46 protein-coding genes and 4 pseudogenes (1 of these 50 cut by a window edge) are annotated in these 57,240 nt (G+C 70.9%); 28 read left to right on the forward strand and 22 right to left on the reverse strand.

What is annotated here, in order from left to right; translation table 11 throughout:
* Positions 1-137 precede the first annotated feature (137 nt).
* Complete coding sequence (locus ACFVX9_RS00080; protein ID WP_387979453.1) at positions 138-2,429, reverse strand: hypothetical protein; 2,292 nt, start codon at positions 2,427-2,429, stop codon at positions 138-140.
* Positions 2,430-2,738: 309 nt separating this feature from the next.
* Between ACFVX9_RS00080 and ACFVX9_RS00085 the strand changes: the two are divergent.
* Positions 2,739-3,184 (forward strand): annotated as a pseudogene (locus tag ACFVX9_RS00085) (RNA-guided endonuclease InsQ/TnpB family protein); the annotation flags it as partial.
* Positions 3,185-4,494: 1,310 nt separating this feature from the next.
* Here the strand turns inward: ACFVX9_RS00085 and ACFVX9_RS00090 are convergent.
* On the reverse strand, positions 4,495-4,920 hold the full coding sequence (locus ACFVX9_RS00090) for a hypothetical protein (RefSeq protein ID WP_380478598.1): 426 nt from the start codon (positions 4,918-4,920) through the stop codon (positions 4,495-4,497).
* Positions 4,921-5,279: 359 nt separating this feature from the next.
* On the opposite strand from ACFVX9_RS00090, the gene ACFVX9_RS00095 reads away from it, so the two are divergent.
* Positions 5,280-5,573: a hypothetical protein gene (locus ACFVX9_RS00095; RefSeq protein WP_387979456.1), complete on the forward strand. Its 294-nt coding sequence runs from the start codon at positions 5,280-5,282 to the stop codon at positions 5,571-5,573.
* 81 nt (positions 5,574-5,654) lie between these two features.
* Here ACFVX9_RS00095 and ACFVX9_RS00100 read toward each other — a convergent pair whose 3' ends face one another.
* From ACFVX9_RS00100 to ACFVX9_RS00110, 3 genes are read right to left on the reverse strand one after another with little or no spacing between them, the layout of a single operon-like run.
* Positions 5,655-7,895, reverse strand: coding sequence for a hypothetical protein (locus ACFVX9_RS00100; protein WP_387979459.1), 2,241 nt, complete (start codon positions 7,893-7,895; stop codon positions 5,655-5,657).
* A 30-nt stretch (positions 7,896-7,925) separates the two neighbouring features.
* Entirely contained in the window at positions 7,926-8,546 is a 621-nt protein-coding gene (locus ACFVX9_RS00105) for a hypothetical protein (RefSeq protein WP_387979462.1), read from the reverse strand.
* A gap of 2 nt (positions 8,547-8,548) precedes the next feature.
* Complete coding sequence (locus ACFVX9_RS00110; RefSeq protein WP_380377794.1) at positions 8,549-8,776, reverse strand: hypothetical protein; 228 nt, start codon at positions 8,774-8,776, stop codon at positions 8,549-8,551.
* A gap of 283 nt (positions 8,777-9,059) precedes the next feature.
* Here ACFVX9_RS00110 and ACFVX9_RS00115 point away from each other — a divergent pair, with 283 nt between their 5' ends.
* From ACFVX9_RS00115 to ACFVX9_RS00125, 3 genes are read left to right on the forward strand one after another with little or no spacing between them, the layout of a single operon-like run.
* On the forward strand, positions 9,060-12,101 hold the full coding sequence (locus ACFVX9_RS00115; protein WP_387979465.1) for a LodA/GoxA family CTQ-dependent oxidase: 3,042 nt from the start codon (positions 9,060-9,062) through the stop codon (positions 12,099-12,101).
* Between the two features lie 20 nt (positions 12,102-12,121).
* The gene (locus tag ACFVX9_RS00120) at positions 12,122-13,363 is read left to right on the forward strand and encodes a tryptophan 7-halogenase (RefSeq protein WP_387979468.1); all 1,242 of its coding nucleotides are present in this window, start codon (positions 12,122-12,124) and stop codon (positions 13,361-13,363) included.
* 32 nt (positions 13,364-13,395) lie between these two features.
* Positions 13,396-15,318: a hypothetical protein gene (locus tag ACFVX9_RS00125; protein ID WP_387979471.1), complete on the forward strand. Its 1,923-nt coding sequence runs from the start codon at positions 13,396-13,398 to the stop codon at positions 15,316-15,318.
* 412 nt (positions 15,319-15,730) lie between these two features.
* Here the strand turns inward: ACFVX9_RS00125 and ACFVX9_RS00130 are convergent, their stop codons facing one another.
* From ACFVX9_RS00130 to ACFVX9_RS00145, 4 genes and pseudogenes are all read right to left on the reverse strand, one after another.
* Positions 15,731-16,588, reverse strand: a complete 858-nt coding sequence (locus ACFVX9_RS00130) for a siderophore-interacting protein (RefSeq protein ID WP_387979474.1) — start codon at positions 16,586-16,588, stop codon at positions 15,731-15,733.
* Positions 16,589-16,995: 407 nt separating this feature from the next.
* Entirely contained in the window at positions 16,996-17,490 is a 495-nt protein-coding gene (locus tag ACFVX9_RS00135) for a hypothetical protein (RefSeq protein ID WP_380377778.1), read from the reverse strand.
* Between the two features lie 470 nt (positions 17,491-17,960).
* Positions 17,961-18,160, reverse strand: a pseudogene (locus tag ACFVX9_RS00140) (DUF1768 domain-containing protein); the annotation flags it as partial.
* A gap of 33 nt (positions 18,161-18,193) precedes the next feature.
* Complete coding sequence (locus ACFVX9_RS00145; RefSeq protein ID WP_387979477.1) at positions 18,194-18,838, reverse strand: hypothetical protein; 645 nt, start codon at positions 18,836-18,838, stop codon at positions 18,194-18,196.
* Positions 18,839-19,361: 523 nt separating this feature from the next.
* On the opposite strand from ACFVX9_RS00145, the gene ACFVX9_RS00150 reads away from it, so the two are divergent.
* Together ACFVX9_RS00150 and ACFVX9_RS00155 are read left to right on the forward strand one after the other, a co-directional pair.
* A complete protein-coding gene (locus ACFVX9_RS00150; protein WP_387979480.1) occupies positions 19,362-20,537 on the forward strand; it encodes a protein-L-isoaspartate O-methyltransferase in 1,176 nt (391 codons plus the stop codon).
* Between the two features lie 144 nt (positions 20,538-20,681).
* Positions 20,682-21,230: a hypothetical protein gene (locus ACFVX9_RS00155; protein ID WP_387979483.1), complete on the forward strand. Its 549-nt coding sequence runs from the start codon at positions 20,682-20,684 to the stop codon at positions 21,228-21,230.
* A gap of 82 nt (positions 21,231-21,312) precedes the next feature.
* Here ACFVX9_RS00155 and ACFVX9_RS00160 read toward each other — a convergent pair whose 3' ends face one another.
* Positions 21,313-21,897 carry a hypothetical protein gene (locus ACFVX9_RS00160; protein ID WP_387979485.1) on the reverse strand — a complete coding sequence of 195 codons (585 nt, stop codon included), beginning with the start codon at positions 21,895-21,897 and terminating at the stop codon, positions 21,313-21,315.
* A complete protein-coding gene (locus ACFVX9_RS00165; RefSeq protein ID WP_387979920.1) occupies positions 21,795-22,526 on the reverse strand; it encodes a hypothetical protein in 732 nt (243 codons plus the stop codon). The genes ACFVX9_RS00160 and ACFVX9_RS00165 overlap by 103 nt, the downstream gene beginning before the upstream one ends.
* On the opposite strand from ACFVX9_RS00165, the pseudogene ACFVX9_RS00170 reads away from it, so the two are divergent.
* From ACFVX9_RS00170 to ACFVX9_RS00190, 5 genes and pseudogenes are all read left to right on the forward strand, one after another.
* Positions 22,443-22,835: pseudogene (locus ACFVX9_RS00170) on the forward strand (WD40 repeat domain-containing protein); the annotation flags it as partial. The gene ACFVX9_RS00165 and the pseudogene ACFVX9_RS00170 sit on opposite strands and share 84 nt — an antisense overlap.
* Entirely contained in the window at positions 22,836-23,096 is a 261-nt protein-coding gene (locus ACFVX9_RS00175) for a hypothetical protein (RefSeq protein WP_387979910.1), read from the forward strand.
* Positions 23,097-23,635: 539 nt separating this feature from the next.
* The gene (locus ACFVX9_RS00180) at positions 23,636-23,869 is read left to right on the forward strand and encodes a hypothetical protein (protein WP_380377771.1); all 234 of its coding nucleotides are present in this window, start codon (positions 23,636-23,638) and stop codon (positions 23,867-23,869) included.
* A gap of 198 nt (positions 23,870-24,067) precedes the next feature.
* Positions 24,068-24,376: an immunity 53 family protein gene (locus tag ACFVX9_RS00185; protein ID WP_380377770.1), complete on the forward strand. Its 309-nt coding sequence runs from the start codon at positions 24,068-24,070 to the stop codon at positions 24,374-24,376.
* A 429-nt stretch (positions 24,377-24,805) separates the two neighbouring features.
* Positions 24,806-25,474 carry a Type 1 glutamine amidotransferase-like domain-containing protein gene (locus ACFVX9_RS00190; protein ID WP_387979490.1) on the forward strand — a complete coding sequence of 223 codons (669 nt, stop codon included), beginning with the start codon at positions 24,806-24,808 and terminating at the stop codon, positions 25,472-25,474.
* A 186-nt stretch (positions 25,475-25,660) separates the two neighbouring features.
* Here the strand turns inward: ACFVX9_RS00190 and ACFVX9_RS00195 are convergent, their stop codons facing one another.
* Positions 25,661-26,374: a transposase family protein gene (locus ACFVX9_RS00195; RefSeq protein WP_387979493.1), complete on the reverse strand. Its 714-nt coding sequence runs from the start codon at positions 26,372-26,374 to the stop codon at positions 25,661-25,663.
* 98 nt (positions 26,375-26,472) lie between these two features.
* Between ACFVX9_RS00195 and ACFVX9_RS00200 the strand changes: the two genes are divergently transcribed.
* Entirely contained in the window at positions 26,473-27,285 is an 813-nt protein-coding gene (locus tag ACFVX9_RS00200; RefSeq protein WP_363367961.1) for a barstar family protein, read from the forward strand.
* 216 nt (positions 27,286-27,501) lie between these two features.
* Entirely contained in the window at positions 27,502-27,912 is a 411-nt protein-coding gene (locus ACFVX9_RS00205; RefSeq protein WP_387979496.1) for a hypothetical protein, read from the forward strand.
* A 234-nt stretch (positions 27,913-28,146) separates the two neighbouring features.
* On the opposite strand, the gene ACFVX9_RS00210 is transcribed toward ACFVX9_RS00205, so the two are convergent.
* The 3 genes and pseudogenes from ACFVX9_RS00210 to ACFVX9_RS00220 form a co-directional block, all read right to left on the reverse strand.
* A complete protein-coding gene (locus ACFVX9_RS00210; protein WP_387979499.1) occupies positions 28,147-28,425 on the reverse strand; it encodes a hypothetical protein in 279 nt (92 codons plus the stop codon).
* Between the two features lie 62 nt (positions 28,426-28,487).
* Positions 28,488-28,712, reverse strand: a complete 225-nt coding sequence (locus ACFVX9_RS00215) for a helix-turn-helix domain-containing protein (RefSeq protein WP_387979501.1) — start codon at positions 28,710-28,712, stop codon at positions 28,488-28,490.
* Positions 28,713-28,799: 87 nt separating this feature from the next.
* A pseudogene (locus ACFVX9_RS00220) lies at positions 28,800-28,997 on the reverse strand (IS5/IS1182 family transposase); the annotation flags it as partial.
* A gap of 74 nt (positions 28,998-29,071) precedes the next feature.
* Here ACFVX9_RS00220 and ACFVX9_RS00225 point away from each other — a divergent pair.
* On the forward strand, positions 29,072-29,275 hold the full coding sequence (locus tag ACFVX9_RS00225; protein ID WP_387979922.1) for a hypothetical protein: 204 nt from the start codon (positions 29,072-29,074) through the stop codon (positions 29,273-29,275).
* 149 nt (positions 29,276-29,424) lie between these two features.
* Here ACFVX9_RS00225 and ACFVX9_RS00230 read toward each other — a convergent pair whose 3' ends face one another.
* Positions 29,425-30,471 (reverse strand): trypsin-like serine peptidase, encoded by a 1,047-nt coding sequence (locus ACFVX9_RS00230; protein ID WP_387979504.1) that lies wholly within the window; start codon positions 30,469-30,471, stop codon positions 29,425-29,427.
* A 493-nt stretch (positions 30,472-30,964) separates the two neighbouring features.
* On the opposite strand from ACFVX9_RS00230, the gene ACFVX9_RS00235 reads away from it, so the two are divergent.
* Positions 30,965-31,579, forward strand: coding sequence for a hypothetical protein (locus ACFVX9_RS00235; protein ID WP_387979507.1), 615 nt, complete (start codon positions 30,965-30,967; stop codon positions 31,577-31,579).
* Positions 31,580-31,663: 84 nt separating this feature from the next.
* Here the strand turns inward: ACFVX9_RS00235 and ACFVX9_RS00240 are convergent, their stop codons facing one another.
* Positions 31,664-32,248 carry a TetR/AcrR family transcriptional regulator gene (locus ACFVX9_RS00240; protein ID WP_380377757.1) on the reverse strand — a complete coding sequence of 195 codons (585 nt, stop codon included), beginning with the start codon at positions 32,246-32,248 and terminating at the stop codon, positions 31,664-31,666.
* A gap of 150 nt (positions 32,249-32,398) precedes the next feature.
* Here ACFVX9_RS00240 and ACFVX9_RS00245 point away from each other — a divergent pair, with 150 nt between their 5' ends.
* The 4 genes from ACFVX9_RS00245 to ACFVX9_RS00260 all read left to right on the forward strand — a co-directional run bounded on the left by ACFVX9_RS00245 (position 32,399) and on the right by ACFVX9_RS00260 (position 37,188).
* On the forward strand, positions 32,399-33,616 hold the full coding sequence (locus ACFVX9_RS00245; RefSeq protein ID WP_387979510.1) for an FAD-dependent monooxygenase: 1,218 nt from the start codon (positions 32,399-32,401) through the stop codon (positions 33,614-33,616).
* A 286-nt stretch (positions 33,617-33,902) separates the two neighbouring features.
* Complete coding sequence (locus tag ACFVX9_RS00250; protein WP_380377753.1) at positions 33,903-34,535, forward strand: RNA polymerase sigma factor; 633 nt, start codon at positions 33,903-33,905, stop codon at positions 34,533-34,535.
* The gene (locus ACFVX9_RS00255) at positions 34,532-35,353 is read left to right on the forward strand and encodes a hypothetical protein (RefSeq protein ID WP_380478630.1); all 822 of its coding nucleotides are present in this window, start codon (positions 34,532-34,534) and stop codon (positions 35,351-35,353) included. The genes ACFVX9_RS00250 and ACFVX9_RS00255 overlap by 4 nt, the downstream gene beginning before the upstream one ends.
* Before the next feature lie 356 nt (positions 35,354-35,709).
* The gene (locus ACFVX9_RS00260) at positions 35,710-37,188 is read left to right on the forward strand and encodes a purine-cytosine permease family protein (protein WP_380478632.1); all 1,479 of its coding nucleotides are present in this window, start codon (positions 35,710-35,712) and stop codon (positions 37,186-37,188) included.
* Positions 37,189-37,562: 374 nt separating this feature from the next.
* Here the strand turns inward: ACFVX9_RS00260 and ACFVX9_RS00265 are convergent, their stop codons facing one another.
* A complete protein-coding gene (locus tag ACFVX9_RS00265) occupies positions 37,563-37,931 on the reverse strand; it encodes a hypothetical protein (RefSeq protein ID WP_387979515.1) in 369 nt (122 codons plus the stop codon).
* 610 nt (positions 37,932-38,541) lie between these two features.
* On the opposite strand from ACFVX9_RS00265, the gene ACFVX9_RS00270 reads away from it, so the two are divergent.
* Positions 38,542-38,913, forward strand: a complete 372-nt coding sequence (locus tag ACFVX9_RS00270; protein ID WP_363367939.1) for a hypothetical protein — start codon at positions 38,542-38,544, stop codon at positions 38,911-38,913.
* A gap of 295 nt (positions 38,914-39,208) precedes the next feature.
* Here ACFVX9_RS00270 and ACFVX9_RS00275 read toward each other — a convergent pair whose 3' ends face one another.
* Both ACFVX9_RS00275 and ACFVX9_RS00280 read right to left on the reverse strand, forming a co-directional pair.
* Positions 39,209-45,247, reverse strand: coding sequence for a glycosyl hydrolase family 18 protein (locus ACFVX9_RS00275; protein ID WP_387979519.1), 6,039 nt, complete (start codon positions 45,245-45,247; stop codon positions 39,209-39,211).
* Positions 45,248-46,535: 1,288 nt separating this feature from the next.
* Positions 46,536-47,126, reverse strand: coding sequence for a TetR/AcrR family transcriptional regulator (locus ACFVX9_RS00280; protein WP_387979522.1), 591 nt, complete (start codon positions 47,124-47,126; stop codon positions 46,536-46,538).
* A 181-nt stretch (positions 47,127-47,307) separates the two neighbouring features.
* On the opposite strand from ACFVX9_RS00280, the gene ACFVX9_RS00285 reads away from it, so the two are divergent.
* The 4 genes from ACFVX9_RS00285 to ACFVX9_RS00300 all read left to right on the forward strand — a co-directional run bounded on the left by ACFVX9_RS00285 (position 47,308) and on the right by ACFVX9_RS00300 (position 49,372).
* A complete protein-coding gene (locus ACFVX9_RS00285; RefSeq protein WP_380478638.1) occupies positions 47,308-48,039 on the forward strand; it encodes an SDR family oxidoreductase in 732 nt (243 codons plus the stop codon).
* Between the two features lie 182 nt (positions 48,040-48,221).
* Positions 48,222-48,536 carry a LysR family transcriptional regulator gene (locus ACFVX9_RS00290; RefSeq protein WP_380478640.1) on the forward strand — a complete coding sequence of 105 codons (315 nt, stop codon included), beginning with the start codon at positions 48,222-48,224 and terminating at the stop codon, positions 48,534-48,536.
* Positions 48,521-49,159 carry a LysR substrate-binding domain-containing protein gene (locus tag ACFVX9_RS00295; protein WP_387979526.1) on the forward strand — a complete coding sequence of 213 codons (639 nt, stop codon included), beginning with the start codon at positions 48,521-48,523 and terminating at the stop codon, positions 49,157-49,159. Before ACFVX9_RS00290 ends, ACFVX9_RS00295 begins: the two co-directional genes overlap by 16 nt.
* Before the next feature lie 12 nt (positions 49,160-49,171).
* On the forward strand, positions 49,172-49,372 hold the full coding sequence (locus tag ACFVX9_RS00300; RefSeq protein ID WP_387979529.1) for a hypothetical protein: 201 nt from the start codon (positions 49,172-49,174) through the stop codon (positions 49,370-49,372).
* Here the strand turns inward: ACFVX9_RS00300 and ACFVX9_RS00305 are convergent.
* Positions 49,350-50,381 (reverse strand): alpha/beta hydrolase, encoded by a 1,032-nt coding sequence (locus ACFVX9_RS00305; RefSeq protein ID WP_387979532.1) that lies wholly within the window; start codon positions 50,379-50,381, stop codon positions 49,350-49,352. The genes ACFVX9_RS00300 and ACFVX9_RS00305 overlap by 23 nt on opposite strands.
* A gap of 201 nt (positions 50,382-50,582) precedes the next feature.
* On the opposite strand from ACFVX9_RS00305, the gene ACFVX9_RS00310 reads away from it, so the two are divergent.
* Positions 50,583-51,590, forward strand: coding sequence for a hypothetical protein (locus ACFVX9_RS00310; protein WP_387979535.1), 1,008 nt, complete (start codon positions 50,583-50,585; stop codon positions 51,588-51,590).
* Positions 51,591-51,756: 166 nt separating this feature from the next.
* Here ACFVX9_RS00310 and ACFVX9_RS00315 read toward each other — a convergent pair whose 3' ends face one another.
* Positions 51,757-54,645 (reverse strand): trypsin-like serine protease, encoded by a 2,889-nt coding sequence (locus ACFVX9_RS00315; RefSeq protein ID WP_387979538.1) that lies wholly within the window; start codon positions 54,643-54,645, stop codon positions 51,757-51,759.
* A 588-nt stretch (positions 54,646-55,233) separates the two neighbouring features.
* Here ACFVX9_RS00315 and ACFVX9_RS00320 point away from each other — a divergent pair.
* Together ACFVX9_RS00320 and ACFVX9_RS00325 are read left to right on the forward strand one after the other, a co-directional pair.
* Positions 55,234-56,661, forward strand: coding sequence for a Vps62-related protein (locus ACFVX9_RS00320; protein WP_387979541.1), 1,428 nt, complete (start codon positions 55,234-55,236; stop codon positions 56,659-56,661).
* Between the two features lie 294 nt (positions 56,662-56,955).
* On the forward strand, positions 56,956-57,240 hold the 5' end (the start) of the coding sequence (locus ACFVX9_RS00325; RefSeq protein WP_387979544.1) for an IS5 family transposase. The gene runs 543 nt beyond the window's last position; the window shows 285 of its 828 coding nt (coding positions 1-285); its start codon is at positions 56,956-56,958; the stop codon falls past the right edge of the window.

A 57,240-nucleotide genomic window follows, 5' to 3' on the forward strand; every position in this document is an offset into this window, starting at 1 on the left:
CGGGGGAACATAGAAAGCCCTGAGCCTGCGCGACATCGACATGCCTGGAGGGGGCTAGTGCAGGGTCAAACACATGGGGGGGGGGTCTCTTGTCCCCCCCCCCGCCGCGGTACGGGGTGCGAGGTGCGCGGTGCGGGCTACTTCTTGGCCGGTGCCTTCGGGACGGCGTTGTACGGGTTGTGGTGGTGGTCGCCGATGTGCAGCTGCTCCTCCGGCGCGCCGGCGAGCTTCGGCAGGACGTGGGTGCCGGTCGGGTCGGTGATGACGATGGCGTCGCCGTCGCGGCGCACGTCGTGCGGGGAGCCCTTGGCGTAGGAGGCGAGCTCCGCGCCCGGGCCGGTGGGGGTCGAGTCAGCCACCGTGCCGAACACGTTCGTGGGCAGCGTGAGTGCGGTAGCCGTCGCGCCGAGCGTGGTGTTCGCGGACTGCTCGCCGCCGTACGCGGCACCGAAGGTGGCGCCGCCGGTGACGGTGGCGCCGGCGGGCACGGTGACCGGCACGGCGGTGCCGGAGGTCCCCTGGAGGGTGACCACGCCGCCCTGGATGTAGCCGGTGGCCGAGCCCGTGTTCTGGGCCTGCTGCCAGCCGGCCTGCTGCTGGAGGACCGTGCCGGAGTCGGTGAGGGTCTGGTTGACCACCGGGGTGTCCGCGGTGAACCAGGTGCGGTAGGTGGACAGGATGCCGGCGAGGGTCTGCAGGGCCAGCTTGTCGTCGGTCAGGTTGGACTGGTGCATGAAGAAGGGCCGCGGGTCGTTGGACAGCACGTATCCGAGGGTGATCCTGACCTGCAGCGGCAGGACGTAGCTCGACCAGGCGCTGTTCGGGTCCAGCGGTGCGATGCAGGTCGTGGTGGCCGGGTTGGCCTCGCAGTTGCCGCTGCCGCCGTTCGCCTTGGAGGTGTAGAGCCAGTTGTACTCGCTCACCTCGTCGGCCTGGGTGGAGACGTTGTAGAACACGTTGACCGGGTGGCGCGGGGTGCCGAGCGCGGAGGCGATCTGACGCTGCCCGCTCTCGCGGGAGGCGTCGACGCCGAGCCACTGGATGTTGTCGGCGCTCAGCGCGGCCAGGAAGTTCGGGTTGTCGTCGGGCTGCTGCGGCAGCATCACGGTGCCGGAGTGTTCGCCCGCGACCAGCTCGTTCGGCCGGAACGGGAGGCCGTTGGCCTGGGCGAACTGGATGTTCTGGGTGATCTGGGAGCTGATGGTGGGCTGGTCGACGTATTCGATGGCGCCCGAGGCGTCGGTCTGGCACCGCCAGGGGATCACCGAGAAGTCCTGCACGCAGCCCAGGAACGGGTGGTCGTAGGTGTGGTTGACCCACCGGAAGCTGTTCTTGTTCGCCAGCAGCGCGTCGCTCAGCGGGTCGTCGCCGCCCTGCTCCTGCTGGTACTCGACACCCGGGCCGGCGTTGAACAGGAAGTCCAGGGTGTAGCCGTTCTGCTGCTGCCAGTTCACCGTGTCAGTGACGTCGGAGGCGGCCATCCGGATGGGCGTGGTGTCCGGTACGCCGGCGGCGCAGTCGCCTTCGCCCGGGGTGCACTTGCCGCTCTGGCTCCAACGGGAGTTGGCGTTGAACAGGTCGTCGATGTGTGCCGAGAAGTAGTTGCGCCAGTAGCCCAGGTGGACGCCCCGCGTCACCCAGTCGACGATCCCGTGCGCGAGCAGCCGGAACTGCTGCTGGTCGTAGTTGTACGCGAAGGTGAGGACCAACTGCTGGCGGCCGCTGCTGGTGTAGACGCCCGCGAGCACGCCCTGCGTCGAGGTGCCGGGCACCGTCTCGGTGAGGAACGGTTCGAAGTGCGAGCCGGTGGCCGGGTTGTCGGGCACCGGCGTGGCCAGCGCGCCGTACGAGCCGCTGCCGCCCGCGGTGCCCTCGAACGGCACCGGGCCGTTGAGGTAGCGGAAGGCGTCGGCCCGGGCGGAGGAGGACGCGGTGGCGGTGGTCGCGTCGAGCGAACCGGTCCACGCGGGCGTGTTCAGACCGGTGTTGGTGCCCGGCCACACGTAGGAGTCGACCTGTCGGACGTGGTAGGCCTGCTCATAGCCGGTGAGGGCGGAGAGTTCGGCGGTGGAGAGCCGGCTCGGCGCGTCGTTGGGCAGGACGACAGCCTCGAAGTGGCCGTGCGGCGTGCCGTCGGCCAGCGCGTCGGCGAGGAAGGACGCCGTGAGAGTGGCGCGGTTGCTGCTGGTGAGGTCGACCACGGTGGTCGGCACACCCTCGGAGACCAGTTGCTTGTGGATGCCCTCGACCCACGGGTTGCCGTCGGTGACGACGAGGACGTTCAGGTCGACCCGGGAGGTCGCGGCCGCGGCCGGGACGACCGTACCGAGGGATATCACCGCGCCGGCCACGACCAGCGCGATCAGCGGCAGCGCGCGGAACGGCGTTCGGCCCGCGCGCGGGGCAGAACGAAGTTTCAGGAGTCTCATGGCGCCCACCCTGGCGCAGCGGGCGGTCGCTACGGCCGCGTTCCGACAGACCTTGACCGATCGATGGCGGGGTTTTTGGAAACGGTTCTCGTTTCGGAAGCCTCCCCGTAACCGGCCTGCACACCTACGGCCCTGAGGCCCGGTCAGAACCGGACGCGCCGGGCGGGCCGGGCGCACCGGGCGGACCGCGGCACCGGGGGTTGTCTGCGGCGGTGCGTATCGTCCGGGGCAACAGGCGCCACAGGAGCGAGAAGGAAGGGGCGGGAATGGACGAGGTCAGGCCGGGGACGCGCGAGTACCTCGACGGACGTGCGCCGCCAACGGCTCGACCACGCCCACAAGGCCGCCCTCGGGCTGGTCCGTGAGCACGACTTCATCGCGCACGAGGACCTGAAGATCCGCAACATGCTCGCGGCCCCCGTGCCGAAGCCCGACCCCGACCAACCCGGCGTCTTCCTGCCCAACGGCGCCGCGGCCAAGGCCGGACTCAACCGCTCGATCTCGGATGCCGGCTGGGGGGTGTTCCTGACGATCCTGCACGCCAAGGCTGAAAGCGCCGGACGGGAAGTCATCGCCGTGGACCCCCGCAACCCTCCCGCGAGTGCCCTGAATGCGGGCACACCGCGAAGGAGAACCGGCCCACTCAGGAGAAGTTCCACTGCGTCGCCTGCGGCCACCGCGCGCACGCCGACACGGTAGGAGCCATCAACGTTCTACGGGCCGGGCTGGCCCGTCGCGACGCCCGCCAGGGTTAACGAGAAGCCCCGGCGTTTACGCCGGGGAGGAGTCACTCGCGCACGCTAACAGGTGGTCAACCCAGCCGATGCGGCGCCCCGAGACAAAGCCCCAGGGCGGTGGGCACCGCCGAGACGATCGGCGGCAGGCTGGCTGGCGAGTTCCTCGCCAGCGACCTCACCGAGTAGTTTCTCAGCATCGACAACCCCTTCGTCGATGGATTCGGGCAGCGGACGATCCCTCCGTCCCTCTCCACCCCGGCGGAGGAGACCTCTCCACCCGGCACGCAACTGGCCGATAGGGCATCGCCCCCGACTCGGTGAAGGAACGCTGTCACACGCGGGATGAACAACCCCCGCCAGCGTTGAGGAGAGAGGCTTCAGGTGAACAAACGCAACCGAACCCTGCCCCTGGCCAGGACTGTCGGTGTCATCTCACCGGTCCTCCTGCTCCACAACCACACCCCTTGGTGGGCGATCCTGCTCCTTGCCGCACCAGCCGGGGCCTGGACCGTACTCAACGCCGTCCTCCCCCAGTCCTCACACGACCGGCTGGAATGGTGGCGGGACCGCCGTCGCCACCAGCGCCTGCGAACAGCCCGCCGGGCCGGCGCGCCCTCGGAAACCCGCAGGCAATCCTGACCGACCGGATCAGGCCGGGAGCGGGCCGGCCATGGACGGGCGTGTCCCGCCACGGCAGGCCCGCTGACGGAACACCAACAGCCCGGCAGGGCGCAGCAGCCCACAGGCGCGCAGGGAGCACAGGGAGCACAGGGAACGCCGACAAGGACATCACGGAGTGACTGCCGATGGAAGACGAGGTCCGAGCAGTCTCCGTGCCCGGCAGCGACCACGGCGCCGAACGGAGCAGCAGCCGGGCCGGCCGTCCCCGCACAACCTCCTGCGGTGTCGGCGCCGACATGCGGGACAGGAAATTCTCCTGTCCTGGAGGTCTGAACGAGGTTACCCGGGCGGGAGCGCACCGAAGAATTTCCGGTCCCGGCGGAACCGACGGGGTCGGCAGGGACGGCGGGCCTCACAGAAATCGGCATCACCGAACCCGCCGACGCCGTGCTCCCCCACGCCATCGACACGGACACGATCCACACCGGCCCGGTCCGGACCGGAGCGCGGAGACAGGGAAGCCAGTGAGTGCGCACACGGTGAGGTGGCGTCGGCGCCGTCATCAGACCCAGCGTCGGCCTACGGCCTTCGCTCTCCTCAGCTGCGTACATTTGAACGCCCCCTGACCTGTGCCAGGGAACCTGGACCGCGTGTCACCGAAGGTAGGCCGACGGCGGTTTGCGCCAGTGGTGACGGACCACCGCAGATCAGTTGTTCTGTCGTAGGAGTGAGAGTCGCCGTTGGGCCTCGTCGCGAACCCCTGAATCTGCGTCCGACGTCAGCGCCTTGAGTTGCCGGATGAGCTCGGCCAGGCCGTTGCCGGTCATCCAGCGCGGGTCACAGTCAAGTTCCGCGCTGAGCTGGTCAGCGGTTCCCTGGTCGGTCGCGTTGGCTCGGGCGGCGAGCACGGCGCGTAGACCCGGTAGGTCCTCACGTGCCAACAGGGCCACGGCTGTCTCCGAGGTCACTGCGGTGTCTTGAGCGTCGAGCAAGAGGCGGTGAAGGACATCGGCGACGTCCTCGATCTGAGGTACTGCCGCCAGCCGACGCCCTGCAGCGGCCCTGACACTCCATGAGGGAGAGTCCGCGGCAACGAGCGAATCAATCGGCTCTCGATCTTGGAAATCTTTCATGTCACCAGCGTGCCAGGAGACGTCTCGACTGCGGTGGTCCATCTTCACTGTCACAAACCGCCGCCGGTCCAGGTTTCCTGGCACAGGACACCCCCAGCTGTTAAGCAGTCTCCCGACGATTGACTGGTCTCATCGAAGGCAGTCGACCTGGGCAGCGTGACCAGCGCGGACTGGTTTGACTGAGACGACAACCTCCAGGTCGCCCGCCCTGCCTCCGCTGGTTGACGTGGGGGCGACTTGGTCCGTTGAAACGAGCTGGCGTCCGACTGCCTTCGATGAGAGCGGTCAGCGATCACCGGGCCGGGGCCCTGCGGCTCGCACCGCACCGTGATGAGCACGTGGTGTGTGCCGGTGGAGACATGGTCCTGGGCGCCGGTGAGATCGGTTTCCGAGAGGGGTCCGGGCGGTGGGCGGTCGACGAGGTCGGTAACCAGTCGACCGACTACTGCCCGGACGTCAGCTCGCGGCCGGCCGTCGCCGACGCCCTGGACCGGGCCGGGGTCGTTCGTCCGTCCGGCTTCACGTACGAGGTGGTGTTCCGCCGCTGCCCGTCCTGCCGGCAGCTCAACATCGTCCGCGAGGAGGACTTCGTCCGTGTCTTCTGCGACGAGGCCCTGCCGCAGGGGTGGAACGCCGACCGGCCCGGACCCTAGACGAAGCGGCGCGTGAACGCGGTGCGGGAAGGGGGCGCGGTGCGGGAAGGGGACGCGAGGGCCGGGGGTGGTGAGGTACCGTCAGTCATTTTCCTGGTCGGGCGCGGGCTCGGTGAGGCCCTTGCGGCAGTGGCCGTGGCCGGGGTGCTTGTGGCAGTAGGAGTCCTTCTTCTCTCCCACGGTGATGGTGGCCTTGGCGGGTTCGCTGACGATCGGGTTCCCGTGCGGGTCGGTGGCCGCCGCGAACGCCACGTTGGTGATGTCGCAGCCCTTCTCGCCGCCGCCGCGGTTGTGGGCCGTCTTGCAGGCTTCGATGTCGGCCAGGGTGATCGTGTAGGTGCCGTGGCAGGTGGTGCCGGCCCCGGGCGTCAGCGTGGTCGCGGCGCAGCTGACGTCGGCGATGCGGTCGTCGTCGACCAGCACGCCGTGCAGGTCGGTGCTGCCGGTGTTGGTGACCGTGTAGGAGTACTCCACCGTGTCTCCGACGGCGAAGGGGCCGCGCGAGAGGACCCGCTTCTTCAGGGTGAGGTGCGGCGCCCCGATCGGCAGCGTCAGCTGGGTTTGCGGGGACGTGACCGGCTGGCCGTTCGCCGTACCGGTGGCGGTGGCGGTGTTGGTGACGGAGCCGGCCGTGGCGTCGTTCTCGGTGATCGTGTACGTGCCGTGGCAGGTGGTGCGGTCGCCCGGGCTCTCCGCCGGGGCGAGCGTGGTCGAGGGGCAGGTGATGTCGGTGACGTGGTCGTCGGTCACGTGGAGGCCGGTCAGCTCTGTGCCCCCGGTGTTCTGGACGGTGTAGCGGAAGGTGACCGTCTGCCCGACCGTGTAGGGGCCGGGCGTCTGCGCCTGCTTCTCGATGGCGAGGCCGGGCGGCCGTTCGATCGGCACGCTCTGCGAGGACGGCGGCGAGGAGACCGGCTGGCCGCCCGAGGTGCCGGTCGCGGTGGCCGTGTTGTCGATGGAACCGTGGGTCACGTCGGCGGTGGTGACGGTGTAGGTGGCGGTGCAGGTGACCGTATGGCCGCTCGCGAGCGTCGTCGTGGGACACGAGACCGGGCCGACCTTCGGGTCGTTGACGGCGAGGCCGGTGATGTCCGTGGCACCGGAGTTGGTGACCACGAAGTCGTACGGCACCCGTGTCCCGGCCACCAGGTCACCGGGCAGCGGCTGCCGGACCTGCTTGACGAGGTTCAACTGCGGCAGCGGCTGGTTGCTGCTCACCACCACGTTGCGGATGAGGTGCACGTCGGTGAACAGGCCGGTGGAGGCCGCGAACCCGAACTTGTAGGTGGCGGGCACCGGTTGCGGAGCGGGCGTGCTGAGCACCTGGTGGGAGCCGGTGCCGTCGTTGAAGTCGACCGATACGGTGAGCACCGGGGCGGGCGTCGGGGTGAGCTCGACATGGACCCGGCGGCGCGAGGGTTCGAGTGCGCTCTCGGCCTGGGCGGGGGTGGCCCCCGGGGGCAGCGCGGTGAGCGGCCCTTGCAGGGTGCCCGGGAGCGTCGACGGCCAGGGTGCGGTGGTGCTGAAGTTGCTGGTGGTGGCGGTCAGGAAGCAGTAGCCCTCGATCCCGTCGCCCGGGCCGCGCACCGTGACCATGTTGGCCCCGGGACCGGGGACGCGGAACGCCGTCCCGGCGGGCGAGCGGGTGGGGCAGCCGTTGCCGCGGTGCTCCCAGTCGCCGAAGTAGTTCCCGAGGACATCGAGCCCCACGCCCAGGTAGCCGCGGTCGACACCGGGCAGGAAGGTGGCGGTGGGGTCGTCGTCGGGAAGCTTCTGCGCGTACCCGAGGCTGCCGCCGAAGGCGCCGGGGTGGGCCAGCGCGCCGTCGCCGTTCACCAGGAAGAACGAGATGCCGTCAGCGGGGTTGGCCGGGGTCGTGCTCCCGTACTGCCACTGGTCGAAGGTGACATCGAGGCCCTGGTTGGCGGGCAGCGCGTTGTTGTAGAGGACCGCGCCGGCCTGGTCGTTGGACGCGTCCGTCAGCCGCAGATAGCCGTGCGGCGCGCCGTCGGGGGGCGGCACCGGGCCCACGCCGCCCGGGCAGCCGCCCAGCGGATGGTCCCCGGGGCCGGGCGCGGCGGCAGCCGGCGCGCCGGTGAGACAGGCCGACCCCACGCCGGTGAACTCCGGGGCGGTGGCCTGGGTGAACGTCTCGCTGACCAGGGGCGAGCCGCCGGCCCGTGGCTGCGCCTGGGTGCCGGTGTCCAGGCACAGGGGCATTGCGGCGCCGACCATCAGGGCCAGGGCCCCTGCGGCGAGCCGGGCCGTCCGGACGCGCCGCGGGCGCTGCCCAGGAGGCGCCGAGTGCTGTTCATGTGTCATGTACCCACGTATAGCAGTCACTCTGAGTATTCAGAGTGAAGACAGGCTGTTATGAAATTGCCCTTCGGTGACTCCGCTGATTGCCGCGGGGGCGCTCGCGCGGGCGACAGGGCCCGATCCGGCCGCGCGGGGACTTGAAGCATCAGCGGTGCATTCCTCACTGCCATGAGGAGACCCGGGCCAGGACGGAGACATCCCAGGCTTCGAGAGTGTCCTCGAACTGGTGGTCTCGGCGGGCGCTTTGGTGGTGTGCACGATCCGGTCGCAGACTCGGCAGACGGCGGAACCGCTCTGCTGCCACCAGCGGCAGGTGGAGCGGACGGCGCACGGGGGAAGCGGAGCGTCCGGGTCGTCCGCGCCCACCTCGTACGCGGCATGGGCCACCGCGTCGCCGAGCGAGCAGCGGGACCCTTCCCACTGGCCGCACGCCGCTTCGACGCAGGGCCCGGCGAAGCGGAACCGTGCCTCGGGCGGGCGCAGACCGGGGGCGGAGGCCCGGGCCGTGAACTCGGCGTCCACCGTCAGCGGCGGGCGCAGTGCGGCGACGGTGCCGTCCTGCCGGACGATGCCGAGCAGTAGGTGGCCCGGGGCGCACAGGCTGCTCGGGCAGGTCGCCCCGGCTCGGGCCGGGCCGGCCTCGGTCTCGGTCACTACTACTCCTGCTCCATCTGCAACCCGATCGGCCCCGGCCGCTTCAGCAGCGCGTCCACCGCGTCGCCGGCAGAACCGGCCCCGCCGAGCGGCACCTCGCGCAGCGGCGGCGCGAGGTCGAGCTCGGCGACCTGGTCGAGGACGAGCCTTCGCACCGTGTCCCCGATCCGCTGCAGCACGTCCCCCTCCAGGTCGCCCTGGACGGTGACGCTGAATCCTCTTCCGGTCATGGACCTTCCTTTCCTCGGGGCAGTCGGCCGGGCCGACCGGGCCACTGACGGCGCCGGTCACCGAAGACGCTGCCAGGGGGACCCCGGGGCGGGCGAGCGCTGCTGGCCGGTTGGAGTGAGGCGGCGCGCAGCGGGCCCGCCGCCTGGTCGTTTCGGGCGTACGTCGGCGCGCAGCCCCTCGAAGGTCTGTGCACGATTGACCGGGGTCCGGAAGCCGCGCGACGTCGACCGAGGTGCTCCACCGGCCTGGACCCCTCCACCAGCGCACCGACGGGAGCACAGCATGACCGGGACCCCCGAGCCCTTCGACGACACCGCGGGGCTGCCGCCCCTGCCCGGCTGCGCCGAGGACGCGGCCGGCGCACTGAAGCAGATGTTCGTGGACCTGACCCAGGGCGTGCGGATGGCCCGCGGCCAGGACCCCGTCAAGCGGCCGGTGTTCCTCAAGCCGCACGGCGTGGCCCGTGGCACGCTCACCGTCGCCGACGACCTGCCGTCGGACCTGCGTGTCGGGTTCCTGGAGAGCGCCCGCACCCAGGCCGGCGGCCTGCCCGCCTGGGTGCGGTTCTCCAGCGACACCGTGCCCGGCGCTCCCGACCTGAAGACCACCCTCGGCGTCGGCATCAAGCTGTTCGGCGTGCCCGGCCCGAAGCTGCTGGAGGGTTACGCCGAGGCCGGCACCCAGGACCTGCTGCTGCAGAACTTCGACGTCTTCTTCGTCGACACCGCCCAGGACATGTGCGAGTTCACCAAGGCCGGTGTCATCGACGGAAGTTACGACAAGTACCTGGAAGCCCATCCGGTCACCGCCGGGATCCTCGACGCGATGGCCACGTTCGAGCAGAGCGTGCTGACCGCCACCTACTGGGGCGTCCTGCCCTACGCCTTCGGACCGGACCGCTTCGTCAAGTACAAGCTGGTGCCCGCCGGTTGCGAGCCGGCCGACCCGGCGGCGACACCGCCCGACGAGGACCCCGCCTACCTCGGCGCCGACCTGGTCCACCGGCTCAAGGCCGGTCCGGCGGCCTTCGACCTGATGCTCCAGTTCCGCACCGACGACGAGAAGATGCCGCTGGACCAGGCGACGGTGCGGTGGGAGGAGTCCGAGAGCGCCCCGGTGAAGGTGGCCCGGCTGACCTTCCAGCAGCAGGACGTCACGGCCCGCGGCCAGGCCGCGTACGGCGAGAACCTCTCCCTCAACCCGTGGCACGCTCTCGCCGAGCACACCCCGGTGGGAAGCATCGCCGAGGTGCGCAGGACGGTGTACCTGGCCTCGGCCGAACAGCGCCGCGACGTGAACGGCGTCCCGACGGCCGAGCCCGGCCCCGCCCGCCCGCAGATCACCCCGCCGGCGGCCCGCGACACCCGGATCGTCCGGGCCGCCGTGCACCCGGCCATCGGCGTGGCCCGGGTCGGCGACAGCACGATGGACGACTTCGTCCTCGGCCCCGAGGTCGACGATCCGGCCCCGCTGCCGGTCGGGAGCTACAAGGACGTCACCGGCGCCCTGAAGCGCCAGGGCGTCCGGTTCCGGGTGTACGGCTACAACGCCGCCGGCGAGCCGGTCGCCGAACTGACCGCCGACAACGCCGACCTGCGCTGGACCGTACACGTCGCCAACGCGAAGGCGGCCTGGTACCAGTTCCAGATCGCCCTCGACATCCCGGAGGCGAACCAGGCCGACGACAGCAACCTGCGCAACCCCAAGATCCAGGCCGACCAGCGCACGGACCTCCTGGTCATCGACCCCGGCCCCCGTTCGGTGCGCGGCCGCAACCGCTCCGACAAACCCGAGTACCGCTTCGACACCGGCACCTTCATGGGCAAACCGGTCTACCTCGGGGAACTGCGCACCGACGACGGCGGCCGGCTGGTCTTCCTCGGCGGCCACGGCGTCTCGGCCTCCTCCACCGGCACCCCCGCCGACACCTTCGCCAACAACGACGGCTGGTACGACGACACCTCCGACGGCCCGGTCACCGCCGAGGTGAGCATCGACGGACGGCCGATCCCGGTCGAGCCGGCCTGGGTGGTGACCGCGCCCCCCAACTACGCGCCCGAACTCGCCTCGGTGCGCACGATGTACGACCTGGTGCGCGACTCCTTCTTCAGCGCCGGGCAGCTCCCCGAGCCGCAGCAGGTCTCGTTCACCCGCGACGTGCTGCCCGTGCTGCGCCGGCTGTCCGGCCTGCAGTGGGTCAACAAGGGCCTGTCCACCCAGTTCGGCTTCGGCGGGCGCGAGTACCTCCTCGACCCCGCCCGGGTCGCCGCGCTGGCCGACCCCTCGCCCGTCCAGCGGGAGCTGCGCCGGCAGATCTGGCTCTCCGTCCGCGACTACAACCGCGACGGCATGTCGCCGGTGCCCTGGCCTGCGGTCTACGGCGATGCGATGAACCTGCCGCCCCAGTCCGTGCGCCAGCACATGACGCTCTCCGCGCTGCAGTACCGCCTCCTGCAGCGGTGGGCCCGCGGGGACTTCGCCGACGACTACGACCCGACGGCCGCGCCGCCCGCCGCCCTCGACGACGTCCCGTTCGCCGAACAGCCCGGGACCCTCGACCGGGCGGCCCTGTCGTTCTGCCTCGCCGATGCCTTCCACCCCGGCTGCGAGCTGACCTGGCCGATGCGCCACATCACCCTGTACAGCAGCCCGTTCCGGGTGCGGCACCGCGACCCGCTGGCGCCTGCCCCGCCCGACTACGGCCAGACGCTGACGCCGGAGCTCGCGCTCTCCCTCGACGGCCCGCTGCACGCCCAGGGCCCGGGCGGCCTGACCCGGTGGATGGCGGTGCCGTGGCAGACCGACACGGCGAGCTGCCGGTCGGGCTACGAGTACAGCGTCTCGCTCGGCTTCGGCCCGTACGACCCGTACCTGCCGACCTTCTGGCCGGCCCGGGTGCCCAACCACGTGCTCGCCGAGGAGGACTACGAGGTGGTGATGGACACCACCCGCCCGATCGCCGACCGCCTGGCCGCGTTCCAGAACCGGCGGACCTGGCTCCGTTGGCTGCCCCGCGACTACATGGCCGCCATCAACGCGATGGTGCAGGACTTCGGCAAGCTCGGGGTGGTCGAGCGCCGGGTCGGCCCCACCGACGACCCCCGGCTGCCGGCGGAGGTCCTGGTGGAGTCCGAGGTGAGCTTCCCGGCCGAGCCCGCCCCGCCGGCCGGGCGCAACCTGATGACCGTGCACGTGGACCGCGGCGCCGACCCGGCCCTGGGCGCGGCCGCGCTGGCCACCGCGGCCACCATGGCGGACGCCCCCGACGAGGAGGTCTCGGTCGGGTTCATCGACAAGGTCAAGCGCCTGCGGCCCAACCGGTGACCCCTCACCCGCCGGTTCGCGTGCGCCCGTCCGGTCCGGTCGACGCCGTGGTCGCGGGCGGCGGACCGGCGGGCGCCGTGGCGGCGCTCGTCCTCGCCCGGGCCGGCCACCGCGTCACGCTCCTGGACGGCGGAGGCGGCCGGCACCGGCCGGGCGCCGCGTCGCCGGCCATGTCCCCGGTCGCGTCCGCCGCTGTCTTCTCCGCCCGACCCGTGTTCAAAATCGGGGAGTTCCTGCCGCCCGCCGCCCGGCCGCTGCTGGGCGATCTCGGGCTGCTGGAGGCCTTCCTGGCCTCCGGTCACCCCGTCTCCACCGGCACGTACGCCGCCTGGGGATCGGCCGCGCTGCACGGCCGCAGCCACCTGTTCGACCCGTACGGCCACGGCTGGCACCTCGACCGGCTCCGCTTCGACGCCTTCCTGCGGGACGCGGCCGTCGCGGCCGGTGCCGAACTGCGGCAGGCCACCGTACTGGACCGGCTCGACGACCGTCTGACCGTCCGCGAGCCGGCCACCGGCGCCGTGACGGAGCTGTCCGCCCGCTGGACGGTGGACGCGACCGGCCGACGCTGTGTCATCGGCCGCCGCAACGGCCGCCGCTGGCGGCAGGACCGGCTCGTCGCCGCGTACGTCGTGTTCCCCGACCGCCACCCGTCGCGCCCTTCGCGCCCGGGCCAACCGTCGGACCCGGGGCAACCCTCGGACCCGGCGGACGCCGAGGCCCGCACCCTGGTGGAGGCGGCACCGCACGGCTGGTGGTACACCACCTGGATCCCGGCCGGGCGCCTGGTCGCCCATCTGACCGACGCCGACCTCGCCACCCCGTCCCTACGCACCCCACAGGGCTTCTGGCAGGCGCTCAGTCGCACCGTCCACGTCCGGCGCCGCCTGACCGGGCACGGTCCGGCCGCGACACCCGTGCCGCGCTGGGCGCCGGCTCACGGCCTGCGGCTCACCCCGGCGGCCGGGCCCGGCTGGGTGGCGGCCGGGGACGCCGCCCTCGCCTTCGACCCGCTCTCCTCGCAGGGCATCCTCACCGCGCTGCACACCGGTGCCCGCGCCGGACGGGCCGTGGCCGACTGCCTCGCCGACGGGGGACGGACGACGGCAGCGCTCGCCGACTACACGGCGTTCCTGGACGGGATCGCGGCGGCCTACCGAAGAAATCACGGGTACGCCTATACCCAGGAGCAACGTTGGCCCCTGAGCCCCTTCTGGCGCCGCCGCCGTACAGGCGAACGGCCCCTGAGCGGCATAGCCTGAAAGGGCCGGAACGCTCGTCCAAGGAGTCAGCCATGACGACTCAGACGCTCGCCGTGCTGGACGCCACGGAGGTCACCCAAGCCATTCAGGACCTCCAGCACAGCGTCACCCTGATCGCCGGCAAGGTCACCGTGATCCGCGCCTACGTGAGCGGCGCGAGCGGCCCCGCCACCGGCGTGAACGGCACCGTGACCCTGCTCCGGTCACCCACCGACACCCCGATCACCGTTTCCTCGGCCAATACCGTCTCCCTCGATCCGACCGCGCCCAAGGACGTACCCACCCGTCGAGCCGACGCCGGCCTGAGCCTCAACTTCGTCGTGCCGAGCGCACTGACGGCCGAAGGGGCACTCAGCGTGAGCTCGATCTCCCTGACCGACACCATGACGGGCGCCGATGTCCCGTTCAACACGCCGCCCGGCGCCACCGCCGTCTGGTTCACGCAGTCCCCGCCGCTCCGGGTCCGAGTCCTGGGGCTGCGCTACACCATGGGCAACCCGCCCGTGACCTACACCCCGCGGGACATCGACTACACCTTCCTGATCAGCTGGCTCAAGCGCGCCTACCCGGTGGCCGACGTCATCGAAGCGCCGCACACCATCATCGACGTCACCGCCACCCCGCCGTTCCAGTGCACCGACACCAACGCCCAGCTCGCCGCAATCCGCGCGCTCGACATCAGCGCCGGCGGTGACCGGCGCACCCACTACCTCGGCCAGGCGGCCGACGGCGGGTTCTTCATGCGCGGATGCGCCTCCGGGGTGCCCGCCACACCCGACCCCACCACCGTCGCCTCGGCGCCGTGCGGTGCCGCGACGTGGGGCTGGGACTTCGACGGCACGTACGCCGACTGGTACGGCGGGCACGAACTCGGCCACACCTACGGCCGCAAGCACCCCGGATTCTGCGGAGAGTCGAAGGACGACCTGCAGAACTACCCGTTCCAGAACGGACAGCTGGCCAACGACGCGAACAGCTACGCCGGCTTCGACGTGGGCGACCCCCAGCTGAACCTGCCGATGGCCGCCCGGCCGGGGGTGCCGTGGCACGACGTCATGACCTACTGCAACTCCCAGTGGCCCTGCAGCTACACCTACGAGGGCATCCGCCAGCGCCTGCTGGCCGAGGACTCCCTCGCAGCCGGCGCCCCGGCGCCGACCCCGGTGGCTCCGCTGCGCGAGGCCGCCCACGAACTGAGAGTCACCACACGAACCGGCGGCCGCCCCGACGACCGGTTCCCGCAACTCTCGGTGACCACCGCGGCGGCCCCGATGCCGGCGGCCGACGAAGCGGCACGGGGAGCGGGGCCCGACACCGGGCAGCTCGTCAGCGTGATCGGGACCGTCAACCTCACCCAGCGCGCCGGTGACATCCGCTTCGTCAATCCGGTGTCGGCCGCGGCCCGACAACCGGCCCAGCCGGCCCCCGCCGGACGGGCCGGGCAGCCGGACGGCGCCGGCCCGGACGGCGAGGTGCCGGTGGTCCTGCGGATCCAGCAGGCAGGCGGTGCACCCCCGCAGGACTTCCCGGTCACGGTCAAGCTGTCGTCGGACCCGGAGCCGGGGCAGGACCGCACCGGACTGGTCGACGCGGTCCTCCCGGTGGGGGCCGATCCGGCGTCCGTCGAACTGCTCGTCGGAGGGCAGGTCGTGGACACCTTCCGCCCCGGAGCCCCGGCCCCGGCCCTGCGCGGCGCCCGTCCGACGACGGCGCAGGACGGGAACGTCGGGCTGGCCCTGGACTTCGGCCCGGCCCCGCAGGACGGTCAGACCTTCGCGACCCAGGTGAGCACGGATGGCGGACGGACCTGGCAGACCGTCGGGGTCGGCCTGAAGAACCCGACGATCACGATCGACCACAGCCAGTTCCCCCCGGGGACACAGGTTCAGGTCAGGGTCATCTCGACCAACGGCTTCACGAGCACGACATCGGACATCCAGAGCTTCCAGGTGTGAAGCCGCCCTGCCGCCGCCCGGCTGGACTGCGCGCACCCGGCCCGGGATCGATCCCCGCACCAGGTGGACGGCTGCGGTCTCCAGCACCCTTCGGGCCCGTCGGACATCCCGACGGGCCCGAGCGGAGAGGGACCGTCAGGTTGAAGCCGAACTCCGCCAGGTCGAGTTGCAGCTCCTGACCGCCGAAGAACCCGAGCGCCGCCCTGACCAGCCTCAGGCCCGTCACGAAACCGGCGGCCGTCGCCTCCACCCGCGCTCCGAGCAGCGCCGTGCCGCCGGCCAGGACCGCCTCCCCGTCGGGTGTGTACTCGACGAGTTCCGCGTTCCGACGGTGGCCGTCGCCGGCGAACTCGCGCAGGGCGACCACGGTCTCCGCGTCCACGCAGCACGGGCGGCTACCCGGCGGCGCGGATCAGCCGGTCGACTCCCGCCCGGCCTGCTCCTGCTCGGCCTCCACCTGGGCGTTCCACTCGCGCTTGGCCGCCCGCCAGGCCTCGTCGCTCTGACCTGACCGCCAGTAGCCCGAGACCGACATCCGCTCGCGCGGGATGCCCCGCTCCACGCGCAGCAGGCGCCGCAGTTCCTTCACGAAGCCTGCCTCGCCGTGCACGAACGCGGATGCCGCGCCGGCGGGGAATTCCAGCGCGCACACCGCCTCGACCAGCGCCTCGCCCACCGGGCGCGCGCCGCGGTGCAGCCAGCTGATCTCGGCCCCGGCGGGCGAGACGATCTTCTGCTCCTCCGCGGCGTCCGCGACCTCGACGAAGGCGTGCACCACGGCATCGGCCGGCATCCGTTCCAGCGCCGCGGCGATCGCGGGCAGCGCGCTCTCGTCGCCCACCAGCAAGTGCCAGTCGGCACTCGGGTCGGGGGCGTAGCCGCCGCCGGGGCCCAGGAAGCGCACCGTCTCGCCGGGCTGTGCGCGGGCCGCCCATGGCCCGGCCAGGCCCTCGTCACCGTGCACCACGAAGTCGATGGTCAGCTCGCGCAGGGCCGGGTCCCAGGCCCGCACGGTGTACGTCCGGGTGATCGGCCGCTGCTCGGGCGGGAACTCCTCGCGGATCCGCGCCATGTCGAAGGGCTCCGGGTAGCTCACACCCTCGGGCGTGAAGAGCACCTTGACGTAGTGGTCGGTGAACTCGGTGGCGTCGAAGTCCTCCAACCCCGCACCGCCGAGGACCAGGCGCACCATGTGCGGTGTGATCCGCTCGGTGCGCAGCACCTGTGCTTCACGGGCCTGCGGTGTCCGGCGGGTCGGCTGGTCTGCCATGGTGCCCCCCTGGGCTGTGTGATCGCGCTTCTTGGTTAGGCTTGCCTAAGTTAGCACTCTTGAGGCGGTGCTCGACTCAGGGGCGGCAACCGATCCCCATTCCGTCCACGACCGGGAACGTGACGCCTTGGCAGCCCTGCCTCGGGTCGCGGACGCAGCAAGGGCGTGCGGATGCCGCCGCGGCCGGCGCGGCGCAGCCAGGCCGCGCCGCGCCGCGCGCCGGCCGGGAGCCGACGACCGAGGTCGCCGCCCGCAGAGGTCCACTCAGAACCGGCGCGCTGTCCGAGACGGTTCCGACAGACCGCCCGGGTGGACCTGACGCCCGATCAAGTCGCAATCGCGGTAGAACGGATGGCGGGCGGCGACGGCGAGGAGCGCGACTTCCGCACGACCGGTGCGGTCGGGCCTCAGGCGCGCCGCACCACGAAGGTGACCTCGGCGGTGTTCCCCTTGCCCCCGATCACCTCGCACGTGAGGCCCGCGCCGACAGTGCACTCGTTGATGTTCGACCCGGCATAGGGATTGCTCCAGTGGATCAACCCGTTCCAGGTGTCCACGCCGAAGCTGATCTGCCCCTCGGTGCCCGTCAGGAACCCGCACGACTCGGTCTTCCAGCTGGGGGCGACGTTCGGCAGGATGTAGCTCGGGGGCAGGGGGCTGCCGGCGGTCCAGCACCCGTGGGCCAGGGTGGCCGAGCCGAGGTAGAGCATGCTGCTGGTCTGGTTCGACAGGGTGACCTTGGTGCTGCGCACCGCGTAGCCGGCGGACGCCGTCGGGGTGGCCGACTGCGCTGTTCCGGCGCTGGGGGTGGCGGCCTGCGCCGCGGGAGCCAGGGCCAAGCCTGCGCTCAGCGCCAGGACGGCGGTCAGTACGGAGGACTGGACAACACGCTTCGAGGTCATGGCAGCCAACTCTCGATCGGAGGGTGGTCAGGTACATGTCTCAACGGGATGGCGGACCTCGTTGGTTCACCAACCGCCACGACGTACGGGAATGAGGGCCTGTGTGAGGTTGTGACCAGCCTTGTGGTCCCCCCTCCTCCGAGAGCGGAACAGGTAAGACCATTGGTTGTGACGCGTCGGCAACTCGCGGACGATCAGCGGACGATGATCGAGCCCCACCTGCCGGTCGGCAGGTTCAACCCGCACCCCGAGCGACTGCGGGAGCGCTCGGGCCGGTGTGCCAGCACCGCAGGCCGGCAACGCCACGACTCGCGGGAGTTCAACAGTCGTACCGGTGGATCGTGGGCCAGCGGGGGCAAGCACGGCAGACGAAGACGTAGACACCACCCACGTCGCCCATGGCCATCCCGTGACTGCCGCCCTGCGCAGTATCGGACAGCTCCCGGCCGGAGCCGGGCTGCCCTGCCACGCCCGGGCCCTGTCACCAGCACCCGAAGCGGTGCGTCCTTTCTGTCCATGTCGCCCAGCGCGTATCGGCGCTACGAGGCGCCGGGATGGCCAGGAACGTCTCCCGCACCACGGTCCGGTTCTCCTCGGTCCGATTCTTCTCGGTCCGGTCGGCGAGGAAAGCGTCGACGGCGGCCAGGCAACGGCCGGTCGAGTCGGTCCGAACGGTTCGCGCCGGCCGGGGCCGGGACAGGCCTCACGGGCCGTCCCGCCCGTCGCCCGGTTGCGCTGCGTCCCGAGGGGGCGGTGGCGTCGCAGGAGGGCTGGGCGAAGCGGCGGGAGAGGTGGTCGCCGGACCGCGCGCGATGCGGGCGCGGTCGTCGTGCGGCAGGACGACGAGGTACTGCTGGTCGGTGTCCTCGACGCGGGCCAGCGTGACGGAGGTGCCGGCCGCCGCGAGCGCCTCGGCGGCCGGGCCGGCCGCCTCCGTCATCCGGTCGAGCCGCGCGTAGGACCGGGTGAGGTCACGTGCCGGGCCGGTGCCCCAGAACGCGATCCGCGCGCCCCGGCGCAGCGCAGCGAGCAGGTCCGTCCGCAGCGGCCCGTCGTCGGCTTCCTGGAGGAGCAGGTCGTGCAGGCGTTCCTGCCCGCACGGCCGTGACGGCGCCGCCTCGGCCAGCGCCCGGCACTTCCGGCACGAGGCCAGGTCCTGCGGCCGGAAGTGGTGCAGGAAGAACGTCAGGTACTGGCCACGGATCCCGCACAGGGTCCGCCTCCCGTCCCCGGCGTGCCCGACACCGGGCACACCGTTGACCCCGACGAGGGGGAACTCGGCCGGCTCACGCGCCGCCGCGAACGACCAGGCCCCACCCGGCGCTTCGGTATCGGGAGAGTTGATCATGCCGGGCAGCATCCCACGCGGCCGGCGAACTGAGCGAGAGCCGGTCCCGAACCCGGCCTGGAGGATGCCGCCGCACACCGGGCACCAGTACCGCTGCCGGAGAGGCCACCGTTCTTCGCGGGCCTGCTCCGCCGGCAGCACGAGGGCGATGACATGTGCGGCCCACCGCCGCTGACGGCTTGCCGCGGCCCGGCGGGCTCCGTCGCCGTACTTGCGGTGCGGCGAGGCGCCCGGCGGGAGCTGTCTGCGGCACGTCGGGCTCCGGCTCTGCCTGTACCTGGCCGCGCTCCCGGGATGCGCGCGCCCGAGACCCGCACGCCCTCGAAGTGCGACCGCACGCCGTCTACCGGCCGGCGCCGAGCTGCGCCAGGATGGTCGGCCAGTCAGCGTGTACGTGGAAGGGGAGCAGCATGGGCGATCACCAGAAGCCGCCGGCGCCGCTTGAGAAGGGGAGCCCGCCGCCGGGCAACCAGGACGGGCAGGTGCCTCCCGCGCCGCCGTCGGGCGGGAAGCACAAGAAGCCGTGAGCCCCGACGCCGACCTGGTGGAGCGTCGGGTGCGGATGGACGCGGCGATGGAGCAGGGCAGGGCGTGGCCCGAGGACTCGCCGTGGTTGCGCGAGGCCATGGCCGCGCTGCCGCGCGACCTGTTCGCACCGGATCGGCTGTGGCGCTGGGACGAATGCGCCTACGTGGCGATGGACCGCGCCACTGATGCGGGCGGGTGGGCGGACGAGCTGTACCGCGACGTCAACGGCGCGGCGATCACCCAGGTCACCGACGGTCTGCCGTCCTCCAGTCTGTCGGCGCCCGGCGTGGTGGCGGACATGCTGGACAGCCTCATGCTGGAGCCCGGGCACACGGTGTGGGACGTCGGCGGCGGGCAGGGCTGGACCTGTGCTCTGGCGGCCTGGCGGGCCGGACCCGGTCGGGTGGTGTCGACCGAGGTCGACGAGCGGCTGGCGGCGTTCGCCCGCGGGCGCCTGGCGGCCGCGGGGGTCGACGCCGAGGTGCTGGCCGGCGACGCCACCCACGCGGGGCCGCCCGACGGCGCCAGGGTCGACCGGCTCCACGCCACCTACGCCGTCGAGGCCGTCCCGTGGGGCTGGGTGGAGGCGACGAAGCCGGGCGGCCGGATCGTCTACCCCTGGGGCAGGCTCGGCCACGTCGCCCTCACCGTTGCCGACGACGGGCGCAGCGCGACGGGCTGGGTGCAGGGCCTGGCGCAGTTCATGGCCGACCGGCGCGGGCCGGCTCCGACGCGCGGTGACCACGCCACGTACACGGCGGTGCGCGAGGGTGGCGGGCCCGAGGTGCGGCGGGTCGTGGAACGCGATCCGGCGCCGCTGGCCGACGACTGGCACCTGCGCTTCGCGGTGCGGGTCGCCGTCCCGGACGCCGTCGTGCTGACGGGCCGGAGCGAGGACGGCGCCAACGTCTGGTTCCACGACGGCGACCGCTCCTGGGCGGCGCTGTCCGCGGACGGTGACGGGGGCGCGGTGCTGTTCCAGGGCGGGCCGCGGCGGATCGGCGACGAGGTGCTGATCGCCTGGTCCCAGTGGGAGGCGCTCGGCTCGCCGGAACTGTACGACTACGGGATCACCGTCACCCCCGAGAAGCAATGGGCGTGGCAGGGCAGCCCGGGCGGCCCCCGCTGGCCTGTCGCACAGGCCGCCCCGGTCGCCCCGGTCGGACGCTGACCGGGGCACCTGACGGCGGCCCGTACCTGCCTCGACGCCCGTGACTCCGTGCAGCAGGGTGGGTTGCAGGCCGAGGTCCACCTACCGGGCTCGGCGGGGAGGGCGGCCGAACAGTCGGTCGTTCATGGGTGCAGGCTGGTGTCCATGGACAGCGTCTCAGTAAGTGAACCGGTCGGAGACCTCAGCGTGTTGACGTTCGATCAGCTCACCGCGTTCGCCGAACGTCCTGGTCGGCACCGTGGCGAGTTGGAGGGCGTCCGGGAGATCAGCGCCCTGCGCGCGTACCACTCCGAGGATGGTCTCGGACCGGAGGAGCGCAAGCAATGGGCGAAACTGTCCCTGCGGGTCAACGCGCGCCTGCACGGCGACGGCCCTCGGGAACAGGCACGCATGGCCCAGAACGACTTCATGCTCCGAGCGTGGATCATCGACCGCTTCGGTCCCGATGCCCAGGACCCCGACTGGGACCCTGACGTTCTCGCCGCCGACACCCTCGCCGAGCTCGCCCTGAGTCCTGCGAAGGCCGGCGCTCTGGGCGCCCGCTGGCGGGCCCTGCCTGCCGAGCAGATCGGTGAGCTACGCCGCCTCAAGAACCTGACCGGTCACCTCGACCTGATCATCGGACACCTACGCCCCGGTCGCAGTCGCGACCAGCTTCAGGAATGGCTGGCCGTCCGGCCGCTTCTCCCCTGATCCGGGTGGCTGGCAGTCCGACGACGTGTCGGCTGATGCCGACGTCAGGGCAATGTGCTCAGGTCCGCACAAAGGAACGGACTCATGACAGATCGCGGTTCGAGTCTTCCCCGCTCGTGATGTCGAGGGCTCCGTCGTGCAGGACGAAGTGGCGGGCGGCATTGTCATCAACTGTGACGCGGGGATGGCTGGTGCCCTGGAATGCCTCGGTCTGCAACTGGAAGCGGGCAGGGTCGGCGCCTTTCGCGACGCGCAGGCGCCAGAAGGTGCCTTCGGCGCTCTCGGGACGGGGCGGCACGGCCAGGTGCACGAGGGCGGAGGCGTTGTGGTGTGTGCCGTAGCGCGTGTATGCCGAGGCGTACGTGGCCAATCGGAGCTCGGCCTCCGGCGGACCGGGGACCGCAGAGGGGTCCGGAGCGGGCTGCTGCGGTACGTCGGCGACCGGGTGTGTTCGGGCCTGGTCGCGGAGGCCGGCGAGGAGGGCCGGTTGGTGGGCCGTCTCTGGCAGCACCGTGGTGAACCAGTCGGCGAGGGCCGACCCGCCGCGGCGGGCCCAGGTCTCGATCAGTTGGCGGAAGGCGGCTTCGCGGCGGTGGGGCAGGCGGTGCGCGCCTGCGGCGAGGATCGCCGCGCCCGCTCCGGCGAAGGCCCGGTGGAAGTCGCGCACCGGGACCCGGTGAGCGCCCAGGCAGAGCGGACCATGCGGATGTGCAGCATGGCGCGGTGGAGGAGGGTTGCTGCGGCCATGGCGTTGGTGCCCAAGCGCCCCTCCTGCGGGGTGTCGGGCCAGGTAGGTCGGCTGTCGCGGGGTGGTGTGGTCGCATCGGCCCGGTGTCCGGCGGCGGACAGGTGCCAGCAGCGGTCGTCTGGGTGGAGGTCTGCCGTCGCAGCGCGGAGTGTGCCGCGGGCTCCGATGCCGATCGACACCCCGTCCGCTTCCGGTCGAAGGGCTGCGCCCTGGGTGTCATGGGAATCGAAGCGGACCTCGGTGATGTCGCGTAGCCGTATGTCCAGCATGGCGGTCTCGGGAGGCGCGCCGTCGTCGACGGGATAGGAACGGGCCACCGCCAGTTCGAGACAGCCGACGAGCCGGCTGCCTGTCCGCTCGACCTGTCGGAAGCGGACCTCGGCCGACGCCAGCTCATAGTCGGCGGCGAGGATTTCTGCGATCTGCGGCGTCACCGCCATCACCGGGGCCATCACCCGTCCCAGATGGTCACGACCTGGCACGTACGGCTTCGCGGGCGCAAGCAGGTCGTCCAACGAGTGTCCGGCGGCCGAGGCTTGCTCCAGCATCCAGCATCCAGCGCCTCTCCTCACCGAGGCCGGCCATCCACTCCAACGCCGCCCGCGCACGACGCTCGCGCCCGCATCGCGTACTGGCCGTGGCTGCCCGAAACAGCGGGAAGGTGTTGTTGTCCCACACGTCCGCCGCCACGCGGATGGTCTCCCGGTCGAAGCAGCGGGCGTCCGAGGAGGCGTCAGCGATCTGCACCAGCGAGCGATCCAGCAGCGCCCCCAGCACAGCGACCGCGGAACCCCGCCGGCCCGGACGACCACACCCTCGTATCCGGGAGCGCCGACCGCACGGTGATCGTCTGGGATGTGACCAACCCGGTCCAGCCCTACAACCTCGGCGGTACCAGCACCCGGACCGGCGCAATCACCGCGGTCGCCGTCACCCCGGACGGGAAGACTCTCCTGTCCGGCGCCGAGGACAAGATCGTCAACGTCAACGACCTCGGCGCACTCGACGAACTGCGCAACCACGCCCATGCGCTGGCTTGCACACGGGCCGGCGGGGGACTCTCCGCCCCGGACTGGAGGGCCTACGTCCCGGGCTTGAGCTACCAACAGACCTGCTAGGACCTCCGGTCCGAGCCACTGCAATCGGAGCCGGACCTGAACGGCCGGCCGGCCGAACGGCGTTGGTAGTGGCAGGCGTTCCCCGTGTTCCCAGCTGGAACGCTCCGGCTGCCTCATGACTCCACGCCATAGCCCGGACGCGGCCGGGTGGCCGGCCCATGCGGCCGGGAGCCGTTCGTCGGCACCCTGGCATGTTCCGCAGACCCACCGACTGCTCGCCCGCTACCCGCAGGAACGGGATACCGCCGAGATCCGGCGGCCTCCGAACGACGGTCTCAGCCAAGTCGATCCGCCGCCGTGCCTCCGGCGACTGATTGTCGGCGGAGGCTGATCGCCTCCCGGCCAGCAGGCCGCGGAGCCAGGAGGTGAAGTGGCACCACCACCGGCCCCTCCCCCGGTCCTCTCGCTCCTCCCCTCCTCCCCCGGCGCGGACCGGCGCGGACCGGCGCGGACCGGCGCGGACCGGCGCCTCCAGCGCAGCCAGCTCTGCGGCCACGGCTCTACGTTCCGTCGTCGTCCGCGAGTTCGGCGGCCGCGGCTTGCCTCTCGGCCCCGTCCTGGTCACCAGCGCGTACGGCTGGCTGATCCGCAAGGGCCTGCCCCAGCGGCAGCTGTGCCGTTCCACGGCCTGCGCCGACGGCATCGACCTGGCATGGGGAGCCGACAGCGTGATGTGCGACGGCCGGCTGACCAACCGGCGCTCGCAAGGACGCCGGGCCAGGCGGGCCGTCGAGGAGGTGACGGCGGAGCTGGAGCGTCAGGCGCTGCCGTGAGCTGCCCCGAGTTTCATGGAGTCCGCGATTGTGTGATCAAGCCGTCCCGACCAGGTTTCGACAGCCAGCCCGCCGGACCCGAGGACCAGTACGCGAGGATGCGCGCCGCCCTGGCAGCGTGCGACCGGCCGACAACCGCACTGAGCTGGCTGCGCAGCCGGACAAATCCATGCGATCACAGCATTAACATCTCCTCCCATGAGTGATTCGAAGCATGTCCTTGACTGGCTGCAGGACTGGTACACCGACCAGTGCAACGAGGACTGGGAGCACGAGTGGGGCGTGAAGATCGCCACGCTCGACAACCCGGGTTGGACCGTCACCATTGACTTGGAGGAGACAGACCTGGAGGAATGCGAATATCCCCGACAGGACATCAACCGCAGTACACACGACTGGGTGTGGGTGTGGACCTCCGAGAAGATCTTTCACGCCAGCTGCGGCCCCGGCAACCTCACCGAGGCCATCACGCTGTTCCGCGCCTGGGCGACCGCGAACACCCCCTGAGCGTTCGCGCAGCCCGAGACCCCAACCCGACGTACCTATGCGGTCAGTACAGATGTGATCCCCCATCACCGGGCCTTCATTGAGGATTGTTCATCCTGAACTTGCAGGTCACGGGGCTGGCGTGGGTCGGGGGTGGGGCACTCGGGCCGGTCTACGGCGTGATCGGTAGCAGATGATCGTCCGTCAGCGGGAGATTCGGCGTTCGTCGACGCGAGCAGAGCCTGCAGAAGCATGGTGGCGTGCCGGGCCTGTTCATGCAGACCTTGGTGAGGATCCGTCAGTTCTTCAGGCCGGCGAAGCCGTGCTCGTTGGCTGCGGGTTCGCGGTTGACCCGGTCGGCCATGCTGGTCGCCCGCCTCAGCACGGACCACGGAGGTGGTGGCCTCCCAGCGCATTGCGCGGGCCTGGCAGCCATGATTGGCTCGCCTGGTGAAGCTTCTGTTGACGTCGAGCGGCCTGCGCAACGAGACATTGCGGGATGCGCTGCGGGACCTGCTGGGAAAGCCGTTCGAGTCGGCGAACATCGTGTACGTTCCCACGGCATCCGTTGCCGAACCCGGAGACCACGGGTGGTTCGTCGCGGACATGAGTCGACTGCACGGTCTCGGCTGGCAGGAGTTCGACATCCTGGAGCTGAACGGCCTGCCTCGGCAGATGGTGCTTGACCGGCTGCTTCACGCCGACGTCATCTATGTCGAGGGCGGCAGTCACTACCATCTCGCGCGCAGTATCACCGGCAACGGCCTGGCCGACGGCTTCTTGGAGGTGCTGGAGAACCGGGTCTATGTGGGGGTGAGCGCCGGATCGATGATCTTCAGCCGAAATCTCACCGAACATTCCGCCGACGTCATCGGGGATACTGCGGACCTGCACGTGCTCGGCGCGACGACGGTGGAGCCGCCGTTCGGTCTCTTCGACTGGTACCTGAAGCCGCACCTGCACTCGCCGGACTTCCCGGGGCGGGACGACGTCTGGGCTGATCGCATCGTCGAGCGGGCGGACTTCCCGATCTACTTCATCGACGACGACACGGCTATTCGCGTCAGCGACGGCAAAGTGGACGTCGTCTCCGAAGGGCGCTGGCGGTTTCACCCCTGACGCAACGCGCGGTGCGGCACATCTTCTCTTCCCCGATCCGGGCGAAGTGCTGGTCCAGGACGGAGAGATAGACGTTGGCCAGCGGCGGGGAGACCACCCGCCCTGCGAAGTTCCGGTCAAGGTCTCCGTAGACCCACCGTTCGGCTCGGCCGGTCGGGGGCGTGATCGCTGGCAAGTGATCGCCCGTCAGCGGGAGATTTCGGCGTTCGTCAGCACGAGCAGGGCCCGTAGGAGGGCGGTGGCGTGCTTGGCGTTCATGCGGACCTTGCTGAGGATCCTCCAGTTCTTCAGGTCCGCGAAGCCGTGCTCGTTGGCCGCGCGTTCGCGGCTGACCAGCCGGTTCGCCTCTTTCTGGGCCTCGGTCAGCGGATGTCCCCGGGTCGCCCTGCGACCGGTGACGATCACCGGGTCGTCCGGGTCGTCGTCCAGACCGACGAAGCCGAGGTCGGCCAAGGCGCCGAGGCCGGCTTCGCGGAGCTTGGCGCAGATCTTGTCGTGGCGCGCGGTGGTGATCTCGCCGGAGCGGCCCGGCTTCGCCGCCGAGATCCAGATCAGGTTTTTGCCCTTCTCGTGGACCCAGCTCAGATGCCACGTCTCCAGGAGATCCACGTCAATCTCATCGACCGCCTGCAGGAGGCCAAGGACCAGGGCTGGATCGGCGAGGCCGCCGCCAGCGAGACCACCTGGCCGCCGACGCACAGAGACTGGAGGCCATGCACGAACGTGCAGCGCAACCTTCCACCGTCCACCTCGGCATGCCCGACTTCCGCCGGGACGCCGGACGAAGCAGCGCCGATGCGGAGGACCGAGCGCCAACGCTTTCCCGATCTCCGGAGGCAAGTCCTCGACCTGCAGGTTGGGCGCGGGCGGCGCCACCAACATCGGTTGCACCGTCAGCACCCAACTCGGCGATACTCCATGCCGACAGGACGCGCGGCGAACTCGCTCGAAGTGCCCCGACCCGAGCTCCTGCAGGGACGACAGATGGTGAGGTTGAGATGGAAGCGACAGGCGCGCGGGCGGAGTTCAACTACTCTCTGACCGGCGACGACGACGAGGACACCCCTTGGGGTTTCGCTCAGGATTGCACAGGCTTGTTCGCGCCGCTCAAGAATGACCACCGGTTGGTCGACTTGCGCGGATGCGCACCGGAGGGCGGGCTGCTGGCCGCTCTCGACCGTGTTGGTGGACACGACGCCTGCGCGGGAAACGCCTACCTGACCCTGCTCGATACCGCTGGTACCACGATGGGGTCTTACTTCGTCGGTGGTGTCACCGTGACCGCCGTCAAGCCATCAGTTCTCGGTGAGGGCCTCTTCGATGTCTCGGTACGGCTCTGGTGTCAAAATGCGCTTCCTGGCTCCGCCGGGGTGTGGGAACTGATCCGTACCGGGCAGTTGAACCGAAATGGACTGTGGAGATCCATGGGTCCGGCGGGCCGTCTTGCATGGTTGTCCGTGGCTATGTTGTCCCGGGAATACCGGCACCGGAACGACGATGGCGACCGGTCACCGGGACAAGTGTTCAGGATGGACGGCCGTCAGGTCATCGACGTCGACAGCTTCTACTGCGCGCTGGGCGAAGCGATCGACGGGCCCGGCGGATACTTCGGCTGGAACCTCGACGCCTTGGACGACTGCCTCGGAGGAGGCTGGGGTGCCTCTTCTCCGTTCACGTTGGAATGGCAGCACTCGGAGGTAGCCAGGACGCGGCTCGTGAGACAGCGTGCGCTGCACGAGGGCACTGCGGCCCTGTTCGAGGTTCTCCTTGAGATCTTCGCCGACCACGGGGTCGAGGTCGTCCTGCAGTGAGGCAGCGAGTACCCATGGCGCACCGCGCGCTGACGGATGGCGGCCGGGCAGCAGCTGGCGGTGCGACACGCCCGAATGCTCCCGGGCGCCAGGATTTCCAGCCACTACTTTCAGCGGCTCAACTGCGATCCGCCCCGCCAGGCCGCCAGCTGGGTTAGGTGTGCGTGTGTTGCGGAAGTGGCGGTTGGTGCCTTGGTAGTGCGGGAGACTCACGCCATGGATGGGATCTATCGACTGCGGCGCCAGACGAACCGCTGGGCGCGTTTCGCCGAGGTCAGCGTGCGCCTGGTCCCGGTGGCGAGTGCTGGCGTTGTGGTCCGTGCGGCGGTGTTCGGCCGAAATGGCTCGGCAGTCGTCGATGACGCGGGGGACCCGGGCGCCGAGGCGGAAGCGCGAGAAGGCGTCCGGTACGCGTTGAGGGAACTGCCCGCCGGCATCCGCGGCTGGCTGGTGGAGATCACCGGGATTGTCATCGCTCCTCCTGATACCGGTCCGGGTGACGTGAAGTTCGCTGCCGCCCACGCCGTCTGGCAAGCGCTGGGACACCTGCCGTCCCGCCCGCCGTTCACGGGTGAGGACGGGAACCCGGTGTTTCCAGCGGAGGAAACTCCTGATCGCGGTCTGTGATGATCTTGGCGCGGGGTGCGGAGGCCTGACGGACGAACAGTGGGTCCGACTGGAGGAGTTGCTGCCGGCGGGTAAGAAGACAGGGCGGCCTCCGTACCGGACCCATCAGCAGGCCGCCGGGGCGGCGAAAAGGGGGCCTCCAGAAGGAGCCGCCAACTCAAGCGCCACGGACCGCCGCTACGAGATACGACAAACCTGCCGTCCGCTACGAAGCGACCGTGCTGGCCACAGCCATCAACGAATGGCTGTGACCAGCACTTTCACAACAGGCCACAGTTCGGATGAGCCCGTGTCAGGTGCCCCATGCTCCGTCTCGACCTCGTCCAAGAGCCCAGGCTGCTCGAGATCGAGATCAACACCCGCCGCCTCGGGGAGACCCAACGGATGCAGTGGCTCGGCGAACTCGCCGGCCTGCAGGAGAGCCTGCGGCACATTGCTGACAAGAAGTGTCAGGTCGAACAGCTGCGAGTCCAGGCCGGCCCGGACGCGGATGGTGTCATTGCCCTGAGCCAAGGGGGTGGTGCTTACCCCGAAATCACAGTTCGGGGCCTACCCCGCCGGGCTTCTGGCGAGAACTACCGCAACTTCCGATCAAGAGGAGGGCAGTGGCTGAGGTCATCAGGTCGCTTCACGAATGGGCCGCAGAGCCACAGGCAGGCCGACTTCGAGCTCACCCGCAACCTGCGGGCAACCTCCGGCGGCCCCAGCCCATCGGCGAACAACCCGGCGGCCTCCAGCCGCACCTCCTCGCGACGCTGGCGACCTTTCGCCGTCAGCCCGCCCCCATCCGCATATCGCATACCTACGGCATAGCGCGCAGATGACCATCAGTCAGCTACATGAACAGGCCAATCACCCCGAAGCGCCGAAGTCAGTAAGACCGTGTCCTATGTGGTGGGGCGGGTCAGGCGTTTGTAGCAGCAGAGGGTGGCGGCGAGGCCGAGGAAGGCCAGGTAGGTGCGGGGGTCGCGTTCGTAGCGATGGTTGAGCCGGCGGTAGCCGGTCAGCCATGACGTCGTTCGTTCGATGACCCGCCTGCGACGCCCGAGGCGTTCGCTGGAGTCGATTCGGCCTCGGCGCCGGATCGGCGCACGCCGCCGGCTGGCCGCCGCCGCAGCCGGGCGCCCACCTGTACACGGGCACCGGCGGGAGCGGGGCGGTGACCACGGTCGGCCTGGGCGACTTCGGCACCTGCCACGCCCTGTCGGCGCCCGCCCGCTCCGTCCAGGTCGTCTCCGGCTCCGTGTCCGTGGCGCTGTACCCGGACACGGACTGTGCTGGTGCGCACCCGTGGGCCACCGGCTCGCTGGCCCAAGCCAACCTGCCGTGGGCGATGCGGAGTTACCGGGTGGTCCCGGCCTGACGGACGGCGCAGCGGCTTCGGACGGCCGCCCCGGGCGGAGGCCTCGAACGCCGGTACCGGGGGTGCGGGAGCCAGTCGGCTCGCGCCCCTGGTACCGGCGTTTTCCGTTGGGGCCTGGTGGCTCCGGCCGGTGTTTGTGCCGGTCAGGCCTAGCGCGCCTGGGCCCAGCTGTAGAGGCGGTGGGCGCTGTCACCGAGGCGGGTGGCGTACAGCGTGCCGGGCTGCCCGCCCGCGAGGTCATCCGTGGTGGTGGTGACGCCGACGACGGTGCCGGCGCCGGTCCGGGTGTCGAAGCGGGCGAAGTGCGGGCCGCCGCTCGCCCCGTGGGCCATGTCGCAGGACTCGCCCCACAGCAGGGGCGCCTTGGGGGCCGGCCGGTCCGGTCCGGCGCAGTGGATCATGCGTGAACCGGCGTACTTGGCGCTGGGGTCGTTGAGCCGGTCCTTCGGGTAGCCGAAGGTGTGGATGAACTCGCCCGCCGCGGGCTCGGTGAACGCGATCCGCTGGCTTCCGGTGACGTCCGCGATCCGGCGCCCCTCGGCTGACGGGTTCGCCACGAGGACCCCGGTGTCGTAGCCGGCGACGGCGACGTCGTTCGAGGTCGCGCTGCCCGGATCGGCGTCCCAACGGGACGACGTGGCCATCGACTTGATGCTGAATCCGCCGAGCGGCTTCGTCCCGTTGCGGTAGCCGGGCACGAAGTAGAGGTTGTGCTGCCAGGTGTCGTCGGTGGCGGGAGCCCCGACGCCCCGCAGGCAGTGCGCCGCGGTGACGACGGTGCTGCGGTTCGCACTGTTGACGACGGTCGCGGTGCAACTGCCGTCGTAGCCGTCGGAGAAGGTGAAGAAGAGCCGGCCGACGCTCCGGTCCACCGCGCCGCCGTGGGTCCAGACGGCGCCGGGGTCCGGCGTGTTCGGCGGGAGCGGACGCGGATCGTCGGGCGTGGTGTCGTCCTCGGGCACGGGGGTGATCTCGGGGACCATGGCGCCCGCCAGCTTCATCCGCGCGGCGGTCCAGTAGGCGTCGATCCGGCTGCGCTCCTGGGCGGTCGTGGCGCCGGCGTGCGAAGTGACGGAGTCCGGTTCCGCGGCCAAGGCCGCGGTGGGCAGCAGCACCGCCGCTGCCGTGGTCGCGCTCAGCAGGAGGGCGGCTGCGGCGGAGAGGCCGCGGGGGAGTTCTCGGCGTGTGGCTGACATCGTTGCCCATCTCGGTCGGGTGCGGTTCATGTCGGGTGCGGTTCGCTTCGGGTGCGGTCCGCGCTCGGGTGCGGTCCGTACGCGGGGGGCGGCCGCGGTCCGCCCCGCGCGTCACGGATATCCGGCACTGTAGGAACAGAACGTCAGGTCCTGGTCTGGGGCGCGTTTCGCTCTTCCATCGGTACCGTCAGGTTCCGGTAACGACGTCTCGTCCTCGTACCGGTGCCGGGTGTGCGCTCCGGCCCGGTTCCAGCCGCAGTTCACGGCCGACGGAGAGGCGGCCGACGGGTTTGTCGAGGTCCGTCGGGACCATGGTTGTGCTCCGCACCGCGAGGGGCTCCCCGGGCTTCGCAAAAAAGGAGCTTGAGGCCACTGGCGCGCGTGTTGTACTTGGCACATGGGGGTTGGCGACGGTCGGATGCGGTTGCGGGTGACGAGCCACCCTGTTGCCTATCCCGGATCCGGGCTCAGCCGGATCCTGAGCACCGGTCCCATGCTCCGCAACACTTTCGTCCGCCCGCCCGACTACCGAGTCGGGTATCTGGGCGCAAGCCGCGCCGATCTCCTTCGGCTCGGCGCTCTGTTCCGCGTCGCCGCGGCGAGCCCGCACAGCGCGATCTACATTCCGGTCCCACCGGGCGCCCATCCGATGGCCTCCGCCGGCGGCGACACCCATCCGATGCCCATGCTCCTGGCCCGTGAGGACACGGGACTGCGGCCGTCCGACTGGCCGGATCTGCGGCACAGGATGCGCCGCGCCTCGGTGCCGTTGAGGGTGACCGCCCCAGCGGCACGATCTCCCGACCGTCCCGACGACGTCCGTCGCCGAGCCGATCGCCACCCCGCCCGCTTCGCCGAGTACGCCGCGACGATCGTCATCACCGCCCGTGCCGAGCTGCTGTTCTGGATCGGCGACTGGCTCACCGCCGCCGGCGGCCGCGTCGCCCAAGACCCCCACGTCCATCAGCACGGCGAGAGCTTCCTCGGCGACATGGTGGGCTTCTTCGACCCCAGGGGCACGGACCAGCCCATGCACGCGTTCTGCGTGGTCGCCGTCGAACCGATCTTCCACCAGGCCCGCTGGCGGAAACAGCGAACACCCAGCTGAAGCAGCGGTGGTAGCCGAAGCCCTCCGCGTCGAGGGCCTGCGTCCGCGGCGGCCGGTCAGTCCCGACTGGTCAGTCCCGGCCGGTCAGTCCCGGTCGAGCAGTGCGGCGAGGTAGTGTGCCACCTCGCCGCACAGGTCCTCCGGTGTCGGCACGTGCCAGTGTCCGCTTCCCGCTGTGGCGTTGAACAGCAGCCCGTCGCACCAGCGGATCAGCCGTCGGGCGTCGGCCGCCGGGTCGGCCGAGCCGCTCTGCGCCAGCAGGGCGGCAGCGGTGTCGGTGAAGCGCGCGCCCAGCCGGTCGTAGCCGGCGCGCAGTTCGGGCCGGCGGGTGGCTTCCAGGGCGAGTTCGAGGCGGGCCAGAGTGAGCCTGCGCCCGGTGGTGAGCGCGCCGTACAGCAGCTCGGCCACTCCCTGGGTGAGCAGGTGGCGCGGGCAGCAGTCCGGCTGGGGCCCGCCGGCCATGACCGGGTGGCCTCCGGTCTCGCGTTCGACGATGCGGGTGAGGGCGAGGTCGAGCAGGGCGGCCCTGGTCCGGGCGAGGTTCGAGGTCGAGCCGGCGGGCAGTCCGGCCTCCTCGTCCACGGCGCGGTGGGTCAGCCCGCGCAGGCCGCGCTCGGCGATCAGGGCGATGGCGGCGTCGGCGATCAGCGTCGGGCGCGGCGGTGTCATGGATCCGGTCCTGGCCTCTCTCTTCAGGGGGTCCCGACCCGGGGCGGGCCCGAACCCCCTTCACGCCAACACTATCCCATCCCAACTACAGGTGTAGTATGGTGCGGGAAGTGGTCACTACAGCCGTAGTGTCGGGAGAGGGGTTCACTCATGGGCGCGTACCAGGCAATCGTCATCGGCGGCGGCATCGGCGGACTCTCCGCCGCCCTCGCCCTCCACCGCCAGGGCATCCCCGTGACCGTCCACGAGCGCGCCGCCTCGCTCGAACCCGTCGGCGCCGGACTCGCCCTCGCCCCCAACGCCCTGCGCGCCCTCGACCGGCTCGGCATCGGCGAACGCCTGCGAGCCCTCGCCACCCCTCATCCCGCCGTCGGCCTGCGCCACCCCTCCGGCCGCTGGCTCGCCCGTACCGACACCGCCACCTTCGAGGCCTGCTTCGGCGACACGATCGCCGCCGTCGCCCGCGCCGACGTCATCGCCGCCCTGGTCGACGCCCTTCCGGACGGCACCGTCCGCACCAACTCGCCCGCCGCCCTCGTCACCCCCGGAGGCACCACCGGAAGCGCCACCGGAGGCACCCCAGGAAGCACCACCGGACCAGCCGTCGTCCGGACCCCCGACGGGGAACGGCCCGCCGCCCTGGTGGTCGCCGCCGACGGCCTCCGCTCCGCCACCCGCGCGCTGCTCTTCCCCCAGCACCCCGGCCCCCGCTACAGCGGCTTCACCACCTGGCGCACCGTCGTGTCCCCCACCCGCCGGCCGGATGCCGTGGGCGAGGTCTGGGGACGCGGACAGCTCGCCGGCGTCGTCCCGCTCGCCGACGGCCGGGTCTACGTGTACGGCGCCGCCCTCGCCCCGGCCGGCGCCCGCGCCGCCGACGGCGACGAGAAGGCCGAACTCCTGCGCAGGTTCGGCACCTGGTGCGCGCCCGTGCCCCAACTCCTCGCGCTCGCGGAACCCGAGCGCGTCCTGCGCCACGACGTCTGGGACCTCGCCGACCCCCTGCCCACCTACCACCAGGGCCGGGTTGCCCTCCTCGGCGACGCCGCCCACGCCATGTGCCCCTTCCAGGGCCAGGGCGCCTGCCAGGCCATCGAGGACGCCGTCGTCCTCGCCTCCGCCCTGACCCCCGGCGCGGACCCGGCCACCACCCTCCCCGCCTACACCGCCGCACGCCTCCCGCGCACCACCGCCATCGTCACCGGCTCCCGCCGTACCGGCGACCTCGTCGCCCTCCACACCCCCGCCGCCACCCGCTTGCGCGATGCCGCCCTCACCCTCGCCGGCCTCCTCCCGGCCCGCACCCTGCTCAACCGCTCCGCCCGGACGTACAACTGGCAGCCCCCGGCCCTCGACGCAACCGCCTGAGCACGGACCGCCCGCCACTCGCCCGGGACCAGCCGACGGGCTGGATATCGAGGCGGCGGGCATGCGGGTCGAAGCGCCCGGGGGCGGCCTTGCCCGCAAGTTCGGGGACCACGACGTCCGCCCGAGGCCTTCGTCCGGATGCGCGGGATCGCCGTGCAGGCGATCGCTCCGACGATGGCCGGGCGGGCCGGTAGAGCGGCCAGGCGCGTTCCGCGGGTGACGCAGGTCATAGGAACCCGCGCGGGCGGGGCACCAGATAGGGGGCGTGGACTCTTCAGATCGAGATGTGCGCGCGAGGGTGCGGGCCGGTGACCGGGACGCGTTCGGCCGGCTCTTCGACACGTATGCGCGTGCGGTGTACAACCACGTGTTCCGGCTCACCGGGGACTGGTCGACGGCGGAGGACGTGATGTCGTTGACGTTCCTGGAGGCCTGGCGCCGGCACGACCGGGTCGAGGCGGAGGGCGGGTCGCTGCGGCCCTGGCTGCTGGGCATCGCCACGAAGCTGGTCAGCAACCAGCGCCGGGCCGCCCGGCGGCACTGGCAGGTACTGGCGCAGCTCCCGCCGGCCCGCGAGAACGTTCCCGACTTCGCGCAGGAGGTGGCCGGGCGGATCGACGACGCGGCGCGGATCGCGGTCCTGCACCAGTCGCTGGCGCGGCTGCGCCGCCCGGACCGCGAGGTGCTGGCCCTGTGCGTGTGGGCGGGCCTGGACTACCAGGAGGCCGCCGAGGCCCTGGGCGTACCGGTGGGCACCGTACGCTCACGCCTGTCCCGGGCCCGGGCCCGGCTGCACCGCCTCGCCGAGACGGCCCAGCGCCGGGCGCAGCGGAAAAAAGTGGAACCCGGCCGTGGCCGGAACCAGATCCAGGGTGGGTCCGCGAGTGCGGCCCCGTCCACGAAGGAGGTACACCAGTGAACGCCGGACAGCGGCCGGAGCCGGTCGAGCGCGCGGAACTGCTCGGGCAGGTGCCCGTGCCGGCCGAGCGCGACCTCCCCGCAGGACGCCACGCCCTACACCGGGAGCGCCTGATGCGCCAGATCGACCTCGACACCCCCGCCCCAACCTCCACCCCCGCCCCGGCCCCCGCCAGGCCGCGCTTTCGGCGGCGGCTGGCCGTCACCCTCGCCGGTGCGCTCGTCGTGGGTACGGCCGTGGCCGTGGCCGTGACGCAGTCCTCGCGGGGCGGCGCCAGCGGGCCGCTGAGCTCCGCGGAGCTGGCCAGCTGGACCGGTGTCCCGACACCGCTGGCCGCTTCGACGGGCCCGGGCGCCACCGCCGAGAAGTGGTGCCTGGACCGGATGGCCGACGGCCCTGGCGCCGGGGCACCCGTCAAGATCACCAATGCGGACCTGCGGGGCAAGGTCGCCTCCATGGTCGTCAACCGCGGCGGCAAGGCCATGCTCTGCTACGTCGCCTCGGAGACCAGCGGCCTGTGGGAGGCGATCGACCCGGTGAAGAACGTGGCGGCCGATGCGGTCACCTACGACACGGGCGGCTCCCACGGCGACGGGGATGCCATGTTCAACTACGCGCAGGGCTCCGTGGGGGCCGGCGTGAAGGCGATCACCATGCAGGTCGCCGGACGCACCTTCCAGGTCACCGTGGCGGACGGCCGCTGGACCGCCTGGTGGCCCGGGACGATGTCACACCGTGCCGTCCCCGACACGGTCACCGTCACCCTCGCCGACGGCACCACCCGCGTCGTCAGCGGCAGCTCGCTGTTCACCAGGTGAGACCCAGGTGAGACCTCCCGGGTGCGCGCTGAGCGCCTGGACCAGGCGGCGCCCGGTCGGGCCTGCGCGCTCCCGGGCCGGCGGCGCATCCCGGCCCTGATCTCCTCCTCGGCGAACGCCGCGAGCGCGTCGGACCTGGCCGTGGGCCGGGTCCGCCGTTCGCGGCGTTTGCAGCGTTCGCGGCGTTTGCGGAGAGGCCGCGGGCGGGGGTGGCGTCCTCCCCTCCGGTACCGGCCAGGCCCGGGAACCGAAGCGGACAAAGTAGGATGACTCAACTCCCGCGCTACGCGCGAAGAGTTCCACAAATGCCCCATTTGTTCGATTTATCTCCGCTTCACACGCACGGAGCCACCCTCATGGACAACCCGTCGAACGCCGACACCGGCGGCGCGATAGAAACCCGCGGCATCGAACCCGTCCCCGACCACGAGCGCGGGGGCAGAGTCCGCGAGCTCTTCCCGACCTGGGTCGCCGCGAACATCAGCGTCCTGCTGCTCACCATGGGCGCCGCCCTGGTGGTGTTCAACCAGTTGAACTTCTGGCAGGTCCTGATCGTCGCGGCGTGCGCCGCGCTCGTCTCGTTCGGCCTGGTCGGCGTGCTGTCGGTCTCCGGCAAGTGGGGCGGGGCGCCGGGCGCGACCCTCTCGCGGGCCACCTTCGGGGTGCGCGGCAACCTCTTCCCCGGCGCGGTGCTCTGGATCGCCCGGTTCGGCTGGGAGACGATCAACGCCGTCACCGGCGCCTACGCCGTGCTGACCGTCCTCGACCTGCTCTTCGGCGTCAAGGCCAACACCGCGCTGATCGTCATCACGCTCTTCGCCTTCGTCGCCTGCACCTTCCTGGTCTCCGGCATGGGCCGCAAGGCGCTGAACGTCTGCAACACCTGGTCGACGTACCTCTTCGGCGTCTTCAGCGTGCTGGTCCTGGGCTACCTGGTCGCCACCATGCACTGGAGCGAGGTCTTCGCCAAGCCCGCGGGCACCACCGCGATGATGATCGCCGGCATCGGGACCATCGCCGCCGGCGGCATCAGCTGGGTCCCCACCGGCCCGGACTTCGCCCGCTACCTCCCGCACGCCGCCTCCGGCAGGAAGATCGTCGGCGTGACGGTCTCCGGCGCCGGCCTGGTGATGGTGCCCATGGTGCTCATGGGCGCCGTGATGGCGGTGGCCTCACCCGGCCTCGCCCAGGCCGCCGACCCGGTCTCCTTCCTCGGCGACCTGCTGCCGACCTGGCTCGCCGTGCCCTACCTGCTGACCGCGATCGTGGGCATGCTGCTGATCAACAGCCTCTCCATGTACTCGGCCGGCTTCACCGCTCAGACCATGGGCGTCAAGCTGCCGCGCGCCACGGCCGTCAGCATCAACGCCGTGATCTCGCTGGTCGGCGGCCTGCTGCTGATGCTGGTCGCCAAGAGCTTCCTGGGCTCCTTCATCACCTTCCTCATCCTGCTCGCCGTCTCCTTCTCGGCCTGGATCGGCGTCTACGCGGTGGACATGTTCCGGCGCCGCTCACGCGCGGTGCGCTACGACGCCGCCGGGCTCATGGACACCAGCAGGAACAGCCGCTACTGGTACACCGGCGGCTTCTGCTGGCAGGCCATGGTGTCCTGGGTGCTCGCACTGCTGCTGGGGCTCGCCTTCACCAAGTGCGACTGGTTCGCCGGCCCGCTCTCCGACACCCCCGTCGGCAGGTACGGGCTCGCCTGGGCAGCGACCATCGTGATCTCCGCCGCGATCATGGCCGCACTCCCCGCACCCCGGGAGAACACCCCCGCCACCACCGCACAGCCCTCCGACCGCCAGGCGGAGCAGCCCGAACCGGCCACTGCCTGACCCCGAGGCACGGCCCACCGCCCGCCCCGACACACCCAGACACACCCCGACCGCCCGGTCGCCGCCTCACCCGAGCCGGCGACCGGGCGGTCCCGTTCCGCCACCACACCCAGGCACCGCCCGACAGCCGGCCATGCCCTGCCGGCAGCGACCAGCACCCGTTCGAGGGCCTTGGCAGCTTAGCCACCATGCAGCAGGCGATCACCACGACGACGGAATCCGGACGCCCCCTCCGGCGGGCCGCCGACGTCGCCTCCGGCGCCTTGACCGCACTCCCCGACGTGACCCGGACGCCCGCCCGGGGGCCTGTTTCGCTCCCGCTACGCCGCGACGACCGGCCCCTGGTCCCCGGATCAGTCCATGCCCTGCCGGCCCTACGCCTTCGCCGTCGCCCGGGCCGTGAGGCCGGGGTCAACCAAGTCGCAGCGCGACGCGACGACGTCGGGGGCGGCGGATTGCAACTCGTCGCATTTCAAGGTGGCGTCGACGTACTCACGGTCCCCACTCGGCAAGCCCTCCGTGAGCACGGCGACGCGGAACGTGTAGCGGGGTCCGGTGCTGGCAGGATCCGGGATGCAGGCCCCGCCGAAGAACACTCCCTCGATCGCGACCTCCTCGCTGTAGTAGCCGGTAGGGCAGGTGTAGCCGTAGGCCGGGTCGGCGGCATGGGCCGGGGCCTGAACGGCGGTCACCGTCCCGGTGGCAAGGAGGAGCGCTGCGGCTCCCATGCTGATCGGCTTCATGGCTTCACCTCTCCGCATAGTCACTCCGAGTACTTGAGACGCTACCCTGGATTCGTACGCCTGTCCGCCCGGGGCTTCCAGGTCCGGGGGCTACCGGTCCAGGTCCGGTCCCAGCGCCCCGCGCCTTGAGCTGGGGTGTCGCGACCCCCGGGACGGGTGGGCGGGGTCGCCCGCCCGGAGCGGCTCGTGCCGCTCGTGCCGCGCCAGACGATCGTCGGGTTCTACCAGGTGAGCAGGATGTAGCCGGGACCACCGTTGTGGCCGCCGGTGACGACCGTGCCCGACGACCGTCCGGCCGCCGGGCAAGCCGGCTCACCAGCGCAGGCGCCGCGCCACTGCGGACGAGTTCGAGTCCGTCTGCCGAATGCAGTGACTCCGGCAGCCGGAGTAGGTCATGCTGAGACCGGGCCGCCCCGCACCTCCCTCGTCGAACTGGCCGTTCACCAAGGAGAGTTGCATGGCAGCCCACTGTGCGGGCAGGGAGTGGAAGCGGCATGGGTACGCGCCCCCGGTGCACCCCCTCATCGTGATCGGCTGCACCACTTGACGCAATGACGTCCACGCACCGGGGGCGGGCCACCGACACGCTCATCCACCAAGGGAGCACAGCATGCGCATCAGGAAGACTCTCGCCGCCCTGGCCGTCGTCACTTCGACGATGGTCGGCGTGGGCGTCGCAACCGTCGGCACCGCGTCCGCCTCCGACAGCGGCTCCGACAGCGCCACCAGCAACAACGGCGCGTGGTACCAGGTGTACGCGAACGGCCCGACCGTCGGGTGGCACGTCAACGCGGGCCGCACCGACGAGCGGTTCTACCTGACCGCCGGGGACACCTGCGGCCACACCTACAGCTGGAACTGGAACGACGTGGCCGACGCCGGGACGAACAACGCGTGGTGGCAGTTCGCGTGCAACCTGTCATGGGCGAACCTGTACCCGACCAACAACGGCAGCCAGTCCGGCCGCACCGTCTCGCGATGATCCACGTCGCAGACACCGTCATCCCGCTGCCCGGCGGCACGACGGGCGGCTGAGCGCCGCGCGCCGGCTGGTACTTCCTCACCGCCGGCCGGCCTCGCCCCTGCACCGATACCTGTACCAATACCTGCACCGATCCCCGCTGCGGTCGTTGTGGGACGCAATCCGGAGGTGACGGCACCGGGTGTCTCCCGGGGCCGTCACCGACCGGGCGCGGCGCCCGCTGAACAGCCCGGCGGTGCGGTCCGACCGGCCTGGACGACGAAGGAGCCGGCCGGCTGTGTCCCGGGAGACGGGGCTACGGCGCCGGGCTCAGCTTCTTCCACGGCCGGCCGCCGTTGGCCTCCGCCGTGCCGGGGGTGGCGGTGGTGTACCACTGGGCGTACCAGTAGTAGCCCTGGTACTTCACGAACGCGGCCGTCGAGGCGGCCGGGTCGCCGGTGAGGAGGTGGGTCTCCCGGACGGTGGCTCCGCCGGCGACCTCGATGTCGCTGCCGTTCGCGGAGCGGAGCTTGAACAGGCCGTTGTGCTTCGGCCCGCCGGGCGCCCCTTCACTGCCGTTGTCGGCGATCGGGACGAGCCGCCACTTCTGCTCGTTGCGTCCGTTGCACGCGAGCGAGGCGATGTCCTGCCGGGAGGCGGTGGCGGTCAGGCACCTGCCGCCGCCGGAGACGGTGTACAGGCCGCCGCCCGCGTCCTGGATCCGCCAGTACTGGTTGGGGTTCTGGTCGTTCAGCTCCACGAGGTGCGCGCGGGACTGGTCGGGGTTGTTGTCGATCATCATGGGCTTCCCGGTCTGGCTGTCGCCGTACTCGAACATCCAGCCCTTGTCGCCCTTGTCGTACATCCGCCACAGCCGGCCGCCGTCGGGCCGGTAGACCTGGCCCTGCTTCCAGTCCGGGGCCTGGCAGGAGCTGCCGGCCGCGGGGGCGGGCGGGGCCACGGTCCGCACGTCGCGGCGCTGGTCCCCGGTCGAGCCGTACTCCCGTCCGCCGATCCTGAACGTCACGTTGGACGGCCCGGTGACCGGCAGGTAGTACTTCAGGTCGATGTCCCGGGACTTGCCCGGCGCCAGGTCCTCGCAGTAGCCGAGGGTGAGGGTGAGCCGGTGGAAGTCCCCCTTCAGACCGCCGATGTTGGGGCCGGTGTGGCCGGGAGTGAGGCCCTTCATCTCCTTGTAGTCGTTGTCCTTGACGATCGGCGGCATCGAGGTGGGCAGGTCGAGGGCGATCTCGGTGCCCTGGGCGAGGGTGACGCCGGAGTTGTTGGTGATCCGCAGCTTCGGCTGGACGGGGTAGAAGTCGTTCTCCCCGGTGGGGAAGTCCACCAGTTCGGCCTTCACGTCGATCACCTCGGCCGGCTGCGGCCGGCCGCCCGCCTTGGTGCTGCCGGCGGCGCCGGCGCCCTTGAAGGCGTTGTCGAGGCGGGTGGTCAGGTCGTAGCCCATGCCCCATTCCCCGCCCTGGCGCTGGGCGTAGTCGCCGGCGAGCTCCCAGATCATCGCGCCGCCGATGCCCTTGTCGACGATGTAGCGGGCCTTGGCGTCGATCGACTTCTCGTTCTCGGTGGAGAGGAACACCTTCTTGGCGTCGTTCCACAGCCAGGGCGACTGGAGCGCGTCCGAGTACTTCGGCGCGTAGGTGCCCGTCAGCTGCCCGGTCGGCAGGCCGGTGTCGACGCCGTAGGACCTCAGGTAGCCGGGGGTGCGGCCGTCCTGGAGGTTCTTGGTGTGCCACAGCGGGTTCGACCCGGCACCGACCTCCCGGTCGTTCTCCAGGTCGTGCCAGAGGTTGTCGATGCCGACCGCGCCCCGCCCGCAGGACTGCGCGTTGGCGGGCCCGCGGCCGCCGGTGCCCAGCGGGCACTGCGCCTGGTCCGCCATCGCGGCCGTGCCCCAGAGCCCGTCGGTGCCGCCCTGGACGTCGCGCCAGCCGCGGGAGTAGTACGGGACGCCGAGGTTGATCCGGCCGGCCGGCAGGGCGCCGCGGTAGTAGTGGTAGGCCCAGTCGGTGTTGAAGTAGCCCTCCTTCTGGAAGTCCTTCGTGTTGGGCGCCTGGTCGTTGTAGATCCCGGCGTCGGCCAGTTCGTTGTCCTTCCCGTCGTCGTAGAGCGGGGCCTGCGGGCCGACGAACTTGTTCCAGGAGCCGTGCAGGTCGTAGGTCATGACGTTGACGTAGTCCTGGTACTGCAGCGCCTGCCCGGCGTCCAGCCCGCGCACGAGGTAGCCGGAGGAGGAGCCGGCCGAGGTCAGCAGGTAGTAGCGGCCCTTGTCCGCGCCCGACCGGTCCAGCTTGGTCCGCAGCGTCTTCATCAGCGCGTTGTAGCCCTGCTGGAGGCCCTTGCGGCGCGGGTTGGAGACGTCCCAGTCCAGCGGGTTGCCGGTGTTGGGCAGCGCCGTCGGGTACTCGTAGTCGATGTCGACGCCGTTGAACCCGTACTGGTCCAGGAAGGCGCTGACGGAGTCGGCGAACGCGTCGATGCCCGGCTGGTTCACCGAGCCGTCGGCGTTGGTGGTCATCGCGTAGAAGTTCCGGGTGCCCGCCCAGCCGCCGACCGAGATCAGCGTCTTCACCGCCGGGTGCTGCTTCTTGTACGTGTTCAGCAGGTTGAAGTGCCCCTTGTACGGGAGGGACGGATCCATGGCGTTCTTCTCGCCCGGCCAGCTCAGGCCGGTCGCCGGGTTGGCCGGGTCGTTCGGGTCGCCGATGCTGATCCGGTTGTCCTTGACGTCGGCGAACGCGTAGTTGACGTGCGTCACCTTCGACCAGGGGATGTTCGACGCCAGGTACTTCGGGTCGCCGTTCACGCCCGCGCGCCACCCGGTGAAGTAGCCCACCACGCGCCGGGTCCGGTCGTTGCCGACCCACTCCCGGCCCGCGCCGTCGTACACGTCGCAGTACCGCGCCGCCACGCCCGGGGTGGGCGTCATGCCCTCGGGACGGCAGTCCCCCGAGGCGGCCGGCTTGGTGCCGCGCCCGTCCGGGGAGGCGTCGAACGGGTCGCCCGCGTCACCGCCGTCGGGCTGGCCCACCGGGCGGGCGGACAGCTGCCACTTCTGGGCGTCGGACCGGTTGCAGTCGTAGATCTGCAGCGGCCGGCCGGTGTCCGAGCCGGGGACGTCCAGGCACTTGCCCGAGTTCGGGTTCCGCAGCTCCTGGCGCGCCGAGTAGATCCACTTCTGGGCGGCGGAGCCGTTGCACGCGTACAGCTGGACGGCCGTCCCGTTGTCGGCGCGCCCGGCGTCGACGTCCAGGCACTTGGCCAGGGCCTGCAGCGTGCCGTCGGCCGCGACCGTCCACGCCTGGCCGTCGGAGCCGGCGCAGTCCGCGAGCCGGATCGGGGTCCGGTCGTCCCGGCTGCCGCCGCGCGGCTCGACGCACTTGCCGCCCAACCCGCGGATCGTGCCCACCTGCGTGCCCGTCCCGGTCTCCCGGAACTTCCACCGCTGGGCCTGGTTGTTCGCGTCACAGGCCGTCACCGCGAGCGCGGCGCCCCCGGCGCCGGCGGTCAGACAGCCGCCGTCGGCACCGCTGACCAGGGTGTACCAGCCGGTGCCGGTGCCCTTGGGCTGCCACACCTGGTTGGCGTTGCCCTCCTGGGCCTGGATGAGGTGGGTGGTGTGCGGCCCCGGATCGTGGTCGACGACCATGTCGGGCTTCGCCGACGCGGCGATGCGCCAGTTCCCGCCGCCGAGCGAGCGCATCACCCACCGCTGGGCGCCGGAGCCGTTGGGCTCGTACGCCTGGACGCTCGTACCGGCGGCGGTGCTGCTGCCGCTGAGGTCCACGGCCATGCCGGTGGCCGAGCGCAGCTCCACCTGCTGGCCTTCACGCGGATCCGTGCCGGAGGCCGGGTCGCGGGGGGTGATGATTACGTCGCCGGGGTACTCGATGTTCCAGAGCTGATCCTCCCGCACGTCCTTGGCGCAGGGATCGTTGCTGACCCAGTTCTTGTCCCGGGACCGGTTCCCCGGGTCCTGGGCGAGACACCTGGTGTACTGGCCCATGTACAGCGCGACCCGGCCGTCGTCCAGTTGCTTCACGGACCAGGAGCGCGGCTCTGTGGGGGCCAGGTACGCCCAGCCGTTATAGCGGTCCATGAAGCGGCCGTTGTGCTGCGCCTGCAGCGACACCTTCCCGTCCACGTTGTGGAGCAGCCACCGCTGGCTGGCCCGCCCGTCGTCCGGGCGGGTGACGAGGTAGTCGTCGTCGCCGTTCCCCTCGGCGTCCAGCACCTCGCCCGTACGGGCGTTGCGCAACCGGATGATGCCCTCACGTACCGCGGACGGGTCGGGAGCGACCTTCATGCCGTCGTTCGAACCGGCACAGTTGAAGATGTACCGGTCGGAGCCGGACGCCGCCTTGCCGAACTCGGTCAGGCACTGCGACAGCGCCTGCTGACCGAAGGCGTTGGGGTGGATGGCCTCCTGGACATCGCCCTGCGTGTTGGGGGAAACCGATCCGAGACCGGGAACGTAGGGCACCCACCGGACCCACTCCGCCTTCGATGCCGGCAGCGGATTGGCGTTGCTGTTCGCGCCTGTGGCCTGCTCCGCGGTCTTCTCGCACAACTCGTGCCCGGCGAAGGCGTCCTGCACGTTCAGAAACTTCGCCCCGGCCGACCCCGCGGTCTGCCGCAGCATGTCGGTGATGCGCGGCACGACCGAGTTATGGGCCCACTCCGCGTCCACGTCGCGGAAGGGGCAGCCTCCCTTGCTGAATCGGTCGCTGGTGATCACACCCTGCGCGTAGCGGAAGTCGTCCGGTCCCGGAAGAGGGTTGGGATACGACTGGAGCACGAGCTTGTAGTCCGACTGGCCGGCGGCCGACATGGCGTGGCGGATGGCGGTCAGCGTGTTGGTGACATCGGACCGCACCGAGTTGAGCCTCTTGGCGAACTGCTCCTCCTTATCCCGTTTGCAGGAGGCTTGCAGACTGGGATTGAAGAAGGCTATGCCACACGCCGTCATGATGCCGGAGAAGTCCAGGTCGTTGCCGCCGATGGACACCACGACCATGCGGATGTCGTTGGTCCGGGCGAGGTCGGCCAGCTGCTGGATCTGTGGCTTCTCACCGTTGCGCGAATCCGAGAGGATGTCCTTCGTCGTCGCGCCCGAGCAGGCGATGTTGAACCGCCGCTCGGCGGGAATGTCCTCGAACTCGGTTCCCTTGATGGGTGCCACGTCGGAGCGGTCACACTTGTTGCCGCCGTTGGCGTAGGACGTCGCGTCGTAGACGCAGTCCTGCTTGTCGTCCGGGCAGCGGGAGCGTCGGTCGGTCCCCCAGACGTCCCCCTTCTCGGTCTCCGCCGTGTTCGCGTTGCCCGCCCACCGGCCGCCCTCGCCGGAGATGTAGCTGTCGCCCATCGACACGATGGCCGGTTCTCGGTCGGGAGTCTCGTCGCAGAGGCCAGTGTCGGCAGTACTCCTCGCCGCCCGAGGCAGGAGAGGGCAGGCCACGGCGGGGTCGACGGCGCTCCGTGAGAACACCATCGGATAGTGGTCCGACCCCAGAGCGCTGCTCATCCGAGTAGCCGTGTAGCCGCCAACCCCGTTGGTCACCAGGTAGTCGAGCTCGTTGATGTCCCTGAGGACATTGCCGACCTTATCGCGGTGCGTCCGTTGGTTGCTGTAGACGACCTGGACGCCCGCGGGATCGTTGGTGATCTGCTGTTCCAGCGAGTTCTCGGCCCGGAGACTCGATCCGGCGGTGAACTTATCGCTCCCGTCGGAGGGATGACGGTTCCAGTCGCCCATGACAGCCCACTGCTCGCCTGGCCTGCGGTCACTGATCGTCCGGACGATTCCGGCGGCATTGTTCCGAGCCCGCGGTGATCCGTTGGTGGCATGGATCGAGTAGAACCACTCGGCGCCGAGGCGAACACCCACCGCAGGGAAGGGGTACAGGTCATTCCGCGGAACTATCCCGTCTGCCTGGCCTCTCCTGGTCGAGATGTCAGCCCCGTTCATCGGCATTTCTACGACGTCGAGATCGTCCGCCTGCCTCTGTATCGTCGAGACGATTCCGACGCCCCTGTTCTGAGAGTGATCATTCACCACCCAGTACAAGTAGTAGGTCTGCCCGCCATCGCTCCACGTCGATTCCTCCAGGTGACGTGCCCCTACGTCCTTCACCAGCCGTCCGCCGGTGAAGAAGTCGACGGCGTACTTCTCCGGGGCCTCCTGCACGGCCATGATCTCCAGCCGTTTCTCCCGCATCAGGTAGGGGACCGTGTACTGGAGCCGAGCAGCCTTGTAGTGCAGGTTCCAGGTGGCGACGGTGTGATCGTCGACGGCGGCGGAAGCCGGTCCGGCGGTCGGGAGGAGCAGTGCCTGCAACAGGCCCACGATCAGGGCGAGGACAAGTGTCGCGGCGACCCGGCCCTGACCGGCCGACCGTTGCCGTGGAACCCCGCTCGGAGGGTGGGTGAGGCGTGGTGAGGTGTGGTGCATTTCGTTCCCTCGCTTGACGGCATGAAAGGTGCGCGCGTGACTTTACGAAGCAGGGGTATACATATGATCAACGCTTCACCTTGCCGGCCGGTACAGGCCGACGGAGCACCGGTCACCCCGCCCGAGCTGCGCCCGCCTGACACCCTCACGGCCGGCGATGCCCGAGCCGGGTCGTACCGTCACGTCCTGCCCGGGGCCGGGCTCCATGGTGCGTTGATCAGCTGGCCACACGCTCCTGCGAACGTTCGGGCACCCTGTTGGCCGTGGACGGTGATGCCGCGCGCAGCAGCAGGGCGAGTGGCCAGCACCGATCGTTGCCGCGGGCTGCCGAACCGTAATCGGGTTCCCGACCCGCCGTCGACCGACGGGAGTCGTTCCGAGCGCCGACACCTGCACCGCCGTCCGCCCTCAGGCGATGCTGCTCACCCGCGGGGGATCGCCGCACCCCGGAACCGGCGCCGCCCCGCCAGGGCAGGACCGCCCGGACGGCGCGCCGGATCCACCACGCCATCGGACACTCCCGCGGCGGGCTGACCACCAAAATCCACCTCACCGCGGACAGTCGCTGCCGTCCGCCGTGTTTCCACCTCACCCGGCCAAGCAGGCGACGCGCCCACGTTCGAGCACGTCATGGCCGCCCTGCGTGGTCCCAGGGCCGATCGCCCGGCCGCGCCAACTGCACTGAGCAAGCCCTCCTCACCCGCGCCCGCCCCGCCCGCATCCCCCGGCCTGTCGGCGAAGACGGCAGCACGGCACCCGGCGGCGGTGGAGGGCCCACAGAGACAACGGGGCGCAGCAGAGCATCGAGGGCCAGGGGCGAAGGACGCAGACACGGACGGCTGGGAAGCACCGGGAGCCTGGACGGCCTGGACACCAACCCCGACACCCGCCCATGGCCCGACGACGAAGACGCCGGCCGGGCCGACGAGCACCCAGGAACCCATTCCCCCGCCCCGGACGCCGGGTCAACGGTGCGTTGATGCGCTGTCTACGCAGTCCTGCGAGCGTTCGGGCGCCTCGCCGCTGAAGGCGAGCGGGGGCGTTGTCCGGGTCGAACCACTCCCCCGTCGAGCGGATCTCGGTGGAGCCGCTGTCCGGGGCGGCGTCCGTCGCTCGTCCGTCGCTCGTCGGCGCGGGCGGCGAACCGCGGCCTGGTGACGTCCGGGTCCTGTCGTCAGTTACCGGGCGGCTGAGTCGGCGCGGATCTCAGCCCGTCCAGGGTGAGGTCGAGGAGGCGTTCGGCCTGCTCGCGCTGCTCGGGTTTGGCCGAGGTGAGGGCGATTCCGGCGAGGGCGGCGAACATGTCGGTCGGACGGATGTCGGAGCGGATCGTTCCGGCGGCGGCACCGGCCTCCATCAGGGAGTTGAGGGCGCCCTGAATCATCTCGTGACTGTCGGCGTAGGGGTTGCTGCCCGAGGCGACGACGGCTCGCAGGGCGTCGGCCATGCCGTATTTGGCGGTGGCGTAGTCGATGAAGCGGCGAGTCCACACCCGCAGGGCCTCGGCGGGCGGCATCGTCGCCAGGAGGCCGGCGGCGGCCTCGCACAGCCGGGCCACTTCGTTGCGGTACGCCGCCTCGATCAGCGCCTCTCGGGTCGGGAAGTTGCGGTAGAGCGTGCCCGTTCCCACGCCCGCTTCCCTGGCGATGCGCTCGAAGTGGGCGTCGAGCCCCTCCTCGCTGAACACGCGCACCGCGGCGGCCAGGATCTTGTCCCGGTTGCGCTGCGCGTCGGCCCTCAGCGGGCGCCCTGCCTCTCGGGTCATCGGCGGCTCGTTCCCTTCTCCGTTGCTAAGTGGAGGCTCCGCCACTTAACCTGGGCGAAGTGGCGGAGCCTCCACTTTCACTCTAGGGCATGGTCCGACCTGCCCGGACGCCCCCTCTGCTCCGCACTCCACACTCCACACACCGCAATCCGCAATCCGCACTCTGGAAGGACAGGCGAGCATGCCGGGAATCGAAGGCAAGGTCGTGGCGATCACAGGCGCCAGCAGCGGCATCGGCGAGGCGACCGCGCTTCTGCTGGCCGAGCGAGGCGCGAAGGTCGTCCTCGGGGCACGCCGTCCGGAGCGTCTCGCGGCCCTGGCCGCCCGCATCGAACAGGCCGGTGGCGAGGCCGCCTGGATCCGCACGGACGTGACGCGGCGCGAGGACCTCCCCAACCTCGTCAAGCTGGCATGCGACCGATACGGCAAGCTCGACGTCCTCGTCAGCAACGCCGGGATCGGCCTGATCTCCCCCCTCGACGACCTGCGTGTCGAGGACTGGGAGCAGATGATCGACGTCAACCTCAAAGGTGTCCTGTACGGAATCGCCGCGGCCCTCCCCCTCTTCCGGGAGCAGGGATTCGGACACTTCGTCAACACCGTGTCCACCGCCGGACTGCGCATCGTCCCGCTCCAGTCGGTGTACGCCGCCACCAAGAACGCCGTGCGCACCGTCTCCGAGGGCCTGCGCCAGGAGGCCGGCCCCGACCTGCGCGTGACCGTCGTCTCACCCGGCGCCGTCCGCACCGACTTCGCGGAGCACATGGACCCGGCAGCGAAGGCCCAGATCGACAAGCTGATGGAGATCGCCCTCCCGCCGGCCGCGGTGGCCCGTGCCATCGCCTTCGCCATCGAGCAACCGGACGGTGTCGACGTCGGCGACATCGTCGTTCGCCCCACCGCCCAGGGATAGGCCCCCGCGACGGGGTGAGGTGAGCGGGCGCCCTGCTCCCGGCGAGTACTGGAGAGGCCCCCCGGAGGAGCAGCGGGTTGCCGGGGCGCCACGGTCGGCCCGGACCGCGGTCGGCCGCCGGCCCGGCTGCGGGAGACGTCGCTACCCGAGCCGGGGCAGCTGGCCCGGCCGAAGGATGGAGCATGGAATTTCGTCAGTTGCGGTACTTCGTCGCGGTGGCGGAGGAGTTGCACTTCGGTCGCGCGGCCGAGCGGTTGATGATCGTGCAGTCGGCCGTCGGCCAGCAGATCGGCCGGCTGGAAGGTGAGCTGGGCGTCGAGCTGTTCGACCGCGCGGGGCGCCGCGTGCGGCTGAGTGCCGCGGGGGCGGCGCTCCTGCCCGGCGCCCGTGAGGAGTTGGCGGCCGGACAGCGGGCCTGGACCTGGTCGGCGGCTTCGTCGCCGCGCGGGAGACCGTGCTGCGCGTCGGGACGAGCCGGGGAATGGTCGTGCGGTTGAAACGGGTGCTGGAGGCGCTGGAGCGAAACGCGCCCGGCACCCGGGTGGAGTTGGCCTCGGCGGCGCCGGAGGAGCGCCTGCGGCGGGTCGCCTACCGGGAGTGGGACGCGGCCTTCGTGCGCGGGGAGGTGGCGGCGCAGCAAGGCGTGCGGCTGATCCCGGTGTGGCGGGAGGAACTCGTGGTCGCCCTGCAGGCCCGCCGGAACAACCCGCCGCTGGTCGACCTGGTCACGGCTGCCTGCCGGGACGCCGGGTTCGAGCCCGTCGGCCGCCGCCGACCCCGACCAGGCCGCACAGGAACGCCGGCGCCTGGTCGCCGAGTTGGCCCGACCGGACACGACCGGCTTCGGCGTCCATTTCGCGGACGTGGTGTTCGGCCAAGTCCACTCCGACGGGCACGGCCCCGCCTGGCGAGCCATCGCCGACTGACCGCCCCCGCCCCGTGTCCTTCGCCTGGCACGCACGCAACGGCCGCCTGCCCGACATCTCCGAGGACGGTAGCTCCACCCACCTCCCGAACCTCGGCCGAGCCGTTGGTGCCGCTGGGGGACGGGGTGCTTACGGACGGAGGTGTCGCCCCGGGGCGGTGGGCGCGGGTGGCTCGGCCGGGGGGCAGCCGCTGATGAGGGGAAGCGGTGCAGTACCTGCTGGACGTGGACCACGTCGCGGGGGAAGAACTCGGCGACGGTGGTGGCCACGACGTCGCCGACCCGTGCGAGGCCGTTGGCGATGCGGTTGACCTGGGCACCGGTCAGGTCGTCGGGCACCTGGCCGAGGCCCGCGAGGTCCAGCGCCACGTCGATGTTCCGCTCCCTACACGGTGTGCTCGCGAATGATTTCGCCGATCTGCTGGGGAAGTCCGGGGGAGAACAGCGCGTGCCCCATGCCGGGAATCGGCTGGAATCGGGAGTGAGGGATTTCATCGGCGAGGGCACGGCCATGCGGTAGCGGGCGCAGGGGATCTTCCGTGCCGTGCATGACCAGTGTCGGGGCCCTGATCGAAGACAGCGGAGCAAGGCGGTCTTCGGTCGTGTGACGTCCAGCCAGATCGTGGTTGAGGGCCGCACTGTGGTTACCGGTCCGGTCGAAGGAGGCTTCCACGAAGCGGCGAGCGGCAGGCTTGTCGAAGGGAAGGATGTCGCCGTTGAGCACGCGCCACGTCTCCAGGTCCGCTGTGACGTACTCGTCGCGAGTCCCCTGCGGGAGAGCGGCGCGTTGTGCGAGGTGCGTCAGGAAGCGTGCCGTGGGTGGCGGCAAGTCGCTGGGGTCGGGTGCCTGGCCGGCCATGGCGCGCGCCCAGGCCGGGCCCGCGCTGTGGCCCATCGGGCCGGTCATCATCGCGGTCAGAGTCAGTACGCGTTCAGGGCGGTGCACGGCCAGCCATTGGCCGATCGCTCCGCCCAGGGACGCCCCGACGATGTGCGCGGCGGCTACTCCGTGGCCGTCGAGCACGGCCGTCGCATCGGCGGCCATGTCCGCCAGCGTGTAGGGGTGGGTGGCGAAGTCCAGGCAGGTGGACCGGCCGGTGTCCCGGTGGTCGTAGCGGATGACCTGGCGACCGCTGGCGGCCAGCACATCCACCAGCTCGTCCGGCCATCCGATGCCGGGTGCGGCGGTCCCCATCACCAGGAGGACCGCCGGATCGTTTGAGTTGCCGACCCGTTCGGTCCACAGGCGCAATTCGCCGGATTCGACAATTAATTCAGCAATCGCAGTCATGGGCGCCAACATAGCGAACGAGGTACCAATTTTCCACATCCCCAATGGATATGAATTTCCATCGCCATTCTGGTAAAATACCGAATAGGTCGCGGGCTTCAGGAAGTGGTCGACCAGGTAGGCCATCCGAGGCTCTCGACCTTCGCCGGCCGCAGGACTACTTCGGGCGGGTCTGGTCCGCAGCGTTCCGCGCCCAAGGACTCGCCCAGTCGACCTGCGAGGAGACGGCCGCATGACGCCGCTCGTCCACGCCCCCGAAGGACAGCGCCCGGGCCGACGACGAGAACTACCGGACCCACTGTCAGCGGCCCGCGGTTGGCTGGCACCATGGATGACACCACCGACCACCTGCACCGCATCGACGCCCTGCTGACCCGCCCGGCCCCGGACATCGCCCGCCTGCCGGCCGACGGCGACCTCACCACCGCCCACCGCCGCCTCGTTGAGGCGCTGCGCCCGCGTTGGGGGTCGTCGCGCAACCTCGCGACCGGCGGTTTCGTCGACCCGACCATCGACGACGACAGCGGGCTGCCGCTGGTAGCCCCGTTCGCCGGGCGTCTGGTCGAGCTGTGCGGGTGGGCGGTGGGCGAGCGCTGGATCGGCTGCGGGATCGTCCGGGACAACGACGGCGGCGCGCCTCACCTGGTCGCGGTGACGGCCCGCCGGGCCGACCCGGCGACGGCCTGCCTGCTCGCCGCAGACGGGGAGGAGGAGGCCGACGTGCCGGGTGACCGCTGGGTTCGGCGGCTCGCCGCCGCGACGGGCCGACCGCAGTCGCGGCAGTGGCCCGTCGACTGGTCGTCGGCCGAGGCCAGGCTCGGCACCGCCCTGCCCGCCGACTACCGGCACCTGGCGGAGCACTTCGGCCCTGGCACGTTCGCAGGTTTCCTCGACATCTCCCTGCCCGGCCCCCTGCCCGGCCGCGACGACCCGTTCCCGCAGTTCCTGTGCCTCGTCGAGCACGCCCTCCACCTTGCCGAACTCGCCGCCGCCGACCCCGGTATCGCCGACCTCTACCGCCCCCACCAACTCCACCCCGCCCCGGGCGGCCTCCTGCAGTGGGCCGGCTCCGTCCAGGCCGACCAGTTCTACTGGCTGACGGAGGACGCAGACCCGAACCGGTGGCCGGTCATCGCCCGCAACGAGGACGGCGACAGCTGGGCGCGGTTCGAGGGTTCCACCGCCGAGTTCGTCCACCGGCTCCTCACCGACCACCGGCACCCCTTCTCAGTCGCTGAGCTCATCGACCGCCCCGACTTCGAGCGGTACGAGCCCCATGAGCCCGACAACCCCTTCTTGGTGGTTGAGGCCCGCTCTGGTGTCACTGGGCCATAACCCGGTTATGGGTGACCGCACCGACGACGCTCACGACGACGCCCGCGTCCAGGCGCGCACCGAGGACGTTCCCGAGCAGTCGGACGAGAACCAGCTCCCCTCCTGTAGACCGCAGTCCATCGGACTGGTCGCTGGGGAGTTGGCGCTCCGGTCCCGCGACTGCCGGTCACAGGCGGAAGGGGTTGCCGCCCTGTGCGGCGATCACGTACCAGGCGGTCGCCCCGGTGTGGAGGGAGGAGTAGTAGAAGTCGCCCTCCCCGGTGTCCAGGCCGTCGTGCGAGGCGGCGACGATGCCCTTGCCGTCCGTGTTGGCCGCGCCGCTCTGGGCCTTCTGCAGGGTCGCCATCAGGGTCGCCGCCTTAGCGGCGTCGCCGTCCGCGCGGCGGACCTGGTAGGCGGCCAGCAGGTGGGCGGTGCCCTCGAACCAGACGCCGCTGGTGTCCTTGCCGCTGAAGCCCACCCCGCTGTACGGGCCGTCGGTGGCCGCCATCCGCCCGGCCGCCCAGTCGACGGCGGGCGCGTAGGACGGGTCGAGGGTGGCCAGGTAGCTCCAGGTCTGCACGTCCTCCGGCTCGACGTCGTCGTTGGTGGTCACCCCGTCCAGGCCGGTGCCCGTCCACAGGTGGCCGTTGGCGGCCTGCACGGACTTCACGAACCGGAACGCGTTGGTGGAGCGCTGCGCCCAGCCCGCGTCGCCGGTGACGCCGGCGAGCATGGCGAAGAAGGCGCCGGTGTCGATGTTGTGCTCCGTGGCCTTCCAGGTGAGCGGGACCATCGTCTGGCCGGTGCCGTCGTCGTTGCGCAGGCCGCCGGTGTAGCCGCCGGCACCGCGGGTGTCCGCGGTGTTGTTCTGGATCCAGTTGGCGGCCTTCAACGCCCCGTCCAGGAAGCGCTGTTGGCCGGTCACCCGGTAGAGCCGGGTGAGCGCCATGCCGGCCCAGGCCATGTTCCCGGTGTAGACGGAGAACCCGCCGACGTACGGCTCGCCGGACGGGGTCTTGACGAAGGGGTCCGGCTCGTAGGAGGCGCGGATGCGGCCGTCCGGGGTGATGTCGTGGGCCTGGGCGTACAGCAGGCTGTCCCCGAGCGCCGTGGCGTGGGCGACGTCGTCGGTTCCGCCGCGTTGCAGGAACGCGGTGATGACGAGCGCGTTGTCGTACGTGAAGGAGGCCTGGAAGCCGTCCGGGCCGAACAGCTTCGGGTCCTCGAAGTGCCCGCCCTGGTAGCTGCGGGGCACGCGCAGCGTGCTGCCGGTGCCGTGGGCGTCGAGGCGCTGGGCGAGGAAGGAGTAGGCCGCGTCCACGGAAGGCCCGGAAGGCTTCACCGGCGGCTGCTGGGACGGCAGGTGCAGGCTGTCCGCGGGCGGGGGGCCGGGCGTGCTCGGCAGGTCGGCGTCCTCGTCGCCGACCGGCACCAGTTTGAAGAGCTGGTTCTCGTCGTTGTGGTCGCACGGGGCGTTGCCGGGTGTCGCGATGCTGTTCGGCACGCTCGCGCCGGGCCACAGTGCGAGACAGTTCCCGCCCTTGATCTGGAGGTGGAAGTACCAGTGGCCGCCTTCCCAGTCCGACATCTGGAGTCCGACGTCGGCGGACTGGCCCAGGTACTCGTTGGGGGCGGCGAGGTTCCGGAACATCCAGCCGCCGTCCGTCGTCTGGAGGATTTCCCAGTCGGCCCGCGGGTCACCGGGCTGGCTGCCGACGAGCCGGCCGCTCGGCAGGTCGTAGGCCATCGCCGCACCGTTGCCGTCGACCAGTTCGGTGTGGTCGTGCGGCTTGGGGTCGGAGCCCATCGCCACGCCCCCGCCGCCGCTGCCGTAGTCCTCCCAGCTCACGTGCCCGGTGCTCCAGTCGCGAACGCCGATCTTGGCGCCCAGCATGGGGAGGGCGTCCTCCAGGCCGACGAACATGATGCCGCCCGAGCAGGTGGTCGCCATCGTCTTCCCCGGCGTCTTGCAGCTCCAGGTTCCACCCGTGGTGGCCGAGACGATACCCAGGGCCGTGATGTTGGGCGGCGCCCCCGGCAGGCCCGGGCCGCCTCCCAGCACGACGGGGCCTCCGCTGTCACCCCTGCGAGCCGCGATGGACGAGTTGTCGGCGGCGGTGAACTGCTTGAGGGCCTTCCACCCGTACATGTAGTGGTGCTCGATCTCGCCGCCCAGGTTGTCGGGGCCCTTGGCGTAGTAGTCGGTCACCTTGGTGGTGACCTGGATGTTGCAGATCTCGCCCGAGCGGGAGCCCTCGTTGCAGATCCAGTTCCCCTCGTGCGCCACCTGCGCGGCGCTCACCCACTTCTTGGTCTGCGAGATGCTGGACTGGTCGGCCGCGCCGCCCGTCCAGATCTGCTGGTCCATCGTGATGTTCGAAGACGGCTTGATGACGGCCGCGTCGAGGTAGACGGGCCCCCTCTCGTCCTGGCGGACGATGTGGGGCGAGATCCGGGTGCCGATCGCCGGCCCTTGTCCGCCCGAATCGTCCACGCCGTACCGGACGTTGGTCTCGTTGTTCGGCATGAAGCAGTGGTCCGCGGTGAGCATGGCGTTCTCGTCGCGGTACTTGATCGCGAACGCCGTGCTGCAGAACGGTGCGATGATCTGCGCGCCGCCGGCACTCGGATCGCTCCGGCGCGAGGGTTCGCCGAGGCTGATCGACTCCGTGCCGTTCGCTTCGACCGTCACCGGAACGCTCACGGACGCCACCGCCCGCCGCAGCCGCTGCGCGTCGGCCTCGCCGCCCACCACGGTCGCGGTGAGGCCGCTCCCGTCCTGCGGCATCGCCACGTCGGTGATCCGCACTCCGACGGAATCGGCGATGCGCGTCACCTCGCGCGAGGCGTCCTTCAGGTCCTGCGCACTGTGCGGCGCCGACTTCACGTCGACACGCACCGGGCTGTGCGCGACGACCGCCCGGACCTCGGGCGCCAGCTCGCCGTGCCAGTAGACCGTGAGGTGCTTCGTCTCGGGGGCGGCGACCACGCCCGCGAGGGCCTGGCTGCCGATCCGACCCGACACCTGTTCCACGGCCGAAGCCGTCTCGTTCATCTGGCCCTGGATGGCCATCAGTTGATGCCAGGACAAGAAGGGTGAAGGGCTCCCGAAGGAGTTCGCCACGGGCGCGATGCCGGGAGCCGCGAGCACTCCCACGACGGCGGTCGCGGTGGCGAAGGCCACGAGCGGCCTTCGCCACCTGCCCCTGCGGCGGGCCGGATCTTCGATGTGGTGGACCAACGGGAACTCCCCGGGCTCGAAACTGCGGGGCGCCTCGGCGCCCCCTCACCCGTGCCTACGGGCGGGGGTGAACGCGCAGTTCAGAGCAGGTACGGGTCGGCCACCACGGCATGGCGTCAGCCCGCCGGGGCAGCCGGCTCGGCGGCCGCCGGCGACGGCGCGGGGAGGGGAGGGGACAGCCCGGGGAGGGGACGCGGGGGAAATCCCACCACCGCTCACGCCACCCGGCACTTCTCAACCAGCCGCACAAACCCCCAGCCCACCGACAAGACCAATCAGCGAGCCGCCAACACGCCACAGTCGCGCCTTCGAGCCATAGTTCGCACAGCCGGTATACGCGACTTCCCAATCCTCCTATCCTGCAGACAAGAGCTCGCCTCACATCTGACTGATCATCAAAGATCCTGAAAAGGAGCTGAATTGATCCTACGGCGCTACGGCGACCTGGAGCTTGGGTTCACCACGAACTGGCAGCCGATGAACATCGCCTCGAACGGCAACTCCCTGGCCTACGGCGAAGTCAGTTTCTTCAAAGCCGTCCCCCCGCCGGGGTGGTCGGTGCTGGGCTGCGCCGCCCGCCGAACCAGGCAGGAGGCGGACCCCGACGGCAGGCGGGGTGGGCTGCTCGTACGAGCCGTCGGCGGCGGGGATCTGCTGCGGCCGCCGGTCGACTACCGGATGATCTGGCGTGGTGCCACCTCGGGCGCCACCGGCGTGATGTGGCGGCCCATCCCACCGCCCGGGTACGTGGCCATGGGCGACTACTACAACACCACCAGCAACGGGGCCAAGCCCCCGCTCGACGCGGTGGTGTGCGTGAAGCAGACGCACAACGGCTGGAACTATGCCCGCCGCGCCGAGGTCGGCGATCGCGTCGAGGGCTACCCCGGGGGGCACCCCGGGTCCGCAGGAGCGTTCTCGGCTTGGCCGATCGTGCCCCCGCCCTACGCGCACAATGACCAGGAGGAACGTCTCCTCCTGCCGGGCGGTATGTTCACCGGGATCGACCGCTACGACGGCAGGCCGGCGCCCACCGAGGCGTGCTGGGTCCTGGACCTGCCCGCCCAGGTCGAACACGGCCCCAGTCCTTCGGTCCCGCAGTTGACCTCCCACACGCAGCCGCCGCGGCAGGGCGTGACGGTGACCGACCGGACCTTCACCGTGCCGTACTACATGGTCACCGACCCACAGCGCGACGAGCCGTGGAAGGTCAACAACTCGCCGTTCTACCAGATACTGCGGCGGCGGAGCTACGAACTGATCCTCTACCGGAACAACTCCCAGGGATCGATCGAACAGCCCGCCAGCGAACAGGTGCAGACCGGCGTCTCCACCGAGAGCAGCGAGGCGTTCAGCCGCGCCACCGGGATCAGCGTGGGCTTCTCCTACGGTGTCGAGGCCAGCGCGAAGCCCTTCGGGATCGGCGTGTCTGCCTCCTGGGAGATCAGCCTCAGCGCCTCACTCGAACTCGGCTACGAGAGCCGCTACGCGGTCACCACCATGCAACAGGTCACGATCACCCAGCAGCTGACGACCCCTCCGCGCTCCAGTGCCGCGCTGTGGATGGAACGCCAGCAACTGCTCCCGGTCCGGTCCGACGGCAGCATGGTGAGCGTACAGGCCGTGCTCCCGTTCCAGTCGCGCTACTACCACACCAGCCAGTACCCGCCGGCCGCCCAGCTCGGCGCCACCGCCCGCTACGCGGAACTCGACGCCTTCGGCCTGCCGGTGACCGATCCGATCGGAATCCCCGTCGAGCCGCAGCAGCCCGGGGAGCCCCGAGAACCCGCTTCACCGGGACAGCCCCAGGGGTCGGCGGATTCCGGGGCTTCGGCGGAGCTGGGGTAGCGGGCCTCGGCCGTCGGCCGTGTGCGAGAGGGCGATACCTGGGCTGATGTCCGGTTCGTGATTGAGTCTGAGGGGGCGTTTAGGTAGCCCTGTTACTATATGCGGCTTTTGTTCGCGTCCTGTTTGGCAACCATTTGCCGGGTAAGTCGGTACTGTCCCCGAGCCGCCAGCGAGGGGCGCTGCCCGTCTCGTCCTCTTCTGCTGCTCGAAGTCCGTCTGGTTTGCAGACGTCATGGAATCGCCCAATCAGCAGCGGAACGGCATCCTCCGGCGTGTTACTGCTGACGCCGTGTCATGGCCCAGCGCAAGCCGTACCCCAGCGACCTGTCCGACGCCCGATGGGCCCTGATAGAGCCGACTCCGACGGCCTGGAGAAAGGCCCGGCTCGACCGCAGGCCCACCGGACAGCCGGCGAAAGTCGACCTGCGCGACATCTTCAACGCGATCCTCTACGTCAACCGAACCGGAATCCCCTGGAAATACCTTCCGCACGACTTCCCCAACCACGGCACCGTCTACGCCTACTATGCCGCGTGGCGCGACGAGGGAATCTTCGCCCAGCTGAACTACGATCTCACC

The sequence above is a fragment of the Kitasatospora sp. NPDC058243 genome (assembly GCF_042882025.1).
Classification (GTDB): Bacteria; Actinomycetota; Actinomycetes; order Streptomycetales; family Streptomycetaceae; genus Kitasatospora.

Bases quoted from the DNA above. Each gene is read 5' to 3' on its own strand.
- ACFVX9_RS00145 (WP_387979477.1), bottom strand. From the start codon at position 18,838: ATGATCAACTCTCCCGATACCGAAGCGCCGGGTGGGGCCTGGTCGTTC.
- ACFVX9_RS00305 (WP_387979532.1), bottom strand. From the start codon at position 50,381: ATGGCCTACCTGGTCGACCACTTCCTGAAGCCCGCGACCTATTCGGTA.
- ACFVX9_RS00230 (WP_387979504.1), bottom strand. From the start codon at position 30,471: ATGTCAGCCACACGCCGAGAACTCCCCCGCGGCCTCTCCGCCGCAGCC.
- ACFVX9_RS00215 (WP_387979501.1), bottom strand. From the start codon at position 28,712: ATGCGATATGCGGATGGGGGCGGGCTGACGGCGAAAGGTCGCCAGCGT.
- ACFVX9_RS00265 (WP_387979515.1), bottom strand. From the start codon at position 37,931: ATGAAGCCGATCAGCATGGGAGCCGCAGCGCTCCTCCTTGCCACCGGG.
- ACFVX9_RS00165 (WP_387979920.1), bottom strand. From the start codon at position 22,526: ATGCTGGAGCAAGCCTCGGCCGCCGGACACTCGTTGGACGACCTGCTT.
- ACFVX9_RS00315 (WP_387979538.1), bottom strand. From the start codon at position 54,645: ATGGCCATCCAGGGCCAGATGAACGAGACGGCTTCGGCCGTGGAACAG.
- ACFVX9_RS00135 (WP_380377778.1), bottom strand. From the start codon at position 17,490: ATGACCTCGAAGCGTGTTGTCCAGTCCTCCGTACTGACCGCCGTCCTG.
- ACFVX9_RS00235 (WP_387979507.1), top strand. From the start codon at position 30,965: ATGCTCCGCAACACTTTCGTCCGCCCGCCCGACTACCGAGTCGGGTAT.
- ACFVX9_RS00110 (WP_380377794.1), bottom strand. From the start codon at position 8,776: ATGACCGGAAGAGGATTCAGCGTCACCGTCCAGGGCGACCTGGAGGGG.
- ACFVX9_RS00260 (WP_380478632.1), top strand. From the start codon at position 35,710: ATGGACAACCCGTCGAACGCCGACACCGGCGGCGCGATAGAAACCCGC.
- ACFVX9_RS00100 (WP_387979459.1), bottom strand. From the start codon at position 7,895: ATGACACATGAACAGCACTCGGCGCCTCCTGGGCAGCGCCCGCGGCGC.
- ACFVX9_RS00240 (WP_380377757.1), bottom strand. From the start codon at position 32,248: ATGACACCGCCGCGCCCGACGCTGATCGCCGACGCCGCCATCGCCCTG.
- ACFVX9_RS00130 (WP_387979474.1), bottom strand. From the start codon at position 16,588: ATGGCAGACCAGCCGACCCGCCGGACACCGCAGGCCCGTGAAGCACAG.
- ACFVX9_RS00200 (WP_363367961.1), top strand. From the start codon at position 26,473: ATGGAAGCGACAGGCGCGCGGGCGGAGTTCAACTACTCTCTGACCGGC.
- ACFVX9_RS00125 (WP_387979471.1), top strand. From the start codon at position 13,396: ATGACGACTCAGACGCTCGCCGTGCTGGACGCCACGGAGGTCACCCAA.
- ACFVX9_RS00245 (WP_387979510.1), top strand. From the start codon at position 32,399: ATGGGCGCGTACCAGGCAATCGTCATCGGCGGCGGCATCGGCGGACTC.
- ACFVX9_RS00280 (WP_387979522.1), bottom strand. From the start codon at position 47,126: ATGACCCGAGAGGCAGGGCGCCCGCTGAGGGCCGACGCGCAGCGCAAC.
- ACFVX9_RS00285 (WP_380478638.1), top strand. From the start codon at position 47,308: ATGCCGGGAATCGAAGGCAAGGTCGTGGCGATCACAGGCGCCAGCAGC.
- ACFVX9_RS00205 (WP_387979496.1), top strand. From the start codon at position 27,502: ATGGATGGGATCTATCGACTGCGGCGCCAGACGAACCGCTGGGCGCGT.
- ACFVX9_RS00310 (WP_387979535.1), top strand. From the start codon at position 50,583: ATGGATGACACCACCGACCACCTGCACCGCATCGACGCCCTGCTGACC.
- ACFVX9_RS00080 (WP_387979453.1), bottom strand. From the start codon at position 2,429: ATGAGACTCCTGAAACTTCGTTCTGCCCCGCGCGCGGGCCGAACGCCG.
- ACFVX9_RS00270 (WP_363367939.1), top strand. From the start codon at position 38,542: ATGCGCATCAGGAAGACTCTCGCCGCCCTGGCCGTCGTCACTTCGACG.
- ACFVX9_RS00290 (WP_380478640.1), top strand. From the start codon at position 48,222: ATGGAATTTCGTCAGTTGCGGTACTTCGTCGCGGTGGCGGAGGAGTTG.
- ACFVX9_RS00115 (WP_387979465.1), top strand. From the start codon at position 9,060: ATGACCGGGACCCCCGAGCCCTTCGACGACACCGCGGGGCTGCCGCCC.
- ACFVX9_RS00185 (WP_380377770.1), top strand. From the start codon at position 24,068: ATGAGTGATTCGAAGCATGTCCTTGACTGGCTGCAGGACTGGTACACC.
- ACFVX9_RS00295 (WP_387979526.1), top strand. From the start codon at position 48,521: ATGGTCGTGCGGTTGAAACGGGTGCTGGAGGCGCTGGAGCGAAACGCG.
- ACFVX9_RS00095 (WP_387979456.1), top strand. From the start codon at position 5,280: ATGGTCCTGGGCGCCGGTGAGATCGGTTTCCGAGAGGGGTCCGGGCGG.
- ACFVX9_RS00090 (WP_380478598.1), bottom strand. From the start codon at position 4,920: ATGAAAGATTTCCAAGATCGAGAGCCGATTGATTCGCTCGTTGCCGCG.
- ACFVX9_RS00155 (WP_387979483.1), top strand. From the start codon at position 20,682: ATGGACAGCGTCTCAGTAAGTGAACCGGTCGGAGACCTCAGCGTGTTG.